Origin of the sequence: Dermacoccus sp. Ellin185, assembly GCF_000152185.1 — a bacterium.
Taxonomy (GTDB): domain Bacteria; phylum Actinomycetota; class Actinomycetes; order Actinomycetales; family Dermatophilaceae; genus Dermacoccus; species Dermacoccus nishinomiyaensis.
This window is the reverse complement of the sequence record NZ_AEIQ01000115.1, coordinates 62,207-119,877: the sequence shown is the minus strand read 5'-3', so window position 1 is coordinate 119,877 and position 57,671 is coordinate 62,207. Positions and strand designations below refer to the sequence as shown.

The 57,671-nt window shown below is 69.8% G+C and carries 49 protein-coding genes and 1 riboswitch (1 of these 50 cut by a window edge); of the genes, 29 read left to right on the top strand and 20 right to left on the bottom strand.

Features of this window, described 5'->3' with window-relative positions; genetic code table 11:
- A protein-coding gene (locus HMPREF0321_RS12995) for a DUF5926 family protein (protein WP_006947150.1) crosses the window boundary here: on the top strand, positions 1-49 show its final stretch. 845 nt of this gene lie to the left of the window's left edge; the window shows 49 of its 894 coding nt (coding positions 846-894); its start codon lies off the left edge, out of view; the stop codon is at positions 47-49.
- Between the two features lie 142 nt (positions 50-191).
- Here HMPREF0321_RS12995 and HMPREF0321_RS12990 read toward each other — a convergent pair whose 3' ends face one another.
- Positions 192-2,339 (bottom strand): hypothetical protein, encoded by a 2,148-nt coding sequence (locus HMPREF0321_RS12990; RefSeq protein WP_006946939.1) that lies wholly within the window; start codon positions 2,337-2,339, stop codon positions 192-194.
- A gap of 58 nt (positions 2,340-2,397) precedes the next feature.
- Here HMPREF0321_RS12990 and HMPREF0321_RS12985 point away from each other — a divergent pair, with 58 nt between their 5' ends.
- The 3 genes from HMPREF0321_RS12985 to pheA are packed head-to-tail and all read left to right on the top strand — an operon-like array spanning position 2,398 to position 4,617.
- Complete coding sequence (locus tag HMPREF0321_RS12985; RefSeq protein ID WP_006946987.1) at positions 2,398-3,024, top strand: TMEM165/GDT1 family protein; 627 nt, start codon at positions 2,398-2,400, stop codon at positions 3,022-3,024.
- A 31-nt stretch (positions 3,025-3,055) separates the two neighbouring features.
- Positions 3,056-3,490 (top strand): DUF4446 family protein, encoded by a 435-nt coding sequence (locus HMPREF0321_RS12980; RefSeq protein ID WP_006947023.1) that lies wholly within the window; start codon positions 3,056-3,058, stop codon positions 3,488-3,490.
- Entirely contained in the window at positions 3,487-4,617 is a 1,131-nt protein-coding gene (gene pheA, locus HMPREF0321_RS12975; RefSeq protein ID WP_006947061.1) for a prephenate dehydratase, read from the top strand. The genes HMPREF0321_RS12980 and pheA overlap by 4 nt, the downstream gene beginning before the upstream one ends.
- Positions 4,618-4,674: 57 nt before the next feature.
- Here the strand turns inward: pheA and HMPREF0321_RS12970 are convergent, their stop codons facing one another.
- Both HMPREF0321_RS12970 and HMPREF0321_RS12965 read right to left on the bottom strand, forming a co-directional pair.
- Entirely contained in the window at positions 4,675-6,090 is a 1,416-nt protein-coding gene (locus HMPREF0321_RS12970) for a hypothetical protein (RefSeq protein ID WP_006947029.1), read from the bottom strand.
- Positions 6,091-6,233: 143 nt separating this feature from the next.
- On the bottom strand, positions 6,234-7,634 hold the full coding sequence (locus HMPREF0321_RS12965; protein ID WP_006947102.1) for a hypothetical protein: 1,401 nt from the start codon (positions 7,632-7,634) through the stop codon (positions 6,234-6,236).
- 284 nt (positions 7,635-7,918) lie between these two features.
- On the opposite strand from HMPREF0321_RS12965, the gene HMPREF0321_RS12960 reads away from it, so the two are divergent.
- The 11 genes from HMPREF0321_RS12960 to HMPREF0321_RS12915 all read left to right on the top strand — a co-directional run bounded on the left by HMPREF0321_RS12960 (position 7,919) and on the right by HMPREF0321_RS12915 (position 19,922).
- Complete coding sequence (locus HMPREF0321_RS12960) at positions 7,919-9,085, top strand: acyl-CoA dehydrogenase family protein (protein WP_006947039.1); 1,167 nt, start codon at positions 7,919-7,921, stop codon at positions 9,083-9,085.
- 184 nt (positions 9,086-9,269) lie between these two features.
- Positions 9,270-9,734, top strand: a complete 465-nt coding sequence (locus tag HMPREF0321_RS12955; RefSeq protein WP_175282497.1) for a GNAT family N-acetyltransferase — start codon at positions 9,270-9,272, stop codon at positions 9,732-9,734.
- Positions 9,735-9,873: 139 nt separating this feature from the next.
- Entirely contained in the window at positions 9,874-10,884 is a 1,011-nt protein-coding gene (locus HMPREF0321_RS12950) for an NADP-dependent oxidoreductase (RefSeq protein ID WP_040015050.1), read from the top strand.
- A gap of 192 nt (positions 10,885-11,076) precedes the next feature.
- Positions 11,077-12,342: an FAD-binding protein gene (locus HMPREF0321_RS12945; protein ID WP_006947139.1), complete on the top strand. Its 1,266-nt coding sequence runs from the start codon at positions 11,077-11,079 to the stop codon at positions 12,340-12,342.
- 52 nt (positions 12,343-12,394) lie between these two features.
- The gene (locus tag HMPREF0321_RS17160) at positions 12,395-13,165 is read left to right on the top strand and encodes an FAD-binding oxidoreductase (protein WP_006946933.1); all 771 of its coding nucleotides are present in this window, start codon (positions 12,395-12,397) and stop codon (positions 13,163-13,165) included.
- A 16-nt stretch (positions 13,166-13,181) separates the two neighbouring features.
- Positions 13,182-13,790: an FAD-binding oxidoreductase gene (locus tag HMPREF0321_RS17155; protein WP_006947149.1), complete on the top strand. Its 609-nt coding sequence runs from the start codon at positions 13,182-13,184 to the stop codon at positions 13,788-13,790.
- Positions 13,787-15,103, top strand: coding sequence for a cyclopropane-fatty-acyl-phospholipid synthase family protein (locus HMPREF0321_RS12935; protein WP_006947084.1), 1,317 nt, complete (start codon positions 13,787-13,789; stop codon positions 15,101-15,103). The genes HMPREF0321_RS17155 and HMPREF0321_RS12935 overlap by 4 nt, the downstream gene beginning before the upstream one ends.
- Before the next feature lie 251 nt (positions 15,104-15,354).
- Positions 15,355-15,483, top strand: a riboswitch (SAM riboswitch).
- A gap of 10 nt (positions 15,484-15,493) precedes the next feature.
- On the top strand, positions 15,494-16,447 hold the full coding sequence (locus tag HMPREF0321_RS12930; protein WP_006946952.1) for a TauD/TfdA family dioxygenase: 954 nt from the start codon (positions 15,494-15,496) through the stop codon (positions 16,445-16,447).
- Positions 16,448-16,650: 203 nt separating this feature from the next.
- The gene (locus tag HMPREF0321_RS12925; RefSeq protein WP_006947028.1) at positions 16,651-17,223 is read left to right on the top strand and encodes a GNAT family N-acetyltransferase; all 573 of its coding nucleotides are present in this window, start codon (positions 16,651-16,653) and stop codon (positions 17,221-17,223) included.
- Positions 17,224-17,476: 253 nt separating this feature from the next.
- On the top strand, positions 17,477-19,738 hold the full coding sequence (locus tag HMPREF0321_RS12920) for a carbon starvation CstA family protein (RefSeq protein ID WP_006947119.1): 2,262 nt from the start codon (positions 17,477-17,479) through the stop codon (positions 19,736-19,738).
- Positions 19,731-19,922: a YbdD/YjiX family protein gene (locus HMPREF0321_RS12915; RefSeq protein WP_006946985.1), complete on the top strand. Its 192-nt coding sequence runs from the start codon at positions 19,731-19,733 to the stop codon at positions 19,920-19,922. Before HMPREF0321_RS12920 ends, HMPREF0321_RS12915 begins: the two co-directional genes overlap by 8 nt.
- 188 nt (positions 19,923-20,110) lie before the next feature.
- Here HMPREF0321_RS12915 and HMPREF0321_RS12910 read toward each other — a convergent pair whose 3' ends face one another.
- A complete protein-coding gene (locus HMPREF0321_RS12910; RefSeq protein WP_006947133.1) occupies positions 20,111-21,115 on the bottom strand; it encodes a diacylglycerol kinase family protein in 1,005 nt (334 codons plus the stop codon).
- Positions 21,116-21,169: 54 nt separating this feature from the next.
- On the opposite strand from HMPREF0321_RS12910, the gene serS reads away from it, so the two are divergent.
- The gene (serS, locus tag HMPREF0321_RS12905) at positions 21,170-22,483 is read left to right on the top strand and encodes a serine--tRNA ligase (RefSeq protein ID WP_006946945.1); all 1,314 of its coding nucleotides are present in this window, start codon (positions 21,170-21,172) and stop codon (positions 22,481-22,483) included.
- Between the two features lie 201 nt (positions 22,484-22,684).
- On the opposite strand, the gene HMPREF0321_RS16610 is transcribed toward serS, so the two are convergent.
- Positions 22,685-22,849 carry a hypothetical protein gene (locus HMPREF0321_RS16610; RefSeq protein ID WP_217490554.1) on the bottom strand — a complete coding sequence of 55 codons (165 nt, stop codon included), beginning with the start codon at positions 22,847-22,849 and terminating at the stop codon, positions 22,685-22,687.
- A gap of 264 nt (positions 22,850-23,113) precedes the next feature.
- Here HMPREF0321_RS16610 and HMPREF0321_RS16605 point away from each other — a divergent pair, with 264 nt between their 5' ends.
- The 9 genes from HMPREF0321_RS16605 to HMPREF0321_RS12855 all read left to right on the top strand — a co-directional run bounded on the left by HMPREF0321_RS16605 (position 23,114) and on the right by HMPREF0321_RS12855 (position 32,591).
- The gene (locus HMPREF0321_RS16605) at positions 23,114-23,791 is read left to right on the top strand and encodes a DUF1345 domain-containing protein (RefSeq protein ID WP_172462964.1); all 678 of its coding nucleotides are present in this window, start codon (positions 23,114-23,116) and stop codon (positions 23,789-23,791) included.
- 55 nt (positions 23,792-23,846) lie between these two features.
- On the top strand, positions 23,847-25,301 hold the full coding sequence (locus tag HMPREF0321_RS12890) for a sensor histidine kinase (RefSeq protein ID WP_237723856.1): 1,455 nt from the start codon (positions 23,847-23,849) through the stop codon (positions 25,299-25,301).
- 54 nt (positions 25,302-25,355) lie between these two features.
- Entirely contained in the window at positions 25,356-26,132 is a 777-nt protein-coding gene (locus HMPREF0321_RS12885; RefSeq protein WP_006947081.1) for a response regulator transcription factor, read from the top strand.
- A 108-nt stretch (positions 26,133-26,240) separates the two neighbouring features.
- Complete coding sequence (locus tag HMPREF0321_RS12880; protein WP_006946977.1) at positions 26,241-27,143, top strand: ABC transporter ATP-binding protein; 903 nt, start codon at positions 26,241-26,243, stop codon at positions 27,141-27,143.
- Positions 27,143-28,354, top strand: a complete 1,212-nt coding sequence (locus HMPREF0321_RS12875; RefSeq protein WP_006946997.1) for an ABC transporter permease — start codon at positions 27,143-27,145, stop codon at positions 28,352-28,354. Before HMPREF0321_RS12880 ends, HMPREF0321_RS12875 begins: the two co-directional genes overlap by 1 nt.
- Positions 28,355-28,459: 105 nt before the next feature.
- Positions 28,460-29,827, top strand: a complete 1,368-nt coding sequence (locus tag HMPREF0321_RS16830; RefSeq protein ID WP_006946983.1) for a hypothetical protein — start codon at positions 28,460-28,462, stop codon at positions 29,825-29,827.
- Between the two features lie 178 nt (positions 29,828-30,005).
- The gene (locus HMPREF0321_RS12865; protein ID WP_006947074.1) at positions 30,006-30,869 is read left to right on the top strand and encodes an HAD family hydrolase; all 864 of its coding nucleotides are present in this window, start codon (positions 30,006-30,008) and stop codon (positions 30,867-30,869) included.
- 98 nt (positions 30,870-30,967) lie between these two features.
- Complete coding sequence (locus tag HMPREF0321_RS12860; RefSeq protein ID WP_006946927.1) at positions 30,968-31,780, top strand: RNA methyltransferase; 813 nt, start codon at positions 30,968-30,970, stop codon at positions 31,778-31,780.
- A 157-nt stretch (positions 31,781-31,937) separates the two neighbouring features.
- Positions 31,938-32,591: a VOC family protein gene (locus tag HMPREF0321_RS12855; RefSeq protein WP_038566581.1), complete on the top strand. Its 654-nt coding sequence runs from the start codon at positions 31,938-31,940 to the stop codon at positions 32,589-32,591.
- A gap of 263 nt (positions 32,592-32,854) precedes the next feature.
- Here the strand turns inward: HMPREF0321_RS12855 and purB are convergent, their stop codons facing one another.
- The 8 genes from purB to HMPREF0321_RS12815 form a co-directional block, all read right to left on the bottom strand.
- Complete coding sequence (gene purB / locus HMPREF0321_RS12850; protein WP_006947045.1) at positions 32,855-34,276, bottom strand: adenylosuccinate lyase; 1,422 nt, start codon at positions 34,274-34,276, stop codon at positions 32,855-32,857.
- 56 nt (positions 34,277-34,332) lie between these two features.
- Complete coding sequence (locus HMPREF0321_RS12845; protein WP_136788595.1) at positions 34,333-34,677, bottom strand: hypothetical protein; 345 nt, start codon at positions 34,675-34,677, stop codon at positions 34,333-34,335.
- A 226-nt stretch (positions 34,678-34,903) separates the two neighbouring features.
- Positions 34,904-35,692, bottom strand: a complete 789-nt coding sequence (locus tag HMPREF0321_RS12840) for a VOC family protein (RefSeq protein ID WP_006946998.1) — start codon at positions 35,690-35,692, stop codon at positions 34,904-34,906.
- Positions 35,693-36,062: 370 nt separating this feature from the next.
- A complete protein-coding gene (gene galK, locus HMPREF0321_RS12835; protein ID WP_006947075.1) occupies positions 36,063-37,268 on the bottom strand; it encodes a galactokinase in 1,206 nt (401 codons plus the stop codon).
- Positions 37,265-38,392, bottom strand: coding sequence for a galactose-1-phosphate uridylyltransferase (gene galT / locus HMPREF0321_RS12830; protein ID WP_040015075.1), 1,128 nt, complete (start codon positions 38,390-38,392; stop codon positions 37,265-37,267). Before galT ends, galK begins: the two co-directional genes overlap by 4 nt.
- Positions 38,392-39,114 (bottom strand): dethiobiotin synthase, encoded by a 723-nt coding sequence (bioD, locus tag HMPREF0321_RS12825; RefSeq protein ID WP_006947077.1) that lies wholly within the window; start codon positions 39,112-39,114, stop codon positions 38,392-38,394. Before bioD ends, galT begins: the two co-directional genes overlap by 1 nt.
- Positions 39,111-40,445, bottom strand: a complete 1,335-nt coding sequence (locus HMPREF0321_RS12820; protein ID WP_254653999.1) for an 8-amino-7-oxononanoate synthase — start codon at positions 40,443-40,445, stop codon at positions 39,111-39,113. Before HMPREF0321_RS12820 ends, bioD begins: the two co-directional genes overlap by 4 nt.
- Entirely contained in the window at positions 40,442-41,809 is a 1,368-nt protein-coding gene (locus HMPREF0321_RS12815; RefSeq protein WP_006947086.1) for an adenosylmethionine--8-amino-7-oxononanoate transaminase, read from the bottom strand. Before HMPREF0321_RS12815 ends, HMPREF0321_RS12820 begins: the two co-directional genes overlap by 4 nt.
- A gap of 147 nt (positions 41,810-41,956) precedes the next feature.
- On the opposite strand from HMPREF0321_RS12815, the gene HMPREF0321_RS12810 reads away from it, so the two are divergent.
- The gene (locus HMPREF0321_RS12810) at positions 41,957-42,367 is read left to right on the top strand and encodes a hypothetical protein (protein WP_006946976.1); all 411 of its coding nucleotides are present in this window, start codon (positions 41,957-41,959) and stop codon (positions 42,365-42,367) included.
- 6 nt (positions 42,368-42,373) lie between these two features.
- Here HMPREF0321_RS12810 and HMPREF0321_RS12805 read toward each other — a convergent pair whose 3' ends face one another.
- From HMPREF0321_RS12805 to bioB, 3 genes are all read right to left on the bottom strand, one after another.
- Entirely contained in the window at positions 42,374-43,777 is a 1,404-nt protein-coding gene (locus HMPREF0321_RS12805) for a M1 family aminopeptidase (protein WP_006947073.1), read from the bottom strand.
- A gap of 122 nt (positions 43,778-43,899) precedes the next feature.
- Positions 43,900-44,202: a hypothetical protein gene (locus HMPREF0321_RS12800; protein ID WP_136788592.1), complete on the bottom strand. Its 303-nt coding sequence runs from the start codon at positions 44,200-44,202 to the stop codon at positions 43,900-43,902.
- Between the two features lie 26 nt (positions 44,203-44,228).
- Complete coding sequence (gene bioB, locus HMPREF0321_RS12795; protein ID WP_006947112.1) at positions 44,229-45,266, bottom strand: biotin synthase BioB; 1,038 nt, start codon at positions 45,264-45,266, stop codon at positions 44,229-44,231.
- 152 nt (positions 45,267-45,418) lie between these two features.
- Between bioB and HMPREF0321_RS15105 the strand changes: the two genes are divergently transcribed.
- Both HMPREF0321_RS15105 and HMPREF0321_RS15100 read left to right on the top strand, forming a co-directional pair.
- The gene (locus tag HMPREF0321_RS15105) at positions 45,419-45,820 is read left to right on the top strand and encodes an SDR family NAD(P)-dependent oxidoreductase (RefSeq protein WP_006947041.1); all 402 of its coding nucleotides are present in this window, start codon (positions 45,419-45,421) and stop codon (positions 45,818-45,820) included.
- Positions 45,821-45,922: 102 nt separating this feature from the next.
- Positions 45,923-46,159, top strand: coding sequence for a hypothetical protein (locus HMPREF0321_RS15100; RefSeq protein ID WP_006947060.1), 237 nt, complete (start codon positions 45,923-45,925; stop codon positions 46,157-46,159).
- Positions 46,160-46,313: 154 nt separating this feature from the next.
- Here the strand turns inward: HMPREF0321_RS15100 and HMPREF0321_RS12785 are convergent, their stop codons facing one another.
- Together HMPREF0321_RS12785 and HMPREF0321_RS12780 are read right to left on the bottom strand one after the other, a co-directional pair.
- A complete protein-coding gene (locus HMPREF0321_RS12785; protein ID WP_006947021.1) occupies positions 46,314-48,917 on the bottom strand; it encodes an MMPL family transporter in 2,604 nt (867 codons plus the stop codon).
- A 162-nt stretch (positions 48,918-49,079) separates the two neighbouring features.
- Positions 49,080-49,712: a TetR/AcrR family transcriptional regulator gene (locus tag HMPREF0321_RS12780; protein WP_006946991.1), complete on the bottom strand. Its 633-nt coding sequence runs from the start codon at positions 49,710-49,712 to the stop codon at positions 49,080-49,082.
- Between the two features lie 321 nt (positions 49,713-50,033).
- On the opposite strand from HMPREF0321_RS12780, the gene HMPREF0321_RS12775 reads away from it, so the two are divergent.
- Positions 50,034-52,787 carry a DivIVA domain-containing protein gene (locus HMPREF0321_RS12775; RefSeq protein ID WP_006946993.1) on the top strand — a complete coding sequence of 918 codons (2,754 nt, stop codon included), beginning with the start codon at positions 50,034-50,036 and terminating at the stop codon, positions 52,785-52,787.
- 263 nt (positions 52,788-53,050) lie between these two features.
- Here HMPREF0321_RS12775 and cydC read toward each other — a convergent pair whose 3' ends face one another.
- Both cydC and cydD read right to left on the bottom strand, forming a co-directional pair.
- Positions 53,051-54,862, bottom strand: coding sequence for a thiol reductant ABC exporter subunit CydC (gene cydC / locus HMPREF0321_RS12770; protein ID WP_006947127.1), 1,812 nt, complete (start codon positions 54,860-54,862; stop codon positions 53,051-53,053).
- Positions 54,859-56,463 carry a thiol reductant ABC exporter subunit CydD gene (gene cydD / locus HMPREF0321_RS12765; RefSeq protein ID WP_006947080.1) on the bottom strand — a complete coding sequence of 535 codons (1,605 nt, stop codon included), beginning with the start codon at positions 56,461-56,463 and terminating at the stop codon, positions 54,859-54,861. Before cydD ends, cydC begins: the two co-directional genes overlap by 4 nt.
- Positions 56,464-57,671: the final 1,208 nt, after the last annotated feature.

Here is a 57,671-nt window from a genome sequence, read left to right as displayed (position 1 = left end):
ACGTCGCGCCCGCAACGGCGTCGTCTCGCGGCAGATCACGCTGCGCTGAAGCCCGCCGTCAGATCGCACTGAGCTCGGCTCGCCGCCGGGCAACGAGCGCGGCAGCCTGTACACATCTGCGATTTTCGTCCACATTCGCCTGCCCGCAACGTCCGTTGAGTGTGGACGTAAATCGCAGATGGGTACGGCCGTCAACTCTTCACGGCAGGCACGCGAGGGGCTTCGCTCGTGCGCGGTGATCCGAGGCGCGCCGCGACGATGACGAGCAGCGGCATGATGACGAGCGCCCCGGCGGGCGGGATCGAGGTGCCCGAGTCGTTGGCGAGGAATCCGGCGGCGAGCATGATCGTGATGGCGATGAGGCCGTGCCGCATCATGGGCACGCGCACGAGCAGTGGCTTGAGGAAGCGCCCGGGCCCGTCGGGGAACGCGAGCACGACGATGCACACGACGAGCCAGATCGGCACGCACCAGTAGAACCAATGGGTGTTGAGCATGTGCCAGTTTGCGTACAGCACCCGCTTGATCGGGTTGACCTGCCCGTCGCCGACGAGGCCGGCGAAGATGTCGCCGAGGTGTGTGCGCGCACTCTCGCCGCGCAGGTAGTCGAGCCAGCCGATGACGAAGACGAACGCAGCACCGCCCAACGCGGCGAGCAGCAGTCGCGTCAGCGTGATCCGCCACCCGCGAGCACGCATCGCCAGGTAGATGATCGCGGGCACGAACGCTGCCGAGCCGCCACCCTCGTTGCCCCACTGCGGCACCCCGTTGACGAGGATGGCGGGCACGCCGATCGCGAGCACCGTCAGCAATGCGAGCCGAGGCCGTTTCATCGCGCGATAACGCCCCGCGAGCATCGCCGCGACGAACAGGCATGACGTCATGAACAGCGCGTATCCGACGTTGCCCATCCCGAAGAATCGGCCGCCGTACACCGGCTGCAGCCCGAGCACGCTGACGAGCTGCAGCGGCGATCCCTGCACGGCGTCCATCGCGAGCACCAGCGCGGTGCAGGAGGCGACGAAGACGGCAGGGCCGGGCGTCCAGCGACGCCACGGCCCGAGCAGTGCGAGCGTCGCGATGACGACGATGATGACGACGACGCACCCGCCGAGCCACGCCAACGCATGGTCGTGGAGGTACCAGGCGTAAAGGTTCGCCAGGAAGGTGGCCACCGGCACCGCACCGAGCAGCGCACCCGTCGTCGCCCACCAACCGCGCGCCACCCGCAGCCGGCGCGTCATGACGGCGCGGGCCGCGGCGTCGCCGTCAGCCACGTCACGTCCGCTCCAGGGCCACCAGCGCGCGCGGACCGACAGCCACGCCCCGATGGTGACGGCGAGCGCGCCGAGGGCCGCGACCCAGACGAAGAACGGCCCGACGAGGTTGCGCTCGGTGCGCAGCAGGGTCTGGGTGTTGCGCACCGAGCGCAGTGCGGCGGGCGTCGAGACGGGTTCGATCGACAGGGGGCGCCCCTCGCCGAGCACCGGCGGGCGGGGGGTGCGTTCGAGGACGAACGCGGAGATGTCGGTCGTCGTGACGATCCCGCGCTGACGCGTCTGGCGTGAGCGCAGCATGCCCGAGCCGACCGTCGGCCCGTCGAGCATGATCGCGCGCGGCGATTCGGGGCGTTCGTCGTCGGTGAGGCCGGTTACGAGGACGGTCGTGTCGATGGGTGCCGCGTCGAGCACCTGACGCAGTTGCGCGTCGCTGCGCCCCTCGAGCGAGACGTATGTGACGGGGCACGCGGCGAGGTCAGCGCCGGAGATTCTCGGCCAGTAGTGCGAGACGACGCCCTGACGGTTCGCCGCACCGAGCGTCGCCCGTTCTCCGACGGCGCTGACGCACTGGCCGTCCTTCTCCAGTGTCGAGGTGACGAGCCCCATGCGTGAGGGGATGTTGCGTTTCAGCGCGTCCTTGGCCCACGTGCTCCACTGCGGGTAACGGTAGGTGTGGTGCGTCGCGTCGTACTCGCCTTTCACCGGGGGCGGGCAGAAGTCGTTCGTGCCGGACGCTGCCGCCATCGGCGGGCTGTAGCCGAGCGGGGTGCGTGTACCGGAGCCCAGCGTCACCCATGCCGCGTCGCTGCACGAGTGGTCGCTGATGACGCGGACGAGCTGGTTGCCGACGGCGGCGTGCTGCGACATGTCCCACAGCGTCGGTGTCGTGTCGGGGTTGATGTCGCTCCATGTCAGCCCCGGCATGCCGACGACGACGAGGTTGCCCGGCAGCGCGCGATGCGTGGGGGAGGTGTCGGACTTGGCGACGGAGATGCCAACGGCGAGCGCCGCGAACGTCACGGCGGCGACGAGAGCAGTCACGAGCCACCGACGGAACACCGCTCAAGCGTAGTCGCTGATCCTGGATCCTCGCTGCGACCCGGTAGGCTCGTGGCCCGTGGATCTCGCTCTCGCCCTGACCGTCTTCGCGACGCTGTTCCTCGTCGAACTCCCTGACAAGACCTTCATCGCGACGCTCGTGCTCGCCACCAAGTATCGGCCGCTGTACGTGTGGATCGGCGTCGCGTCCGCGTTCGCGGTGCAGACGGTCGTCGCCGTATTGTTCGGCCGCGCCCTCACCCTGCTGCCGGAGAAGCCGGTGCACGCCGTCGTCGCGCTGCTGTTCCTCGTCGCCGGTTTCGTGCTGATCAAGGGCGCGAAGGAGGCCGATGAGGGTGAGGCGGAGGCCGAGGAGGAGTTCGGTGCCAAGGCCAAGCCGGCCGAGGGGCTCAAGGCGATCGGGGCGAGCTTCCTCATCCTGTTCCTCGCCGAGTGGGGCGACCTGAGCCAGCTCGCGACCGCCGGTTTCGTCGCGCGTGGCGGCAACCCCTGGCTCGTCGGCCTGTCGGCGTTCCTCGCGCTCGCCCTGGTCTCGGCGCTGGGCGCCGTCGCCGGAAAGGCGCTGCTCAAGCGGCTCAGCCTCTCCGCCATCCGCACCGCCGGTGGCGTCGTGTGCCTGCTGTTCGCGGCGCTCATGGTGGCCGCCCTCGCCGGCGTCGAATTCCCGGCCTGGGTGCCGGTCTGATCGACCACGCCCGGTTGCATAGGCTGACGTCGTGATCGCCGTCGCTCTCGCCGTCGCAGTGTGTGCTCTCCTGCTCGCCGGGTGGGCGCTCGTGCAGGCGCGCGCGAGCGAGGCCCGCCTCGCGTCCATCATCGGTGACGACGACGGCGGCCCGCGGCAGCTGGCGCGCGAGATCGCCTCCGCCCGAACCGAACTCGCCGCAGCCCGTGCCGATTCGCGACGCGCGCTCAAGCACGTCGCCGTCGTCCGCTACGACGCGTTCGGCGACATGGCGGGTCAGCTGTCGTTCTCGGCGGCCCTCGTCGATGACGCCGGTGACGGGCTCGTCATCTCGTCGATCCACGGGCGCGCCGAGTCACGCACGTACGCCAAGAGTGTCGAAGCAGGCGCGAGCTCGAGCGAGCTCACGCCCGAGGAGAAGCAGGCGGTCGCCGCGGCGCGCGCCGGTGAGGGGAATGCCCGATGACGCACGACGAACCGACCTACGGCTACCTCGGCCCTGCCGGCACGTTCACGCAGGCTGCGCTGCGGGGGTGGCTCGAGCAGCAGACGCGTGACGTCGCCGCAGCGGTGCGTCCCGCCAGTGACGAGGGGGCGGCCGCGACCGCGCCTGCCGCGGGTGCTTCGACCCCAGGTGAGGCGAGTTCGCACCCGCACCAGACTCCCAGCTCGTCCGGCGCCCCGACCACGACGGACGGCCTCGTCGCGGCTGCCCTGGAACGTTCGGTCCCGTTCGCGACCGTCCCGGCAGCGCTCGACGCGGTGCGTTCGGGTGGCGTCGACGGCGTCATGGTGCCGATCGAGAACAGCGTCGAAGGTGGCGTGAGCTCCACGCTGGACGCCCTCAACGCGGGAGCCGGCGCCCCCACGGAGTCGCAGTTGCTGCTCGTCGGTGAGGTGCTCGTGCCGATCACGTTCGTCCTCGCGGCCCGCCCGGGCACGCGCGCCGAGCAGATCACGGGCGTCGGGTCGCACTCGCACGCGTGGCCGCAGGTGCGCGGCTGGATGGCGTCGAACCTGCCACAGGCGACCTACGTGCCGACGCTGTCGACGGCCGCCGCCGCGCAGAGCCTCGCCGATGACGCCGCCGAGAACTTCCAGGCGGCCGTGTGCGCGCCGATGGCCGCCGACGTCTTCGGCCTCGAGACCCTTGCCACGCACATCGGCGACAACGCGGGCGCCGTCACCCGATTCGTCCTCGTGACGAAGGCCCGCGACGCCGCGGGCCGCCCCCGCACCCCCGCGCCGACGGGCCACGACAAGACGACGCTCGTGCTCTACCAGCACGCCGACCGCGCCGGTGGGCTGCTCGAGCTGCTCGAGCAGTTCGCGACGCGTGGCATCAGCATGTCGCGCCTCGAATCGCGCCCGACGGGCGAGGCGATGGGCAGCTACTGCTTCTCGCTCGACATCGAGGGGCACATCGCGTCCGAACGTGTCGGGGAGGCGCTCATGGGGCTCAAGCGCGTCGCCGCCGACGTGCGTTATCTCGGCTCATACGCGCGCGCCGACAAGCGTCCCGTCGACGTCTCCCCCGAGACGAGCGACGAGGCCTTCGCGGGCGCCCGCGCCTGGCTGCACGCGCTGCGCTGAGGGCCGGCCGCCTGAACGGGGTCTCCTCGTCGCAGGGCGCCGCGCGTCAGTCGCCCGTCAGTGCCGCGTGCGGTGACGCGACTCGACGAACGGCGCGTCGTGGTCGGCGAGCCAGCGCAGCACCTGCGGTGCGACCTGCGGTTCGGTGCGCGCGAGTCGCTCGTGCAGTTCGGTGAGGTTGAGGCGCACGCCCAGCTCGTCGAGCGTGTGCAGGATCGTCAGCGTCATCTCGAACACCAGCGCCCAGCGGTCCTCGGCCTCGGGCGTGAAGGCGTAGTCAATGCGTCGGATGCGCGGGTTGTCCTGCATGCGCTCGAACCGAGCGTCGAGTTCGGCGCGCGTCGCGCTCGTGCGGGCGACGGCGGCGTCGAGCTCCTCCGGAGAGACGGGGTCGAGGCGGCCCGCCGGGTGCTCGGCGGCGTGACGCAGGGACGCATCGTCCTCGCGCACGTAGAAGTGCAGCAGCTGGCTCGTCGCGCGGCCCTGCGCGTCGCCGAACGGCGCATGGTCGTTCGCCGGCGGAACGACGGCGCCGTGGTGCGTCCACACGCGACGCAGCGGGGTCGCGGCGTAGAGCAAGTTGTCATGGATGTCGGCGCGCAGCGGTTCCGCCGCATAGGGGTCGCACACGAGCTCGCGGGCGAGCTCACGCGTCGTCGTGAAGCCGTAGCCGAGCACCATCGCGATGAGGTCGCCGACTTCGTCGGGCCACGGCGTCGTCGTGACGGACGTGATGGCGATGGCGGGCAGGCCGGCGTGGGGGCGATGCACCTCGCTCGTGCGCGGGCAGCCGACGTGCTGCACGGCCCAGGCGGCGTAGGCGTCGGGGTTGGGCTGCAGGCTCGTGTCGGCGAAGCGCGGTGCGCGTCGGCTGCGGACGGCGAACGCGTCGTGCAGCGCGTCGTGGACGAGGGGGTACTGGTTCGGTTGCGGCGCGGTGGCCTCGGCGCCCTGTGCGCGTAGGTCGATGCGGTCGGAGACGTGCATCGGGTAGCCGCGCGGGCCCTCGAAGACGGGCAGGACGGCGGCGCCGAGCCCCGACGCGGTGGCCGTGCGCACGACGTTGACGGCGCCCTCGTCAGCAGTGATCGCCGTCAGGGTGCTCTGGGCCTCGGCGATCTTGGCGCGCACCGTCTGCAGCCGGTAGGCCGCTTCGATGAGCTCGGGGTTCTCGGGGGCGGGGTCGAGGATGCCCATGACGCGCGGCAGGTGCGTCGGGTCGTAGATCGCGCGGCCGGTGGGGTCGCTGCTCATGCCGAGGATGCGTCCGATGACCTTGAGCGTCATCAGGGGCGGTGACGTCGAGTGCCGCCAGCGCTTGATGATCTGCTCGTCGACGGGTGCGCTCAGACCGCTGGAGGACAGGTCTGCGTTGATCGCCTCGGCGAGCGCCTTGTTCGTGAAGCGGCGCAGTTCCATCCAGTGCTTGAGTTCGCTGCGGAAGATCTCCCAGCTGGAGTCGTGCGCTGCCATCGTCGGTGGTCCCCTCGTGAGCGTGCCCGTGTCCGACGCGGGCGCATGCCGTGGCTTCCGGCCGGTGTAGGAAGGCGCGGCTCGCTTCGCCGCCCACTAAGTCGGTTGTCCGACCTGTGGGCAGAAATTGTCGCCGACCCTCGTCAGACCCTAGTCGACCAGGACGAGAATTTCGGGTTGACCAGAGGGCACTCGTGGTCGGCCAGCCACCGCAGCAAGGAGTGGGCGATGTCCGGTTCGTCTCGCAGCAACCGATCATGCACGGCGTCGAGGCCGTCGGTGCGCTCGACGCCGAGCTCGGCGAGAAAGCGCGTCGCGGCCAGCGCCGCGCCGAGGGCGTTCTCCCACCGCTGCGCCGACGTCTCGGCGAACGGTGTCGGCACGAGCAGGGTGCGTCGTCGCACGTGGGCGAGCGCGCCGCTGTGCAGGCGGGCCTCGACGGTGGACGCGGTGGTCTCCGCCAGCGTCAGAGCCTCCTCGGCGCTCATGCCGAGCTGCCCGCCGAGCCATTCGGACGTCCACTCGATGAGCCGGTGATCCTCGACGAGTCGGATGTGCACGAGGCCGGGCGAGCCGGTTCCGTCGGCTGCGGCCCACGGCGAGTTCGGGTTGTCCTCGGGCACCATGACGCTGTGGTGTGACCACACGTGGTGCGACGGCGGGCGCGCGACGAACTGATCGTGCACCTCGCTGCGCAGCGCGTCCGTCGCGATCGGGTTGCGCGTCAGCTCACGCGCGATCTCGCGGGTGGAGACGAAGCCGTAGCCGAGCAGCCACGCGATGATGCCGCCCACGTCGTCCGCCCACGCACTCGTCGTCGAGGCGGTGACGGCGATCGCCGGCGCGGCGGGGTGGATGGCCTTGCCGTTGCGCATCGAGGGGCGGCCAATGAGCTGGATCGCCCAGTGCGATTGTTCAGCCAGATCATCAGGCTGGGTGCTGAATCGTGGATGGCGGGTGCCCGGTACGGCGGCGTTGGCGACGAGCGCGGCGAGCATCTCGTCGTTCTCCTCGACGGCAGGGATGTCGTCGCGCGGGGTACGGAAGTCGATGCGGTCGGCGACGTGCATCGGATAGCCGACCGGCCCCTCCCAGACGGGGAAGACGGCCGCGGCGTACCCATACGAAAGCGCCGTCTGGACGAGCTGGCCGGCGCCGGTTCGCGCGGCGTGGCGGCTCAGCTGGCCGCGCACCTCACTGAGGCGCAGGCGAAGCTCCTGCAGGCGCAGGCTCGTGTCGAGAAGTTCCTGGGCCGGCGCGGCGGGCGCGAGCAGGCCCATGCGACGCAGGATGAACGCGGGATCGTAGGGAGCCTGACCGCTCGGATCGTCGCTCATCGAGAGCAGGGAGGCGATGTGACGCACGGCTTCGAGGGGCGGTGACGTGGAGTGGCGCCATCGCTTGACGACGTGCTCGTCGAACGGCTGGTCGACGGAGAGTTCGTTGAGGCGAGCGGCGAGGGCCCTGCTCGTCATCCCCCGAAGCTCCATCCAGTGGCGGAACTCCTCGCGGAACGCCTCCCACCCGGCGTCATGGCTGGCCATGCAGCAGCTCCTCGTTCTCGGTTGCGCTTCCCCCGTGCGCGGCGCCGTGGCGGTTCGCGCGGGCTGTCGTCCGCCACCACCCGGTCGGACGTCAGACCCACTACGTGTGTCGGATTTCACCACTCGCGTTCGATAAAGCGTACCTGACGGTCAACATAGATCCAGGGTCATTGGTCCCTTCGGGTGAAGGAGCCGGTGCGACGGGCAGTGAATGAGACGCGCCCGCAGCGCCAAGGTTGTTGTGATGTGGGGCACACTGGTGGAACCGACGAAAGGAAAGACCCATGGGCCCGGCCGCACCCCTGCCGTACCGCTCGCCGTGGATGGACGACGAACTGGAAGACCTCCAGCGTCTCGCCGCCACGTTCAGCCGCGAGATCTTCGCGAACATCGACCGCTACAGCGAACAGCACCAGGTCGATCGTGACGTCTGGACGAAGGCGGGTGAGCTGGGCCTGCTCGGCCTGTCGGTACCAGAGGAGTACGGCGGCAGCGGCGCGACGTTCGCGCACGAGGCCGTCGTCGCCATCGAGCAGGCGAAGGCCGGTGACGACTCGTGGGGCTTCGTCGTCCACGCCATCATCGTGACGCACTACATCGTCGCCTACGGCACCGAGGAGCAGAAGCGCAAGTGGCTGCCGAAGCTGTGCTCTGGCGAATGGGTCGGCGCCGTCGGCATGACGGAACCCGGCGCTGGCTCCGACCTCAAGCGCGTCTCGACGCGCGCGGTGCGCGACGGCGACGAATTCGTCATCAACGGCTCGAAGACGTTCATCACGAACGCCGGCCACGCCGACCTCATCGTCCTCGTGGCCCGCACCTGCGAGCGTGACAAGGCCGCCGGGCACAAGGGCATCTCGCTCATCGTGCTCGAGACGGCCGACCTCGACGGCTTCGAGCGCGGGCGGGTGCTGCAGAAGATCGGCCAGCACGGTCAGGACACGCGCGAACTGCACTTCACCGACATGCGCGTGCCCGTCGCGAATCTGCTCGGCGAGGAAGGGCGCGGTTTCTACCACCTCATGGAGCAGCTGCCGCAGGAGCGCCTCGGCCTCGCGTGCACGGCCGTCGGATCGGCGGAGCTGGCCGTGAAGCTCGGGGTCGAGCACGCGAAGTCGCGTGAACTGTTCGACGGCACGCTGATGGACCTGCAGAACACGCGCTTCGTGCTCGCCGAGTGCTCGACGGACGTGCTCGCCGCCCGCACCCTGCTCGATCACTGCATCATGCTGCACATGGAGGGCAAGCTCGACTCAGCCACCGCCTCGCGAGCGAAATACTGGACGACGGACGTGCAGTGCAATGTCATCGACCGCGTCCTGCAGCTGTTCGGCGGCTACGGCTTCATGCTCGAGTACCCCATCGCGAAGATGTACGCCGGCGCGCGCATCCAGAAGATCTACGGCGGCGCCAACGAGGTGATGAAGGAACTCATCGCCCGCTCGTTGTGACCTCACGCCCGCGAGGGCAGGACAGGATGTTGTGTCATCAACGCGCGGCATCTCGCGCGTTGATGACACAAGAACGGGGGCAGCTGCACGAGAGTCGAGCACGTGGCCGCCTGAGGTGTCGATGGAATCGGGCAAGGCCGATCTTGCGGTGGCCGCTGCGCGCGCGATTGGGCAGGATGGAGGCGTGAACATCGACATCGCGTATGCCATGCCTGGGGACGTCGACGAGCTCGTCGACCTGTTCGAGCAGTACCGCAGCTTCTACGGCAAGGCGCCGACGCCCGACGCGCGGACGTTTCTCGCCGAGCGCATCGAGACGGGGCAGACGCTCGTCCTCGTCGCCCGTGACGGGGTGGGCGTCGTCGGGTTCGCGCAGGTCTACCGCGCGTTCGACTCGACCCACCTCACTCACGACTGGGTGCTCGCGGATCTCTTCGTCGACGGAGCGGCACGCGGCCGTCGCGTCGGCGGATCCCTCGTCGAGGCCGTCCTCGACGGTGCGCGCGAGAACGGCGCGCACCACCTGCGCGTCTCGATCCGCAGCGACGACGCGTACGCGCGCCGGTTGTACGAATCACGCGGCTTCGAGGAGGCTGGCGACATCGGCGAGGTCGTGAGCTACCGGTTGAAACTGCGCGACCATCACTGACGTCAGCCTGCAGGCTCGTGCCCGCCTGCGATTCTCGATCACGTTCGCGTGAGCGGCGGTCGTCGTGAACCCGTGGCGTCCAAAGGTTTCGGTCCTTCCCGAGTGGAGCGTCGTCGGTGCCGCGTGGCAATGTGAGGGCATGACGACTTCTCAGATGATCGTGCTCGCGTCGCGCCCCCATGGCGCGCCCACCTCCGACAACTTCCGCCTCGAGACGCGGGAACTCCCCGCCCTCAGCGACGGCGAACTGCTCGTGCGCAACACCGTCATGAGCGTCGACCCGTACATGCGTGGCCGCATGAACGACGTGAAGTCCTATGTCCCGCCGTTCCAGATCGACGAGCCCCTCGACGGCGGCGCGGTCGGCGAGGTCGTCGAATCCCGCGCTGAGGGTTTCGCGGAGGGTGACCTCGTCCTCCATGGCCTCGGCTGGCGCGACATGGCCGTCGTGCCCGCGAAGGCGGCACGCAAGGTCTCGACGAACGTCGGTGGCGCGCAGGTGTCGCCGTCCGCCTACCTGGGCGCGCTCGGCATGCCCGGCATCACGGCGTACGGCGGGCTCATGCGCGCCGGTGAATTCCACTCCGGCGACGCGGTGTTCGTCTCCGGCGCGGCCGGTGCCGTCGGCTCGCTCGTCGGTCAGATCGCGAAACTCGAGGGTGCGTCCCGCGTCATCGGTTCGGCGGGCTCCGCACAGAAGATCGCGCGCCTCGAGGAGCTCGGTTTCGACGCCGCCTTCAACTACAAGGACGGTGACGTCCGCGGCCTGCTCAAGAACGCCGCGCCGGACGGCATCGACGTCTACTTCGACAACGTCGGGGGCGACCACCTCGAGGCGGCCATCTCGTCGATGAACACCCACGGGCGCATCGCGATGTGCGGCGCCATCGCGCAGTACAACTCGACGGAGCCGCCCGCCGCGCCGCGCAACCTCGCGCTCGTCATCGGCAAGCGCATCACGATCCGCGGGTTCATCCAGAGCGACTTCCGCGACCTCGTGCCCGAGTTCCAGCAGAAGATGGCGACGTGGCTCGCCGATGGCTCGGTTCAGTGGGACGAGACGGTCGTCGAGGGCCTGGAGAACGCGCCGCAGGCGTTCATGGACCTGCTGAACGGCGCCAACACCGGCAAGATGGTCGTCTCGATCTGATCGTTCGACTCCCGTCGCGCCACGCCCCGCAGGGCGGCGCATGCGACGTGAGATCCAGCTGCGTCACCAACGTCCGGGTGAGTCAGTCCTGACTGACTCACCCGGACACGAGTGACTCACTCGCCCGTAGAGCCAGCACCCCGGCCTCGAGCACCCCGGGCGAGCGCCGTCGGGCGGGTATAACGTCGGGGGATGAGCGCGCTCCCTGCCACGAACTGGGCCGGCACCGTCGTCTTCGAAGCGCGCGAGCGATACGCGCCGCGGACGACGTCGCAGGTGCAGGATGCGGTCTGCCGGGCAGCGGCCGACGGTGGGCGGCTGAGGGTGGTCGGCACCGGCCACAGCTTCAACGACATCGCCGACACAGACGGCGTGCAGCTCAGCCTCCTCGACCTCGAGCGTCGCATCGACCTCGACGAGGACGCACGCTGCGTCACCATCGACGGCGGCGCCACGTATGCGCAGGTCAACGCCGTTCTCGCGCAGCGTGGTTGGGCGCTCGAGAACCTTGCGTCACTGCCGCACATCACCGTCGCCGGGGCCATCGCGACGGCGACGCACGGCTCCGGATGGGAGCGTCCGAGCCTCGCGTCTGCGGTGCGTTCGCTCACCCACGTCACCGCTGCGGGCGATCTGCACACGATGACGCGCGGCGAACCCGGGTTCGAGCACTATCCCGTGCATCTCGGTCTGTTCGGGCCCGTCGTCGAGTTGATCCTCGACGTCGTGCCCGCGTTCGACATCGCGACGACGGTGTACGAAGGGCTCGAATACGACGCCCTCGTCGACCATCTCGACGACCTGACGCGCCCGCTCTACTCGTTCAGCATCGCCCCCGACTGGAGCGACGGCGGTCGGGCGTTGCTCTTCGCCAAGCGTCCGCGCGGCGTCGATGCTCCGGCTCAGCTCGCCGGCGCCCGCGCCGCGACGAGCCCTCGTCACCCGAGCCCAGGCGCTGATCCCGTCGCGGTGACTGAGCAGCTCGGTGTTCACGGGCCGAGCGCCGAACGGCTGACTCACTTCCGCAGCGACTTCGCCCCCAGCGTCGGCGACGAGGTGCAGAGCGAGTACTTCGTTTCACGTGAAACGGTCGCGGACGCCCTGCGAGCGCTGCCACGGTTCGCCGATGTCTTCGCCCGCCTCGCGCACTCGATGGAGATCCGCGCCGTCGCCGGCGACAGCCTCAGTGCGAGCCCGTTCGCCACCGGCGAGATGCTCGCCATCCACCTCACCTGGCGCCGCGACCCGGACGCCGTCCGCCGTGAACTGCCGGCCCTCGAAGCTGCACTCGGCCACCCGCGTCCGCACTGGGGCAAGTTGCACGCGGCACCGCCGCAGCAGCTCAGCGAACAGTTCCCCGGACTGCATGCCCTCGACGGCGAGGCGCGTCGGCATGACCCGTCCGGCATGTTCCGCAACGCCTGGGTCGAGCGGTTGCTCGGGAATGAGCCGGCCTGATTTGGTGCTGCAACCGGGGCAGGCGTAACTTCCTGAGACGTGGAGAGCATAGATGTTCGATAAGAAAAAACAGCCCAGTGTGGAACTGGCCGGTGAGGCCGCTCACGCCTCTGCCGTCGCGCAGTTGAGGGCCTCCTTCGAAGCCATCCCCGCCGGCGCCACGGTGCGCCTCGCGAAGAAGACCTCGAACCTCTTCCGTCCGCGTGAGAAAGCGAAGGTAGGCCTCGACGTCAGCGGCCTCACGGGCGTCATCAGCATCGACGCCGACGCTCGCACGGCCGACGTCCAGGGCATGTGCACGTACGAGAACCTCGTCGACGCCACGCTCGAGCACGGCCTCATGCCGCTCGTCGTCCCGCAGTTGCGCACGATCACCCTCGGCGGCGCCGTCACCGGCCTCGGCATCGAGTCGACGTCGTTCAAGAACGGGCTGCCGCACGAATCCGTCCTCGAGATGGACATCCTCACCGGCACCGGCGAGCTGCTCACCGCCTCGCCGACCAACGAGCACGCCGACCTCTTCCGCGCCTTCCCCAACAGCTACGGCAGCCTGGGCTACGCGACGCGTCTGCGCATCGAATTGCAGCCGATCGATGACCTCGTCGAGACGCGCAACGTGCGGTTCGCGAGCGTCGCAGCCATGACGCGAGCGATCGACGCCATCGTCGAGACCCGCGAGTGGCAAGGCGAACGCGTCGACGGCCTCGACGGCATGATCGTCAGCAAGGACGAGGCCTATCTCGTGCTCGCCACTCTCCCGAGACGCGCCGCCGCCCGACGCGACTACACCGGGGCAGAACATCTTCTACAAGAGCATCAGTGAGCTCGACCGCGACACCTTGAGCGCGCACGACTACATCTGGCGTTGGGACACCGACTGGTTCTGGTGCTCCGACGCGTTCTTCGCACAGAACCCGAAGGTGCGACGCGTGTGGCCGCGCAAGTACCGTCGCAGCGACTTCTACCACCGCATCGTCGGGTGGGAGAACCGCTGGGGCTTCGCCGCGAAGATCGACGAGATGCGCGGCGAACTGCCGCGCGAGCGCGTCGTGCAGGACGTCGAAGTGCCCCTCGAACAGCTCGAGACGTTCATGCCGTGGTTCGACGAGCACGTCGGCATGACGCCCGTGTGGGTGTGCCCGCTGCGCCTGCGCGGCGACGACGCGTGGCCGCTGTACCAGCTCGAACCGAACCGCACGTACGTCAACGTCGGGTTCTGGGGCACCGTCGCCATCACCCCCGGGCGGTCTGACGGCGACGTCAACCGCGACATCGAGGCCGTGCTGCCGACGATGCACGGCCACAAGTCGCTCTATTCCGACGTCTACTACGACGCCGAGACGTTCGAAGCGCTGTACGGCGCAGCCGAATACCGCCGCATGAAGACGAAGTACGACCCGCAGGGCCGCCTTCTTGAGTTCGCTGACAAGATGAGGACGCACGCATGAGCCAGACCACGACCGCCACCCCCCTCGTCGCCCAGGCCGTCCAGGCCGTGTTGGAGGAGCCGTTGCCCTTCCGCATCACGGCGTACGACGGCACCGACATCGGCCCGCGTGACAGCGACATCGCCGTGCGTGTCGAGAGCGAGGAGGGGCTGCGCTACCTCCTCAGCGCCCCTGGCGATCTCGGCCTCGCCCGCGCCTATCTGACGGGCACGCTGACCGGCACCGGTTTCCACCCTGGTGACCCCTACGAGGTGTTCAGCCGCATCAAGCGTGACGTGCGCACGAAGCAGCTGACGCCGAAGGGCGTTGCGTCGGCGCTCGCGCCCGTCGTCAAACAGCTGGGGCCGAAGGCGTTCGTCCACCCGCCGCTGCCCGAGGTCGAGAACGAGCCCCGCTGGAAGCGCCACCTCGCCAAGGTGAACCCGGTGGGCCGCGCCGCCGACTCGATCAAGCACCACTACGACGTCTCGAACGCGTTCTACGAGAAGGTGCTCGGTGAGTCGATGGCCTACACGTGCGCCGTGTTCGACACGCTGGACGACACCCTCGAGGAAGCGCAGGAGCGCAAGTTCGCCCTCGTCGCCGACAAGCTCGACCTGCAGCCCGGCCAACGGCTGCTCGACGTCGGCTGCGGCTGGGGCGGCATGGCGATGCACGCCGCTCGCGAGCGCGGCGTCCACGTCATAGGCGTCACCCTGAGCAAGGAACAGGCCGAGTGGGGTCAGCGCGCCGTGCGTGAGGCGGGCCTCGAGGGCCTCGTCGAGATCCGCCACGGCGACTACCGCGACGTCACCGAGACGGGCTTCGACGCCGTCAGCTCGATCGGCCTCACGGAGCACATCGGCGTGAAGAACTACGCCAACTACTTCTCGTTCCTGCACTCGAAGCTGCGCGACGGTGGCCGCCTGCTCAACCACTGCATCACGCGTCGCGACGACTCGGCATCGGCCAAGCCGGAGCCGTTCACCGATCGCTATGTCTTCCCCGACGGCGAGCTCGCCTCGCCGGGGCGGCTCATCAGTGGGTGCCACGACGCCGGTTTCGAGGTTCAGCATGACGAGAACCTGCGCCTGTCGTACGCCCTGACGCTGCGCGACTGGTGCCGCAACCTCGAGGCGAACTGGGATTTCTGCGTCGCCGAGGCGGGCCTGCCGACCGCGCAGGTGTGGGGCATCTACATGGCCGGTTCACGCCTCGGGTTCGAGGAGGGCTGGCTGCACCTGCACCAGGTGCTCGCCACGAAGACGACCGACAACGGCGACAACGGCGGCTACCCGCTGGGCTCGCACTGGGCGTCGCGTCGGCAGGGTTGACCTGTTGCGCGCACGGTGACGGCCGACGACCTCGACGAGGTCGTCGGCCGCTGTCGTGTGCCGGGCATCGCCCCGGGCCAGCGACGGCGGGTGAGATGGCGGATCGCGAGCACTGACTCGCCCCGTAGCAGCCGTGTCGTGATGCCGCGCACGGTGCCGGGCGTGGTTGGAACCCGAAGGCGCGTCCGGTGCCCGGGCAGCCCCTTTGCATAACTCGCTATTTTGAATAGGTGAGTGCTACGTTATGCGTGGGTCACGAGCCCCGGCGCGAAGTCTCGGCTGGCCGGGCGGCAACCCCCATGCGAACGCACACGGTGCGCCGGGGTGCCCCGAGTAACGACCCGGCCGCCCGTCGACCGACGCGGCGGCAAGCGCAACGAAGGGTCTGCCATGACACTCCTCGACACCACGCCCGACACGAACGTCGACTCCGCGAGCGGCGCAGCGGCGCGCCACGGCGGCACCGTCGCGACGCCCGGGCTGCGCATCGAACGCCTCGGCCCGGCGTTCGGCGCAATCGTCCACGGCGTCGACCTCGCGCAGGTCGACGACGCGATAGCGTTCGACCTGCGCCGCGCGCTGCTCGCGCACAAGGTGCTCTTCTTCCGCGGTCAGGACGCGTTCGACGACGACGCGCAGGTGCGCCTCGGCAACCTGCTCGGTGAGCTGACGGCGGGTCACCCCGTCGCGAGCACGCACGAGCGCAAGGAGATCTACTCGATCGACTCCTCCGACCCCGAGTTCTCGTTCTCCGACGAGTGGCACACGGACGTCACGTTCATGAAGGAGCCGCCGGCCATCAGCATCCTGCGCGCCGTGACGCTGCCCGACTACGGCGGCGACACCTCCTGGGCCGACGCTCAGGCGGCGTACGACTCGCTGTCGAAGCCGTTCCGCGGCCTCGTCGACCAGCTCATCGCCGCCCACGACGGCAACCGCGAATGGGGCGCGTACCTGCGCAAGCATGGTGGGCAGGAATGGAACGGCAAGGTCGTCACCGAGCTGCCCGTCGTCGAGCACCCCGTCGTGCGCGTCCATCCCGAGACGGGACGGCGTGGGCTGTTCGTCAACCCCGGTTTCACCTCCCACGTCGTCGGCGTGTCGCAGGCCGAGTCGCGGGCGATCCTCGACGCGCTGTATGCGCACCTGACGCAGCCCGAGCACACGATCCGTCACCGCTGGGCGCCCGGCGACGTCGGCATCTGGGACAACCGTGCGACGTCGCACTACGCCAACCGCGACTACGTCGACGCCAACCTCGGCCCGCGCGCCATGAGGCGTGTGACGGTCGGGGGCGACAAGCCCGTCGGCGTCAACGGGCTGACGGGTGGCGCGGCCGCCTGACGGTGCGAACTGACATGACGCGGTGCGGGTCTCTGGGGCCCGCACCACGTCGTCATGTACCCCACTGCGATTTTCGTCCCCCTTCGCGAATCCCGTCCACATCGGCGAATCCTGTCCCCATCGGCGGTTTGCGTGCACATTCGTCCAGCCGGCCGTCGGGAAAATCAGTCGCCGGGGGCGTCGCACGGTGATGGAATGACGGGATGCTGACGCTCATCAGGCCCGACGCCGCTCGCTACGACGACTGGAGGGGCGCGTTCGACGAGTTCGGCGCGTCGCCGAAGGACGGCACGGGCTATCGTCGCGACGACATCGTCGACACGTCGCGCGCCGGGTTCGACGCCTACCTCGCCGATCGTGCGCGCCAGGGCGATACGACCGTCCCGCCGCCTGAGGGATTCGTGCACTGCAGCTATTTCTGGGTGTTGGACGGCCCGCGGGCGGGGGAGGGCGACATCGTCGGATTTCTGGCCCTGCGTCACACCCTCACCGAGGTGCTCTATGAGGCGATCGGTCACATCGGCTACTCGGTGCGTCCCAGCGCTCGTGGGCGGGGCGTCGCCAAGGGCGCGTTGATGCTCGGTCTCGACGAGGCGCGGGCGCTCGGCATCGAGCAGGTGCTGGTGTGCTGCAGCACCGAGAATCCGGCGTCACGCGCCGTCATCGAGAAGTGCGGCGGGCAGTTCGAGGACGTCCGCTCCCACCCCGCGTTTCCGGGCGAGACGCGTCGCTACTGGTTCGGCTCGCCGCCGTGGCCGCAGGGCCCGACGGCCTGACGGCGCCTACGTCGGCTGCGAATGTGACCGAGAATCGCAGACGGGGGCAGGAACCGCAGAAGGGCACGGTGTAGGGCGGCCCGGCCGAACCCCAATCTCCATCCGAGCCCGGCCCCCAACCCATCCGCCGACGTCGTGACCGGGATGTGATTTTCTCGGTCCGCGAGTAGAGACTCCGTACCCACGGGTAGACCCCTAGTGTGGCCTTACTCACAGCGGCCGTCATGGCCACCAGCACTACCAGGAGGTCACCGTGGCGGCGTCACGTCTCGACACCCTCGACCGCGATCCGGGGTTGCCCCCCGTCGCGGTCGAACCCCCTCGCACCATCACCGGGCGGCAGAAGATCATGATCGCCGTCGCGGCGATCGTCGCCGCCATCGGCTGGACGATGGTCGCCTTCGTCCGCGGTGAGCACGTCAACGCCATCTGGTTCGTGTTCGCGGCCGTCGGCAGCTACGTCATCGGCTACATGCTCTACAGCCGTCTCATCGCGTACAAGGTCGTGCAGCCGCGCGACGACATCGCGACGCCGGCGGAGCAGTTCGAGAACGGCCAGGACTACATGCCGACGGACCGTCGCGTCCTGTTCGGCCACCACTTCGCCGCCATCGCCGGCGCCGGCCCCCTCGTCGGCCCCGTGCTCGCCGCGCAGATGGGTTACCTGCCGGGCACGATGTGGATCATCTTCGGCGTCATCTTCGCGGGCGCCGTGCAGGACTACATGGTGCTCGCCATCTCGACGCGCCGTGGCGGCCGCAGCATCGGCCAGATGGCGCGCGACACGCTCGGCCCCGTCGGTGGTTGGGCGGCGATGCTCGCCGTCATGACGATCATGGTCATCCTCATCGCGGTGCTCGGCCTCGTCGTCGTCAACGCGCTCGCCGAGTCGCCGTGGGGTGTGTTCTCGATCGCGATGACGATCCCGATCGCCCTGTTCATGGGCTGCTACCTGCGCTTCCTGCGTCCGGGGTCGGTCACCGAGGTGTCGCTCATCGGGGTCGCGCTCCTGCTGCTCGCGATCGTCTCCGGCGGCTGGGTCGCCGAGACGGCCTGGGGCAAGGACATGTTCACGCTGTCTCCGACGGCGCTCGCCTGGTGCCTCATCGTCTACGGGTTCGCCGCGGCCGTCCTGCCGGTCTGGCTGCTGCTCGCGCCGCGTGACTATCTGTCGACGTTCATGAAGGTCGGCACGATCGTCCTGCTCGCGCTCGGCATCATCACCGCGCGTCCGGCGATCGACATCCCCGCGATCACGTCGTTCGGCAAGCACGGCAACGGTCCCGTCTTCGCGGGTTCGCTGTTCCCGTTCCTGTTCATCACGATCGCGTGCGGCGCGTTGTCCGGCTTCCACGCGCTCATCTCGTCGGGCACGACGCCGAAGCTCATCCAGAAGGAGAGCCAGGCGCGACTCATCGGGTACGGCTCGATGCTCGTCGAGTCGTTCGTCGCCATCATGGCGCTCATCGCGGCGGCCATCATCGACCAGCACCTGTACTTCGTCATCAACGCCCCCGCCGGCGTGACGGGTGGGACGGCCGAGAAGGCCGCGACGTGGGTGAACTCGATAGGCTTGGGCGGTAATCCGATCACCGCGCCCGAGATCACCCAGGCCGCGAAGGACGTCGGCGAGGCTTCGGTCGTGTCGCGCACCGGTGGCGCCCCGACGTTCGCGTTCGGCATGTCGGACGTGTTCAGCCGCGTCATCCCAGGCGATTCGATGAAGCAGTTCTGGTACCACTTCGCGATCATGTTCGAGGCGCTGTTCATCCTGACGACGGTCGACGCCGGCACGCGCGTCGCACGTTTCATGCTGTCGGAGACGCTCGGCAACGTGCCCGGGCTGCACCGCTTCCGTGACACGTCCTGGCGCGTCGGTGCGTGGATCTCGACGCTCGTCGTCGTCGCCGCATGGGGTTCGATCCTGCTCATGGGCGTCACCGACCCGCTGGGTGGCATCAACACGCTGTTCCCGCTGTTCGGCATCGCCAACCAGTTGCTCGCCGCGGTCGCGCTGACGGTCGTGACGGTCGTCGTCATCCGCAACGGCAAGGCGAAGTGGGCGTGGATCCCGGGCATCCCGCTCGCCTGGGATCTGCTCGTGACGATGGTCGCGAGCTACCAGAAGATCTTCTCGAGCGACGCGAAGATCGGCTACTGGGCGCAGCACAACGCGTTCGTCGACGCCGAGAACAAGGGGCTGACGAAGTTCAAGACGGCCAAGACGCCCGAGGAGATCGAGGCCGTCATCCGCAACACGCTCATCCAGGAGACGCTCTCGGTTCTCTTCGCGGTGCTCGTCATCGTCGTCGTCATCGCGGGTGTGTTCGCGGCGCTCAAGGCGCTGCGCAGCGGGCACGTCGACCCCGAGGTGCGCGACGACGCGGTGCCGTCGCAGATCTTCGCGCCGAGCGGCATGCGCGTCGCGCCCGACGAGGAGAGCGTGCTCGCGCAGTGGCGTGAGGCGGGCCTCGACCCCGAGGGCGTGCATGCGGGTGAGCGCGTCCATGCCTGAGCCGCGCGGAATCGTCGGCACGCTCAAGTGGTACGTCGCCTCGATGATGGGTGACAACCACTACGAGCGCTACCTGCGCCATCACGCCGTCGCCCACCCCGGCGAGGCGCCGATGTCGAAGCGCGACTACTGGCGTGAGCGCACCGACGCCCAGGACCGCAACCCCGGCGCGCGGTGCTGCTGACGGTTCTCGGTTCAAGACCGCGGGTCTGAACACTGCGACAGGGGCTGACGCATCAAGCGTCAGCCCCTCGCGCAGTGCGGCCCGTCACTGTCCCGAGCGATCCGTCCGTCCGACGGGTTGGGCCAGGCTCGGCAACGAATGTGGACGAAAATCGCAGATGGGGACGGGAATCGAACAGGGGGCGCGTGTCAGCGGCGCAGCGTCTGGCCCAGGATGCCGGGGAGGTGACGGCGGACGTCAGACATGCGTGAGTGACGCGGGTTGGCGACGCGCACGCGCAGTGCCTTCTCCTCGACCCACATCTCCATCTCACGCACGTCGCCGAGGACGTCGCCGTCGAGTTCGAGCGCGCGCGGGCGTCCCATGGCCTTCGCGGCGACGCGGGCGCAGCGTGTGCGCTCGACGCGACCCGTGGTGCGCCGTGAGCGAGCGAAGATCTGCGCGGAGAGCGCAGCCCATTGCAGGGGCCCGTCGGCGGAGAGCCAGACGGTGTCGAAGCGCCCGTCGGTGCCGTTGGCGCCGGGCATGAGTTGCACACCCGCCGTCAGCAGACCGAAGTTGCCGACGAGCAGCGTCGTCGTCTTCTTCGTGTGCGGTGCGCCGTCGTCGAAGGAGGCGAGCATGCGCTCGGGGCGCTGAGTCGCGTAGCGCGCGCCGGCGACGGGGTAGGCCATCCACCCGATGCGCTTCTTGAGGGTCTCGCTCGTGGCGTTCATGATGTCGCCGTCGAGTCCGAAGCCGGCCATGATGAGGAAGGTGTCGTTCGTCGCCGAGCCGTCACCGAACGTCGCATGCACCCGCCCGACGTCGATGATGGTGTCCTCACCGGCGAGCGACCGCGCGAAGTTGAGCGCCGCCGAGCCGTCCACCGAGACGCCGAGGTTGCGCGCGAGCAGGTTGCCGGTGCCCTGTGGCATCAACCCCAGCGGCACGCTCGTGCCGCTCAGCGCCGCGCCGACGTGGCGCACCGTTCCGTCGCCACCGGCGGCGAAGACGATGTCGCAGCCCTGGCGCAGTGCTTGCTGCGTCTGGCCGGTGCCGGGGTCGTCGAGGCGGGTCTGCAGCCACAGCGGCTCGGCCCATCCGGCGTCGCGCGAGACGTCGACGCATTCGCGGCGCAGGGCGCCGAGGTCGTCGACCTTCGTGGGGTTGACGACGATCGCGGCGCGCGGACGGGAGGGCGTGTTCGACACGCCTTGCACTGTAACTGGAATGACGCACATTCGCGCGGGCGATAGCCTTGAGGGGTGATCGACATTCGACTGCTTCGTGACAACCCTGACGCCGTCCGCGCGAGCCAGCGTGCTCGCGGCGCTGACGAGGGCGTCGTCGACCGCATTCTCGAGCTCGACGCGACGCGCCGCAGTTCGCTCGGCGAGTTCGAGAGGGTGCGCGCCGAGCAGAAGCAGGTGTCCAAGAGCGTCGGCGCCGCGATGGGTGCGCTCAACAAGGCCAAGAAGGGCGGTGACGACTCGGAGGTCGCGCGTCTGCAGGCCGAGGCCGACGCCGCGCGCGAGAACGCTGCGACCTTGAGCGCCCGCGTCAAGGAGCTCGAGGCCACTGCCGACGAGGCGGGCAAGGAGTTCGACGCGCTGCTTCGCACCGTCCCCAACGTCGTCCTCGACGGCGTGCCGGCGGGTGGCGAGGACGACTTCGTCACCGTCAAGACGGTCGGTGAGGCCCCGACGTTCGACTTCGAGCCGAAGGATCACCTCGAGATCGGTGAGCTCATCGGCGCGATCGACATGGAGCGCGGCACAAAGGTCTCCGGTTCGCGCTTCTACTTCCTCAAGGGTGTCGGCGCACGCCTCGAGCTGGCGCTGCTGCAGATGGCGCTCGACCAGGCCATCGCCAACGACTTCACCCCGATGATCACGCCGACCCTCGTGCGCCCGGAGACGATGCAGGGCACCGGCTTCGATGTCGCGCACGACGCCGAGATCTACCGCGTGCAGGAGGAGGACAACCTCTACCTCGTCGGCACCTCAGAGGTCGCGCTCGCCGGCTACCACGCGGACGAGATCTTGAACGTCGACGCTCCCGTGCGCTACGCCGGCTGGTCGAGCTGCTACCGCCGCGAGGCCGGTTCGTACGGCAAGGACACGCGTGGCATCATCCGCGTCCACCAGTTCAACAAGGTCGAGATGTTCTCCTACTGCCGCATCGAGGACGCCGAAGCGGAGCACGCTCGCATGCTCGCGTGGGAAGAGGAGATGCTGGCCAAGTGCGAGCTGTCGTACCGCGTCATCGACACCGCCGCGGGTGACCTCGGCACGTCCGCCGCACGCAAGTTCGACTGCGAGGCCTGGGTGCCGACGCAGGGCACCTACCGCGAGCTGACGTCGACGTCGAACTGCACGACGTTCCAGGCGCGCCGCCTCAACATCCGTGAGCGCACCGACGGCGCGACGCGCTCTGTCGCCACGCTCAACGGCACGCTCGCGACGACGCGTTGGCTCGTCGCCATCCTCGAGACGCACCAGCAGGCTGACGGCTCGGTGCGTGTGCCCGAGGCGCTGCGCACGTACATGGGTGGCCTCGAGGTGCTGCCCGTCGTCTGACGACGAGCTCGGACGACGCAGTCCGACGAGGGCTGACGCGGGCCGGCATCCTGGCGGGTGCCGGCCCGCGCTCAGCCGATGAAGATCTCCCCGTGCGGATCGATCGCCACCATGATGGCGGCGATGATGGTGGCGCCCAGGAAGCCGCTGACAAGTTCGCGCATCTTCTTGGCGCCCATAGCCGTTGTCGGTCTCCTCCAGTCACCGTGCGGTGCGGTAGCTCAGCAGCGTCATGAGGGCGAACGCGACGGCAACGATGGCGCACCACGCGATGGTCTTCGTCCTCGCGAAGTCCTCGGGGCTCGTCAGATCCTTCGGACGGGCCGATCGGCTGGTCGGGCCGCCCATCTCGCTCGTCTCATGCACGCCCGGCATGGGGTCGTCGTGCTGGCCCGAATGATTCGCGCCCGACCAGTTCGTGCCGGCGGGCCCGGCCATGTCGGTGCCGGGCGCCGTCCCCGCGGCATGCTCGGCGCTCGCGTCGTCTCCTCGCGTCGTCTGCTCCCGCCGCGCGATGCGGCAGTCGGTGCCGCTGAGGTCGCTCCATGCTCACGCCCGTACGACGCGCCGGTCGTTGCGTCCGTTGCCGCAGGCCACGGTGGTTCGCGTCCGTCGGGTGACAATGAGCGCATGAATGACACCTCCCACGAGACGTCCAAGGCGAACCGTCGTGCCCTCACGCGCCGCACGGGGTTTCGGTTGGTGATCAGCGTGATCGTCGGTGTGCTCGCGGCGTTCGTCACGATCGCCGTCGCCGACCGGACGATCGTGTTCGACGTCATGACGGGGTGGACGGTCGGCGCGATCGTCGTCAGTGCGTGGACGTGGCTGATCGTGCGTGGCATGAACCCGACGCAGGCCACCGAGCACGCACGCGAGGAGGATCCGAGCGTCGCAGGAGCGGACGCCACCGTCATCATCGCGACGATGGCGAGCCTTGCGGGGGTCGGGTTGCTGCTCGTCGCGGGCAAGCACAAGACGGGCACCGCCGAAGCCGTGCTCGGGACGGCAAGCGTCGTCGCGTCCTGGTTTCTCGTGCACCTCATGTACATGCTGCGCTACGCCCGTCAGTACTACGGGCCGGCGCCGGCCAGCAACGGCATCGACTTCGAGGGCGGCGAACCCGACTACTACGACTTCGCGTACGTCGCGTTCGACCTCGGAATGACGTACCAGATCAGCGACACGAACCTGAAGAACCGGTGGGTGCGACGCCTCGTGCTGCAGCACACGCTGCTCAGCTACGCGCTCGGCGTCGGCGTCGTCGCGACAGCCATCAATCTCGTCGTGTCGCTCGCGACGAACTGACGCTCCGTCGCGCGGGGGAGGCGGGCTGTCGGTGGCGGCGTCTACCCTCGCAGGCGTGAGGGAGTTCTTCGGTCTGGACGACGACTGGGTGCGGCCGTTGCCACCCGGATGGCAGCGACGGGACGCCGTGATCGCCGTCGTCTTCCTGCTCGGTGCCGTCGTCGAGCTCGAGGCGATGCGCGCGTTGGGTCTGCCGCGCGGCACCTGGGGGCGGCCCGCGCTCTATGCGGCGACGCTCGTCGGGATGCTGCCGCTCGTGTGGCGTCGACGCTTCCCCCTCGCCGTCATGCTGCTGCTCGCCGCGCACATGTTCGCCTTCGGCATGGCGCAGTACGTCGTCATGGGCAACCTCGCGATGCAGGCGGCCTACTTCTTCTCCATCTTCACCGCACTCGCCTGGGGCCGAGATCGCCGGATGACGATGGTCGCGGCGAGCGCCGTCGTCGTGTTCATGTTCGGGTGGGTGGCCGTGCAGCTGTCGGTCGCGTCGGGGCGTGACGCGCTCGTCGACGCCTACGGAAACGGCCGCGGCACCCGCGATGACGCGCTGTTCGGCCCTGGCACAGGAGCGGTGCTCACGAGCGTCATGATGAACGTCCTGTTCTTCGTCACCGCCGTCGCGACGGGCGCCAACTCGTGGCGTGGAGCTCGCGCCCGAGCCCGCGCCGAGGATCAGGCACGCACGATCGAGGAGCAGTCGGCGCAGCTCACCGAACGCGCCGTCGTCGACGAACGACTGCGCATCGCCCGCGAACTGCACGACGTCGTCGCCCACCACGTCGCCGCGATCGGCGTGCAGGCCGCGGCCGCACGCAAGCTCATGACTAAGGACCTGTCGCTCGCGGCCACGTCGCTGACGAACGTCGAGACCTCCTCGCGCGACGCCGTCACGCAGATGCGCAGCCTGCTCGGCACCCTGCGAACCGGGGACGGCGCGTCGTCCGGGCCGGGCCGTCTGCCGCCTGGCGGCGGGGTGGTGTCGGCTGATCTGGCGGTCGCCGCGTCATCGGACGGTTCGCTCGCGACGAGGAACGAGCGCGAGACGGGCGTTGCGCTGGACGCGACGCACCGTCGTCCCGAACCTGGGTTGGACGATCTGCCGCGACTGGTCGAAGAGGTCACCTCGCCCGGGTTCGACGTCGAACTGCGCGACCTCATCGGTGACGTCGACGTGCCTGGCAGCGTCCAACACAGCCTCTACCGCACCGTGCAGGAGGCGCTGGCCAACATCCGGCGCCACTCGACGGCGACGTCCGCGTCCGTCACGGTGCGCAGTGGCGGCGGCGAGGAAGGGGCCGGTGCGGCGCGCTACGCAGAGGTCGAGATCCTCGACGAGGGGCGCCCACGGCAGGGCACCTCGGGCAGCGGCATGGGACTGCTCGGCATGCGTGAACGCGTGACGGCTCATCGCGGCAGCGCCGAGATCGGCCCCCGGCTGACCGGTGGGTACCGCGTGCGCGTCAGGCTGCCGCTACCCGACGCGCGAGGCGACGACGGCGGGCGCTCATGACCGAGGCCGCAGCGAGAGGCGACAGAGGCAGCGAACGACAGGAGGGTGGGCCTGATGGACGCGCTCAAGGTCGTCATCGTCGATGACCAGAAGATGGTGAGCAGCGGATTCTCGCTCATCCTGTCCGTGGAGGACGACATCGACGTCGTCGCCACCGCGACGAACGGGGCGCAGGCGCTGGACGTGGCCCGCGAGGTGCGGCCCGACGTCACCTTGATGGACGTGCAGATGCCCGTCATGGACGGCATCGAGGCCACGCGACGGTTCGTCGACGAGGGGCTCGGGCGCGTCGTCATCCTCACGACGTTCGATCGCGACGACTACCTCTTCAGTGCGCTCGACGCGGGCGCCAGCGGCTTCTTGCTCAAGAACGCCGACGCGGACGACCTCGCCGACGCCGTGCGCGCCGTCGGGCACGGACACGCCCTGCTCGCCCCGGAGGTGACGCGCCGCGTCATCGAACGACGCGTGCAGGACGGGTCGCTCGGCGCGGGCTCCGAGGCCGCCCGGGCCGCTGACGACGGCCCGGGCAACGTCGGACCGACGACGTCGGCCTGGCCCTTTGCCTCATCGGCCCACTCGACGCCCTCGCTGTCCCCGAGCAGGACGGGCGACGGCGGCCGTCTCGATGACCTCACCCCGCGCGAACGGGAGGTGCTGGGTCTGCTCGGGCGTGGGCTGTCCAACGCGGAGATCGCGGCGGCGCTGTTCGTCGGTGAGGCCACCGTCAAGACACACGTGTCGAACGTGCTGATGAAGCTCGGTCTGCGCGATCGGGTGCAGGCCGTCGTCGCGGCCTATGAGACGGGCCTGGTGCGCGTCGGCGACTGACAGCTCCGTCGCGAGGGGGAGGCGCGAAGATCCGTCGCGCGCCGGATCCGGCGCGGCGGCCAACGCGACAGGCTGAAGGAACGATCGAACATGACGAGGGAGCGGAACATGTTGGAAGCCAGAGGCCTGACCCGCAGGTTCGGTGACAAGACGGCCGTCGACGACGTGTCGTTCGAGGTCGCCGACGGGCAGGTGACGGGTTTCATCGGCGGCAACGGCGCCGGCAAGACCACGACGATGCGGATGATCATGGGCGTGCTCGAGCCCAGCGCCGGGGAGGCGTTGTGGAACGGCGAGCCGATGACGCGCGAACATCGCCGGCGCATCGGATACATGCCCGAGGAGCGGGGGCTGTACCCGAAGCAGCCCCTCATCGACCAGCTCGTCTACCTCGCCCAGCTGCGCGGCGTCGCACCCGCTGCGGCGCGTGCCCGCGGGCTCGAACTGCTCGAACGGTTCGGCCTCGGCGACCGAGCGAAGGACAAGCTCGAAGCGCTGTCGCTCGGCAACCAGCAGCGCGTGCAGATCGCGGCGTCCGTCATCGCCGAGCCGGACGCGCTCATCCTCGACGAGCCGTTCAGCGGCCTCGACCCGCGCGCCGTCGACGCGATGGCCGACCTGCTGCGCGAGTTCACCTCGCGCGGCGTGCCCGTGCTGTTCAGCAGCCACCAGCTCGACCTCGTCGAACGCCTCTGCGACAGCCTCGTCTTCCTCGCGGGCGGCCGCGTCGCCGCGCAGGGCACGGCCGCGCAGCTGCGCCGCAGCGGACGCGTCCGTCACCGCCTCGTCCTCGACTCCGACGCCGGGTGGGTGCGTGACGTCGCCGACCGTCTCGGCATCGGTGTCGTCGACGTCGACGGCCCGCGGGCGCTGCTCGAACTGCCCGACGACGCCGAGGGCCGCGAAAGGGCGTCCGACGAGTTGCTGCGCACCGTCATGGCACGCGCGAGCATCCGCGAATACGCCGAGGTCCTGCCCCAGCTCGCCGACATCTACCGGGAGGTGGCGTGATGAACGTCCAGACAGCTCAGCGTGATTCGCGTCCGGCGTGGCAGATCGTCGCCCTGCGCGAGATCGCCGTCAAGGCGCGCGACAAGAACTTCCTCGTCGGCCTCGGCGTCACCCTCGCCATGGTGATCGGCACGTTCGCCGTGCAGGTGTGGATCGCCGGCAAGACCGACACGCAGAAGGTCGCGATCGTCGACACGAAGGGCGCCTCCGGGCCGTCGGCGAAGCAGGTCGTCGACGTCGCTGCGACGAGCGCGAAGGACGGCGGCGCGAAGGTCGAGTACACGAGCACGGCCTTCCCCGACGATGCCGCAGCCCGCGCCGCCGTCACGAAGGGCGACGCCGACGCCGCACTGCTGCGCACCAACGGCGGCTGGCAACTCGTCGGCGACAAGAACATCGACGACGGGTTGAAGAAGAACGTGACGACGAGCGCCGCACAACTGACGCTCGCGTCGAACGCGGCATCGCAGGGCGTCGAGCTGTCGTCGCTGACGAAGGGCGGCGCCGTGGCGACGTCGACGCTCAGCTCCGACGCCGACCGCGCCGGGCTCGCGAAGGTGGTGTCACTCGTCTTCGCGTTCCTGTTCTACTTCGTCGCGTTCATGTTCGGCATGCCGATCGCGCAGAGCGTCGTCGAAGAGAAGCAGTCACGCATCGTCGAGATCCTCGCGAGCGCGGTGCCGCTGCGCCACATCCTCGCCGGAAAGATCATCGGCAACGCGCTGCTCGCCATCGCTCAGGTGACGTTGCTCGCCGCCGTCGCACTCATCGGGTTGAGCCAGACCAAGTGGAGCGCCTTCGTCGGCACCGTCGCGGGCGCCTCCGGATGGTTCCTGCTGTTCTTCCTCGTCGGATTCTTCGTCGTCGCCTGCATGTTCGCCGTCGCCGGCGCGCTCGCCTCACGCAGCGAGGACGTGCAGTCGACGTCGCAGCCCGTCGTCATGCTCGTCGTCCTCGTGCTCGTCGTCGGCATGTCGCTCAGCGGCACGGCCCAGGTCGTCGCCTCGTACGTTCCGGTCGTCTCGACCGTGACGATGCCGGCACGCATCATGGACGGCAGCGCCGCATGGTGGGAGCCGATCCTCGCCATCGGCATCGCGATCGTCGCGGCGTACGTCATCACCCGTCTCGCGACGCGGCTGTATGAGCGCAGCATCATGCGCACCGGTGGGCGCCTGTCCTACCGCGAGGCGTTCAAGCTCGGGGCCTGACGTCTCTGCCGTCCACTGTCGCGCGGCGACCGGGCCGTGGATGGCGCCGCGGCACGTACATTGGGAGCAAGTTTTTTCGTACCTCGAATCATGAAGGAGAGGGGCATGTCGACCAACGACGAGTCCGGCCAGGGCTCGACCTGGAGCGCAGACAACAACGAGCAGGCCACCCACGTCGCGGGTGGCACCGGCGCCGGCGCGACGCCTGGGGGTTCCACGCCCGCCGGGGCCGCGTCGTCGGACGCGGGAGTCTCGATGTCCAAGGACACTGCTGCCTCCGACGACCACACGCAGGCGATCGGCAGTGACGCGACGCGCGTCGCCCCACGCTCGGATGCGCCGGCTCAGCCGGCATGGGGCCCGTCGAGTCAGGGTGGGCAGCAGAACGCCGCGTCGTCGCAGGCATACCCGAGCGCGCCGGGGGTCGGCTATGCCGGGCCGCAGGGCGGTGGCCAGCCTGGGTATGGCCAGAGCGGATACGGGCAATACCCCGGCGGCCAGAACCCGGCGGGTCCGTCGTACGGCCAGGGCGGTTACCCGGCCGCTCCGCAGAGCGGTTATCCGTCGACGCCGCAGGGCGGCTACCCGTCGTCCCCGCAGGGCGGCTACCCCTCGTCCCCGCCCCAGGGCGGCTACCCGTCGTCCCCGCCCCAGGGCGGCTACCCGTCCGCGCCCCAGGGCGGCTACCCGTCGTCTCCGCAAGGCGGTTACCCGTCGAACAACCCGCAGGGCGGCTATCCGTCGAACAACCCGCAGGGCGGCTATGCGTCGTCACCGCAGGGCGGTTACCCGTCCTCGCAGAGTGCGGCGGTGTCGAACCAGCAGCACTACACGTCGGCGCCGTACGGTCAGTCGTTCGCACCGGGCGTCGGGCAGACGGGCGCGGCGACGGCGACCGGCGTCGGCGCGTCGCACGCAACGTCGACCGCCTCGCCTGTCGCGAAGTTCGGGCCGTTCGTGCCCGCGCTGCTCGGGCTGATCGCGCCGTTCGTGGCGTGGGTGACGTTCAAGGCCGGCAGCGAGTCGGTGGCACTCAACGGCATCGGCGGCAACAGCAACACCGCGAACTCCGCGCTCGGTGGGTCGAAGAACACGGCGGGCATCTTCGTCGCGATCCTCGCCCTCGGCCTCGTCGCCGCCGGGGTGCTCGCCTTGCTGGGCAAGCTCAACGCCAAGGTGGCGGGCCTCGTGACCGCGGCGATCGGACTCGTCATCCTCATCCTCGGCATCGTCCAGTTCCCGTCCGCGTCGAGCGCCGTGAGTTCGAATGGTGCGGCCGCCGGATACACCGCGACGATCGGTGCCGGCGTCTGGTTGACGTTGCTCTCCGGCCTCATCGCGATCGCCGTCGGCGTCGTCGCGTTTCTGCAGTCGCGCAAGGCGGACGCGACGAACCCGTCGGCGCACAACACGTCGAACGTGCAGAACAACGGGCAGGGCCCGCAGCAGCCGTGGGGTCAGCAGACCTACTGACACGCTCAACGGCACGCACCTGACGAGGCCGGCTCGCCCCAGACGGGGTGGGCCGGCCTCGTCGACGCGGTGGTGACGCTGCGTCGACTCCTCTGTCGGACGCGGCTGGACCCCGGCCGTGTACGTCCCGCGACGGATGGTCACCGTCAGGAGGGGCCGTTGCGCCTAGGGTGGGTACGTGACTGTCTCTGACACCTGCGCGCCGCCCCCGTCGACCGGTTCGGCGGTTTCGTCGCAGCCGGATGGCAAGGAGTGGCCGCCGCTCATGGTGTGCCTCGACATCGATGGCACCCTGCTGCAGTACGACGGCACGATGCACGACGTCACGCGCGACGCCGTGCGCGCCTGTGTCGAGGCGGGGCATCAGGTCGTGCTGTCGACAGGGCGTGCGGTGATCGCGACGAAGCCGATCATCGACATGCTGGGCCTCTCGTCCGGCTACGCGGTGTGCTCGAACGGCGCGATCACGCTGCGTCTCGACAGCTCACTACCCGACGGGTTCGAGACGATCGAACGCGTCACGTTCGACCCGACGCCGGCGCTGCAGATGCTGCGCGGACAGTGGGAGGACGCCGTCATCGCCGTCGAATCGGGTGACGTGTTCAAGGTGACGGCGCCGTTCCCCGACGGTGAACTCGACGGCGAGCAGGTCGTCGTGCCGTGGGAGGAGCTGATGACGGAGCCCGTCACGCGCGTGACGTTCCGCTCGCCGACCGGCACGAGCGAGGACTTCCTCGACCTCGCCGAACGCGTCGGCCTGCACCAGGTCAACTACGCCGTCGGGTTCACGGCCTGGATGGACATCAACCCCGAGGGCGTGACGAAGGCGTCCGCGCTCGAGCAGGTGCGGCGCAAACTGTGCGTGGAACCAGCGAACACGGTGGCCGTCGGCGACCAGCGCAACGACGTCGAGATGCTCGAATGGGCCGCGCGCGGCGTCGCCATGGGCCAGGCGCCCGACGAGGTGAAGGCCGCCGCCGACGAGGTCACCGCCCCCATCGACGACGACGGCGCCGCCCTCGTCCTGCGCTCGCTCATCTGACCCCCTTCTGCGATCGACGTCCACATTCGCGATTCCCGTACCCATCTGCGCACGGCGTCCACCTTCGCGTGAGACGCGTCGATTTGGGATGATGGGGCGTGCCTGATCTTCACCTGACGTCCGCGACGAACCCGCGCCTCAAGGGCCTCGTCGGCCTGCGCAAGCGCCGCACGCGCGAGACCGAGGGCCTGACGCTCGTCGAGGGGTACGACGAACTGGGTCTGGCGCTCGACGCCGGCGTCCGCCCGCAGACGCTCTACGTCTGCGACGAGTTGATGCTCGACGCGGCGCGGCAGCACGACGTCATCGACGCGGCGCGCACTGCGGGCGCGGAGATCGTCACCGTCGCGCGTCAGGCTTTCGAACGCGTCGCGTATCGCGAGGGGCCGGACGGGTTCCTCGCCGTCGTGCCGAGCGTCAACGCCCATCCGCGCATGCTCGACCTGCCCGCCAACCCGCTGCTGCTCGTCGCCGAGGGCGTCGAGAAGCCCGGAAACCTGGGCGCGATGCTGCGCACGGCTGACGCGGTGGGCGTCGACGGTGTCATCGCGGCCGACCCTGTCACCGACTGGGGCAACCCCAACGTCGTCCGCGGCTCGAAGGGCACCGTCTTCAGCGTGCCGGTTGCGGCGGCACCCACGTCAGAGACGCTGGAATGGTTGCGCGACAACGACATCCCCCTCATCGCGACGACACCCGACACCGACGTCATGCACACCGACATCGACCTGTCCGGGCCCGTCGCCGTCGCCGTCGGCACCGAGAAGTACGGCCTCACCGACGAGATGCTGGGCGCCGCGACGTCCCGCGTCCGCATCCCGATGGTCGGGCAGGTCAACTCGCTCAACGTCGCGACGAGCGCCGCCATCGTGCTCTACGAAGCCATGCGACAGCGCGGCGTGCGGGGCTGACGAGCGGCCACCCGACGCACTCAGGTGACCCGGCGCCGCGAGCGAGGTGCCCCCCGCCACCCGTCCGCACCGGGGCGCCAGCCGGTGACGCGGCCCCGCGTCGCCGAGACGTGACCCTGATTACAAGCTGTGTTGGGTGACGTGGCACAGTGTCTCCATGCGGATTGACCACGTGATGTATGCGGCCGAGAATGACGGCCTGCAGGCCACAGCCGAGCGCCTCTCGCAGCAGCTCGGCATCGAAGTGCGTGACGGCGGCGTGCACCCGCGCTTCGGGACGCGCAACATGATCCTGCCGCTGAGGCAGGGGCGTTTCGTCGAGGTCGTCGAAGCGCTGGAGCACCCGAGCGTCGACAAGATGCCGTTCGGTCAGGCCGTCAAGGCTCGCTCCGCCAACGGCGGCGGTTGGGTCGGCTGGGTCGTCGAACTCGACGACATGAGCGGCCCCGTCGCCAAGCTCGGCCGCCCCACCACGGAAGGTCGCCGTCACCGCCCCGACGGCGCGGAGATCACGTGGCAGCAGATCGGCGTCAGCGACCTCGTCGTCGACCCGCAGCTGCCGTACTTCATCCACTGGGACGATCCCGCGCAGCACCCGTCGAAGGACGGCGCCACGGACGTCGCGCTCAAGGGCATCATGCTTGCCGGCGCGCCCGAGCGCGTGCGCGAATGGCTCGGCCTGACGGGCGAACCCGGCGTCGACCGCGAGGACTGGGAGCCCGACATCGACTTCCAGTTCGTCGCGCCGCACGGCACCCCGTCGGTGCTGTCGGTGACGTTCGCGACCGCCAAGGGCGACGTCACGATCTGATGATTTGAGGGGCGGCGTTCCGTCCTGACGTCGAGGGCCGAAACTCTGCAGTCCAGAGTTTCGGCCCTCAACGCATCTGGTGAGGTCTGAAACTCCGCATTGCGGGATTTCAGCCCCCAACAGCCGCGTTGAGAGCTGAGGCCCCGACATGCAGGATCTCAGCTCTCAGCGAGGCAGCCGCGGGCTTCAGCAGATCGCCAAGGGGCGCACGAGCGTTCGTCGCAGGCCCGTGCACGTCGAGCGTCGAAATGATCCGCTGGGCGTCAGACCTCGAGGAAGTCGACCAGCTGCGGAGCGATACCGACGTACGTCGCGGGCGTCATCTCGACGAAGCGTGCTTCGACGTCGGCGGGCAGGCCGAGGGCGCGCACGAACTCGCGCAGGTCGTCGCCGGTGATGCGGCGTCCGCGCGTCAGTTCCTTGAGGCGCTCGTAGGGCTGCTCCATCCCCGGCACGCCCTGGGCGCCGAGCGCGCGCATCGCCGTCTGGATCGGCTCGCCGAGCACCTCCCAGTTGGCTTCGAGGTCCTTGGCCATGGCGCCCGGCACGGGGTCGAGACCGCCGAGGCCCCGCGCGACGTTGTCCATGGCCAGCACCGAGTGCCCGAATGCGGTGCCGATGTTGCGCTGCATCGAGGAATCCGTGAGGTCGCGCTGCAGGCGCGACGTGACGAGGGTCGAGCCGAGGACGTCGAGCAGCGCCGAGCTGACCTCGAGGTTCGCCTCCGCGTTCTCGAAGCGGATCGGGTTCACCTTGTGCGGCATCGTCGACGATCCGACGGTGCCCTGGCCGCGCACCTGCGCGAAGTAGCCCATCGAGATGTAGGTCCACACGTCGGTGCACAGGTTGTGCAGGATGCGGTTGAAGCGCGCCATGTCGGCGTACAGCTCGGCCTGCCAGTCGTGGCTCTCGATCTGCGTCGTGAGCGGGTTCCACGTGAGGCCCAGGCCCTCGACGAAGCTCTGGCTCAGCGCCGGCCAGTCGGCGCTCGGCACGGCGGCGGTGTGCGCGCCGAACGTGCCGGTGGCGCCGTTGAGCTTGCCGAGGAACTCCTGGGCCTCGATGCGGCGCAGCTGTCGGCCGAGGCGGTGCGCGAGCACGGCGAATTCCTTGCCCATGGTCGTCGGCGTCGCCGGCTGGCCGTGCGTGTGCGCGAGCAGCGGCACGTCCCGCATGTCGCGGGCCATCGTCGCGACCTGCTCGACGAGCGTCGTCGCCTTCGGCAGCCACACCTGCTGCGTCGCACGCTGCACCATGAGGGCGTAGCTGAGGTTGTTGATGTCCTCGCTCGTGCAGCAGAAGTGGATGAGTTCCGAGAGCTGCTCGGCGTCGTCGTGGCCAGCGTCGGCCACGATCTGCGTGAGGCGGCGCTTGAGGTAGTACTCGACTGCCTTGACGTCGTGCACCGTCTCGCGTTCGATCTCGGCTAGTTCGGCGATGTCGTCACCGTCGAACTCCTCGACGACGTCGCGCAGCGCCTCCTTCTCGCCGTCGTCCAGCGCGCGCACGCCGTCGAGAATGCCGGCGTCGGTGAGGTGGATGAGCCACTCGACCTCGACGTGGACGCGCATCCGGTTGAGCGCGGCCTCCGACAGGTGGTCGACGAGCGGGGCGACGGCGCCGCGGTAGCGGCCGTCGAGGGCTCCGAGGGCGATGGCGGGCTGGGTGTCGGCGAGGCTGTGCATGCACCCATTGTTCCAAACGACGAGCCCCGGACGCGTGTCGCATCCGAGGCTCGTCCTCACGGTGGAGTCAGCGCTTTCGGGCCCGCAGCGGGAGCCACACCGCCAGGCCCATGAGCGCCATCGCCAGCGGGACGTGGACGGCGGCCATGACGTCCTTGCCCTCGTCCACGATGAGCCCCCCCGAGATAGGCCTCGAGGATCAACAGCACCGTCAACGCCAGCGCGCCGAAGGTCAGGTCGGTGCGTTCACGCAGCTTCAGGAACGCCCACACCGTGGCGAGGAGCGCGAACCCGATGGCGGCCTTCCCGCACCACGAATGGACCTCGAGCCAGGGCGTCTTCTCAGGGTCGGTGTCGGGCGTCGACATGAACAATCCGGCCCACAGGCCCTGCAGCAGCACGGCGAGCGACGCGACGCCGACGAGTGCTGCGAACGTACGAGTGGGTGCCGTCGCGGCTGAGGAATTCGCGGGCGTGGAGCTCGTCATGATGGTCCTTCGCGGGGGATGGAGCAGTGTCCCCACAGCAAACCGCATCCACCTAGGAGAAGGCTCTCGTCCGTAACCGGCAGACCTGACAAGTACCCGGGATTTTCCTGGGTCAGGGCTGGCTTACCTCACCCGCTCGTCACTCGGCGTCTCGACCGTTCTCGGCCTCGGGTGAGAAAGCGATGACGTTGAAGGTCTCACCCTCGGGCCCGCGAATCGTCGCCTCCGGCCCGAACGGGGTGTCGAAGCTCATGAGCACCTCGCCGTCGAGCTCTTCGACGATGGCGACGGTGGAGTCGCGGTCGGCGACGACGAAGTGCGTCAACCAGTTCGCGGGAACGTCGTCGGGCAGCTGCGTCGCGAGGTGCATGCCCGCGACGACCTCGCCGTCGCTCGCGCGCTTGATCGTGACGTAGTCGGTGCCCATCTCCTCGTAGGAGAAGCCGAAAACCTTGCCGTAGAACGACTTCGCGCCCTCGAGGTCGCGCGTCATGAGGTCGTTCCAGCCCACGGAACCGGGCTCGTTGAAGATGCCGAACCCGGGGTGCTCGCCGCCCTGCCAGACACCGAACGCGGCCCCCTCGGGATCCTGGAAGAACGCCATGCGTCCTGTGTTCGGCACGTCCATCGGCTCGACGAGCGTGCGGCCGCCGGCGTCGCGGATGGCGCCAGCGGTCGCGTCGACGTCGTCGCTCGCGAAGAACGTGGACCACGCGCTCGGAACGTCGGGCTGCATGCGCGGCGCCAGCCCGGCAGCAGCGTGGTGATGCTTGAGCCCGACGGCGTAGCCGCCCATGTCGTCACCGCCCTCGCGGATCTCCCAGCCGAACAGCTTGGCGTAGAAATCCTTCGCTCGGTGCATGTGGTCGAAGCTGCAGTCGACCCAGTTGGGCGTGCCGGCGGGCCAGTTCGTGGTGCGGGTTGGCATGACGACTCCTTCGGTCGCGGTGAGGCCAGCCGGCCTCGCTCGGTGACGTTCCCAGCCAATCACGTGACGCTGACAACTGCGCGGTTCCGGGCCTGCCGGGAATCGCATCTTGTCCGCGGTGCGTCGGCGCCTCGCGCATGAGGCGCCGACAGGCCTCGCCTACGCCGGCCCCGAGATACCTCAGGATTCGGTCGACGGGCTCGACACCATCGCGCAGCACACCGCCGGTCGACGCCGCGAGGCTGGCCCCCACCGTTCGGTGTGCGCCGAGCGTGGAGAACTGCGTTCGCGACGGGCGCGACGGGTAGCACCTGTGGCACCCGTCGATCAGCCTGGACCGCCGATCGTCGAGTCACTGCGACCAGGTCGCTCAGACGAGCCGATGCGCCCCCGCGCTCGCAAGCGCGACGAAGGGCTCCGGCTCGGGGAAGCCGCCGTCGTGCGCCGCCCGTCGAGCGGCCGCGACGGCATCATCGACGCCTTCGACGTCGACGAGCGCGATGACGCACCCGCCGAAACCCCCGCCCGTCATGCGTGCGCCGTACGCGCCACCGGCGACGAGTGCGGCGGCGAGCGTGTCGACGGCCGGGACGGTGATCTCGAAATCGTCGCGCATGCTGACGTGTGACGCCGTGAGCAGCGCCCCGACGTCAGGCGCTTTGTCCCGCGTCACGCCACCGGTCAGGAGAGCGTCGACGGCGAGGACCCGCGCGGAGTCGGTGATGACGTGGCGCGCGCGGCGGCGCGGCACGTCGGGCAGCCCGGCGAGACGCGCATCGACGGCGTCGACGTCGCGTCCGTCGATCTCGGCGCACAGTCGCCCGCGGGCGATGCCCAGGGCGTCGGCGGCCTCCTCACACGCGCGGCGGCGCTCGCCGTACGCACCGTCGACGAGCTCGTGCGGCGCGTGCGAGTTGACGACGAGCAGCGCGAGGCCCGCGTCGGCGAGGTCGAACGGCACCTGCATCGTCTCGTTCGTCAGCGTGTCGAGTCGCAGCGCGTTCCCCGGTTCGCAGAGCACGGACGCGAGCTGATCCATCGTTCCGGTCGGTGCTCCCGCGATCTCGTTCTCGGCGAGGCGCCCGAGCCTGGCGATGCCCGACCCGTCGAGCCCCCAGCCGGCGAGGTCGTTCCACGCCGACGCCGTCGCACAACTCAAGGACGCCGACGACGACAACCCGGCGCCGCGCGGTACGTCGGCCGCGAACGCGATGTCGAGCCCCGGCACGTCGAGGCCGTCGCGACGGGCGGCCCATCCCACGCCGGCGGCGTAGGACGCCCATCCGAGGCCCGCCTCCCGCGACACCTCGCCGAGACGCACCTCGACACGCTTGCCTTCAGAGGCGAGGCGCACGAGATCGTCGTCGCGTCGACGTGCGACGGCAACCGTACCCGTCGGCAGGGCGATGGGTAGGACGTAACCACCGTTGTAGTCGGTGTGCTCACCGATGATGTTGACGCGGCCCGGCGCCCACCACGCACCGTCCGGTTCGCCTGCGTCCGAGCCGAACTCGCGATCGAACAGGGAGCTCGCGTCGTCGAGCAGCCGACGCTGCGTCGAGGTCGACGTCGTCATGACGACTCACCCACTTCGCGGCCTGGGCCGCCGTCGAACGCGTCTGCCACCTCACGCAGGCGCTGTGCGACAGCTTCGGGGGAGACGTCGTTGCTGAACGCACCCTGCCCCGACTCGGTGCCGGCGAGGTACTTCAGCTTGTCGGCGCTGCGACGAATAGAGAACAGCTCGACATGCAGCCACGCGAGCTCGCGATCCGGGTGATCGGCCTTGGCCGGCGCCTGCTGCCACGCCGAGATGTACGGCAGCGGCGCGTCGTAGAGGGCATCGAAGCGGGTGAGGACGTCGCGATACAGCGCCGCGAGCCCGTCGCGCTGGGCGTCGTCGAGGGCTGCAAGGTCGGCCACCTGCGTCCGCGGATACAGGTGCACCTCGACGGGCCAGCGCGCCGCGAACGGCACGAACGCCACCCAGGTGTCGTTCTCGGCGACGATGCGGGCGCCGTCGGCGAGTTCGCGGGCGATGACGTCGCCGAACAGGTTGCGCCCCGTCGCGTCATGGTGGGCGCGGGCGCGCGCCAACTCCGTCGCCGCGCGTGGCGGCACGAACCCGAACGCGTAGATCTGCCCGTGCGGGTGTGGCAGCGTCACCCCGATCTCGACGCCGCGGTTCTCGAACGGATAGACGTACTCGACGCTGTCGCGCGCGGACAGCTCGCGCGTGCGGTCGGCCCACGCGTCGACGACGAGGCGCGCCTGCTCGAGGCCGAGATCCTTGAACGACGCGTCGTGTCGTTCGCTGAAGCACACCACCTCGCACGTGCCGTGCGCGGGAGCCGAGGCGAACAGCGGGTCGTCCTCGGTCGGGACGTCGACGACCGCGTCCGACAGTGCCGGGAAGCGGTTGTCGAACACGGCGACCTCGTACGAGTCGGACGGCACCTCGCTCGCGTATCCGTCGCGACTGGGGCACAGGGGGCACTCGTCGGCGGGCGGCATGAACGTGCGGTTCTGCCGGTGCGCGGCGAGCACGATCCGTTCGCCGGTCAGTGGATCGCGACGGATCTGCGACATCGGGGTCGTCGTCGGCAGGTCGCGGGTGTCGGGGCTCGGCTCACGGCCCGCGGTGCGGTCGTACCAGCGGATCGTGCGGCCGTCAGCGAGACGGCCGTCGGTTCGGAACATCACAGATGCACCCATTCTGTTGCGTGCGTGCGGAATTCGGCAGGCTCCAGGCTAGCCGCGCCGGTCGGGATGCGGCCGAGGGGCTGGGTGCCGGCCGCGGTGGGCAGGTCGTCGATGTTGGTGCGCTCGGCGAGATCGGGCTCGCTCGGGTAGCTGCCGACGACGTACCCGATGAGGTCGAGCTCGCGGCGAGCGAGCGCCTCGGCGGTCAGCGCCGTGACGTTGAGGGTGCCCAGGCGCGAGGCGACGACGAGGACGAAACCGGCGCGAGCGCCGGCGTCGCGCAACGCGATTCCAAGGTCGGCCAGGGTGTTGCCCTCGCCGTCGAGGTGCACGAGCAGCCCCCCGGCACCTTCGACGATGACGGTGTCGACGTCGTCCCTCTCGGCGATCTCGAGGACGCGACGAGCGTGCTCGGCGACCGTCGGCAGCGTCACCTGGGCCAGCCGAGCTGCGGAATCGGGGGCGAGCGGGTCGGGCAGCCGGACGAACTCGTGCGTCGTGAGCGAGCCCGTGGCCGCGTCGTCGCCACCCAGATCACCGACAAGACGCGCCACCTCGTCGACGTCGCCGGCCTCGCCCGGCGCGAGACCCGTCTGCGTGGGTTTGACGACGGCCACGTGCATGCCCTGAGCGATGAGAGCCGCGGCGATGGCGGCCGTCGTCACCGTCTTGCCGACCTCGGTGTCGGTGCCGGTGACGAGCAGGATGGGCGCGGTCATGCGATCTCCTCGAGAGGTGGGGAAGCGGGCGGGCCGGCAGCAGGTCGCGGCGACTCCGAGCTGCCGGCTCGTTCGTGCGACGTCTCGCGAAGCACGCCGTGCATGATGCGTTCGACGTCTGCGAGGTCGCCGTCAGTGATACCGGCGTTGGCCGTCAGGCGTAGGCGCGAGATGCCGTCGGGTGTGCTCGGTGGGCGGAAGCAGCCGATGCGCAGGCCCTCTCGTCGGGCAGCGTCGACGGCGGACACGGCACTGCGCGGTGACGGCATGGGAACGCTGAGGACGGCGCCCGCAGGCACCTCGACGCCGACGATGTCGGCCAGTCGTGCTGCGACCTCGCGGGTGCGTGCGGCGAGTTCGGGTCGCGCGACGAGCTGGCGCAGAGCACCCAGCGCGGCTCCGGCTGACGCGGGAGCCAGGCCGGTGTCGAAGATGAACGGGCGTGCCGTGTTGACGAGATGCTCGCGCAGCGCGGCCGAGCCGAGGACCGCGCCGCCCTGGGCGGCGAGGGATTTCGACAACGTCACAGTCGTGATGATGCGCTCGCGGCCCGGGCGATCGAGCAGACCGAGCGCCCGCACAAGGCCTTCGCCCCGCTCGCCGATGACTCCGAGGCCGTGTGCCTCGTCGACGACCAGGAGCGCATCGTGCTCGATCGCGAGGTCGAGCAGTTCGCGCAGCGGGGCAGCATCCCCGAGCACCGAGAAGATCGACTCGACGACGATGACGGCGCGCGGCTCGGTGCGTTCGACGAGCTCGTCGCGGACCGCGGCCACGTCGAGGTGCGGAGTGACGGCGACGCGCGCCTTCGCGAGCCGCATCCCGTCGATGAGGCTCGCGTGGTTGTGCGCGTCGCTGATGATGACCGTGTCAGCCGTGCCGAGGGACGTCATGAGGGAGAGATTGGCGTGATAGCCCGTGGAGAACACGAGTGCGGCCTCATGCCCCAGGTGCGCGGCGAGTTCGCGTTCGAGTGCGACGTGCGAGGCATGCGTGCCCGTCACGAGGCGGCTCGCACCGGCGCCCGCACCGTCGTCCTGGAGCGCGGCGACGGCTGCGGCGATGACGTCAGGGTGTCGCCGCAGCGCGAGGTAGTCGTTGCCGGCGAGGTCGATGGGGACGCCGTCGAGCTGGTCGTCGACGGCCGTGCGGGTGAGGCCCACCTCTTCGCGGCGCCGTGCGGCGTCGCGCAGGAAGACGGCGTATTGATCGACCTGACCGCCGCGGACGGTCGCATCCGCTGGGGCTGAGGCGCCGGCGTCAAGGCCCCCGCGTGGCACGGCTGCGCCGTCCGTCGAGGCTTCGGGCTCCATTCCGTCAGGCCTGCTCATCGCGACTGCTCGCTAGCTCGGTAGCCGGCGTCGACGCTCGCCCGCACTGCGGCCGTGACGCCGCGCACGATCGTCGCGAGATCATCGTCGGTGGACACGTACGGCGGCATCGTGTAGATGAGCCCACGGAACGGGCGGATCCAGACGCCTTCGGCCAGTGCCGCCTCAGTAGCGCGCGTCATGTCGACGTCGCCCTCCAACTCGACGACGCCGACCGCACCGATGACGCGGACGTCCTTCACACCCGCGATGCTGCGCAGCGGCCCGAGCCCGGCCTCGAGGGCGCCCTCGAACTGTGCTGCGCGCGTGAGGCGTTCGGCGTCGAGCAGGTCGAGGCTCGCAAGCGCGACGGTGCACGCGAGGGGGTTACCCATGAATGTCGGGCCGTGCATGACAGCGCCCGTGCGATCGCTGATGCGCTGGGCCACCTCGTCGCTGCACAGCGTTGCGGCGAGTGTCAGGTACCCACCGGTCAACGCCTTGCCGACGCACATGATGTCGGGTGTGACGCCGACGCGTTCGGCCGCCCAGAGGGTGCCGGTGCGTCCGAAACCGGTGGCGATCTCGTCGAAGATGACGAGCGCCCCGTGCTCACGGGCGAGTTCGGCGAGGAATCGCACGCACTCCGGGTCGTGGATCCGCATGCCGCCGGCGCCCTGCAGCAGGGGTTCGAGGATGACGGCGGCGATGTCGTCGGCGTGCTCGGCGAACAAGCGCGCGGTCTCGTCCTTCCACGCGGCCATCTCGCCCGCGTCAGCGACGAGGCCGGAAGACGGGTCCGCGGGTGCGGGCGGCAGCGGCGCGAAGATCTGCTCGGGCAGTGTGCCGCGCCAGAGCGTGTGCATACCGCCGTCGGGGTCGCAGACGCTCATCGGGTGCAACGTGTCGCCGTGGTAGCCGCCGCGGACGGTGAGGATGCGACGCCGTGGCCGGTTGTCGGCGGCGAAGCACTGCAGCGCCATCTTCATTGCCACCTCGACGCTGACGGAGCCCGAATCGGCGAGGAACACTCGGTTCAACGCCGCACGTTCCGGCTGTGGGTGCGGCGCCATCGCGACGAGGCGCTCGGCGAGCCGGATCGCGGGTTCGTGCGTCAAACCGCCGAACATGACGTGCGACATGCGCTGTAGCTGCCCCGTGGCAGCCGCATCGAGCTCCGGCACGCCGTAGCCGTGCACGGCGCACCACCACGAGCTCATCGCGTCGATGACGTCGCGGCGCGTTCCGTCGGTCTCGACGAGACGCAGCCGCACGCCGGAGGCAGACTCGACGACGTGGGGCGGTACTCCTGCCGTGGCACTCGCGTAGGGGTGCCACACGTGGGCGGCGTCGAGGGTGAGCAGCGCGTCGACGTCCGTGGTCATGGCCGCATCCTCTCATCCCACGCCCGGTTACCCGCGAGTCCGGAAGGCGGCCTCGAGCACGGGCGGCGTGATGCGTCTCACCCTAGGATCGAGCGCCGACAACCGCGTCCTTCCGCGGTTGTCGGCCGTTCTCGCTACTGTGAGGCCATGATCACGGATCTCGCGGTGACCGCCATGATCGGCGCCTGCGTCCTCGCCGCCATCGCAGCAATGACGGCGTGGCTCGCACGCTCGATCACGTCGGGCACGCTGCCCTTCGGCGGTAGGCTCGCGCTGCGCCCGCGCGGCGTTGCACGCACCCCTGAGGCGTTGCTCGACGCCAACCGCGCCGCCGCGCCCTTCATGATGCGTTACGCGCTCATCGTGGGGGTGCTCGCCGTTCTCGTCATCCTGGTCGCGCCGTTCAGCGACATCGCCGCCGTGATCGTGCACCTCGTGGCCATCGTCATGGTGTGCCTCGGCGCATGGGTGTGCTGGGCGAAGGCGCGACGAGCCGCCGCGTCTTCGTCCGTCGTGGATCCCACCGTCGGGACGACGGATGCCGCGCGGCCCGAGTAGCGCAGATCAGATGCCGTAGCGACGAAGGAAACCGCTGAGATCCTTGCCCGCGGCCTTCTGCGCCTCGGCCTTGAACTGGGCGCGGGTGATGCTCGAGTGGGCGTGGCCCGTGGCCAACGTGCGCAGGAATGCCGTGAAGCGCGGTGCGCGCGCCTGCTCGATCGAGCCGTCCATCTCACGGCGCAGCTCCCGCATGAGGCCACCCGCGTACTGATACGTCAGCTTCGCCACCTTCATGTGGGTCGGCACGCGCCAGGTCGTGGGCGGCGTCAGCAGGGGAGCCCACATCGCGGCGGAGGTGCCTGACGTGGCACGCAACATCTGTACATAGTCCCATTCCAGGAGCTGCGCCAGGCCCTCCTGGATCAACACGACGTCCGCCCAACTCGCCGCGGTCACGCTGTTGCCGAACCACATGTGCGCATTCTCGTGGGCGACGAACGCGGCTGTGTTGCAGGACGCGTCGTAGGTCGGCCCGCCGACGGTCTCCTGAGCGCCCACACCAATATCTTTGACCAAGACCCCGCCTGCGTGCGAGAAGGGGAAGCTGCCGTAGCGCGCCGCGAAGTACGACAAGGCCCGCGGGGTGTGATCGAGCAGGGTCGACTTCGTGAGCCCCGGCTGTGCCGCCACGCCGTAGGGAACGTCACGCCCGCCGATCGACCACGTACCCGAGGTGACGCTGAACGGCCCGACGGCGAGGCCGAGTTGGTAGGTGGCGCTGGGTTCGGCGACAGCGAAGCGAATGTTCGTCATCGCGGTGCGGCCCGAGGTGTAGAACGTCTGTGAGGTCGGCCTCGCCAGCATGACCCGGTTGGCCCGCTGGGTCGAGATGCTGACGCCGTAGGTCGATTTCACGTCGAGCCGGTCGTTGCACGGGAACCAGTGCGTGGCGGCGATCGGCTCGCCGGCGACGACGAAGTACGGCCCGGCGCTCAACAGCGAGGCGGTGCGGTTCGCGTCGGCGGAGACGTTGTAGCCGACCTTGAGCGTGAATCGCGCTCCCGCCGGCAGCGAGAAGCCGCTGACGGTGAATCGGCGATGCCCGCCCTGGTCGCCGTACGTCGTGGCGACGCTGGACGTCCTGGAGAATCGCACGGCCTTGCCGTTGATCGACACGACGTTCGGTGTGTGCTGGAAGTCGACGAAGAGGTTCGTCATAGATCGCGCAGCGACGCACGTCATCGTCGTCGAACCGAAGAGCCGCGGCGAGCTGCCGGTGAGGATCGTGTCACCGATCTGGTAGTGCAGCACGCGGTAGCGGCTGTCGCCGAAGCGCGGGTACGAGGGGTCTGTGGTGTCGGCCAGTGCTGACGTCGTCGAAGTGGCGACACAGCCCAGGGCCGCGGCGCCCGCACCGCCCAGGAGCGCATTCCGGCGGCTGACGTGTGAACAGGTCAATTCGGGCATCGTTCCCCCTCGCGACATGGGCCTCGACCCCTGTCGATGCCTGAACCCTCAGGATACGTTCAGATGTGACTCGGGTCACTCCCGACGTCGCTCACGACCTCGCGTCTGCCGGCCACTCGCGGTCAGACGCCGGCGCCGCCACTGATCGCGCCGTGACGCGAGCACTCGGCCGACCATCCCGTCGGGATGATCTGCACCTTCATGCGCCGCGCGCACTGCGCGCAGAAGCGCGGCGGCTCTTCCGAGGCGAGCCACCGAGCGCACGTCGCGTGGTCGGCCGCCTCGGGCGCCAACCCGCACCGCGTGCAGAACGCGGGCTCATCACCCGAGTTGCCCGCCGCCGCGACCTGCGAACCCCGCCCACGCACAGCCGGGCCCCCCACGACCGCACCCTGGTCGCGGCCCGGCAGCGTCGCGTCACTCATCGTCGTCATCTCTCGTGCAGGGCGCGTCAGAGTGTCGCGTTGAGGGCCTTGATCGGCATGTTGAGCTCGCCGAGCAACGACAGGTCTTCCTTCGGGTCGCGCCCGAGCGTCGTCAGGTAGTTGCCGACGATGACGGCGTTGATGCCGCCCATGAGCCCGTCACGCGTGCCGAGGTCACCGAGCGTCAGCTCCCGGCCGCCCGCGTAGCGCAGGATCGTGCGCGGCAGTGCGAGACGGAACGCGGCGATCGTGCGCAGCGCGTCGTTCGACTCCATCGGCTCGATGTCGCCGAACGGCGTGCCGGGGCGCGGGTTGAGGAAGTTGAGCGGCACCTCGTGCGGCTCGAGCTCGGCGAGCTGCGACGCGAGTTCTGCGCGCTGCTCGAGCGTCTCACCCATGCCGACGAGACCACCGCAGCACAGTTCCATGCCGCTGGCCTTGACCATCGTGCACGTCTCCCAGCGCTCCTCGTACGTGTGCGTCGTGACGACGTCGGGGAAGTACGACTTCGCGGCCTCGAGGTTGTGGTTGTAGCGGTGCACACCCATGTCGCGCAGGTCGTCGACCTGCTCCTGCGTCAACATGCCGAGAGACGCGGCGACCTGGATGTCGACCTCGTCGTGGATCGCCTTGACGCCCTCGCGCATCTGCTCCATGAGCTTCGCGTCCGGCCCGCGCACGGCGGCGACGATGCAGAACTCCGACGCGCCCGTCTCGCGCGTCTGCTTCGCGGCGCGCACGAGCTGCGGAATGTTGAGCCACACCGAACGCACCGGCGACGTGAACTGCCCCGACTGCGAGCAGAAGTGGCAGTCCTCGGGGCAGCCGCCCGTCTTGAGGGAGACGATGCCCTCGACCTCGACCTCGTCACCGTTGTACTTCAGGCGCACCTCATGGGCGAGCTGCAGCAGCTCCTCGAGGCGATCGTCACCTGTGCGCAGCACCTCGACGAGGTCGTCGTAGCCGAGCGGCTTGCCCTCCTCGAGCACGATGCGGCGAGCGCGCGCCAGTACGTCCTCGTCGGACGTGGGAGCCTGCGTGAGCGGTGCGTCGGTGATAGTCATGCGGCCTAGGTTAACGACCATTAACCGAGAATTGGGGGCCGGTCCCGAACCGGCGAGTAGGTGTTGAATGCCTTGCCCCGTCAGGAGCAGGGCGCGCGGGCCCGCCGCGCCTCCCGCATCCCGGGCGGCCGTGGGCATACCCACCCGAGCGGGTGGGGTTTCACCACGCGACGAAGCGCCGCCTCGACGTTTCGGCCCACGCCCTCGCCGACGAGATCCGCAGCGACGGCAAGGGGCTCGACGTCCTCGTCAACAACGCCGGCGTCATGACGCCCCCGGAGCGCATGCTGACGAAGGACGGCCACGAACTGCAGTGGGGCAGCAACTTCCTCGACCCGTTCGTCCTGACGAACCTGCTCCTGCCGACGCTGCTGGAGGGGCGCGCGCCGCGTGTCACGACGATGTCGAGCATCGCCGCGCAGGCGGCGTCGATCAACTTCGCCGACCTCGAGTGGGAGAAGAAGTGCTCCTCGTGGCGCGCGTACGGCCAGTCGAAGCTCGCCGACCTGCTCATGGGCCTGCATCTCGCTCGCGTGTCGCAGGAGCGCGGCTGAAGGCTCCTTTCCACCATCGCGCACCCCGGCTACACGAAGACCAACCTGCAGAACGCCGGCGCCGCGCTCGGTTCCGGCCGCACGACGATGATGATGCGCATCATGGACCTCGACGTGCTGCCGAGCATGGACGCCGTCCAGGGCGCCGGCCCCGAACTCATGGCCGCCACCGACCCGGCGGCCCGGAACGGCGCGTTCTACGGCCCGAAGAGCCGCACCGGCATGACCGGAGAGGCCGCCGAGGTGCCGGTGTACCGCAGCGCCAAGGGCCCGACCCTCGCCGCATCCGTGTGGGCCCTCCCGGCTGCGACGACGGGCGTCGACCTGCCGCGCGCCTGAACCGCTGGCGGGCGAAACCCCTGACGGACGCAGCGCCCAACGGACCAGGCACCTCACGGACGAGAGCTCCTGACACGACGAAGCGGGCTCCGAGACCAGATGGTCACGGAGCCCGCTTCGTCGGTCAGCGCTCAGCCGGCCGGGTCTCTGACGCTCAGCTCGTACGCGGGCGGTCCTCGTCGTCGCGGGCGAGGTGCTTCGGCGTCGAGTGGCTCTCACCGGCGAAGAGTTCCTCGACGATGCTCGCAGGCGTCGCGCCGTGCAGACCGGGCGTCGTGGCCGCGTGCTCCGAGGCGTCCGCGTCCGTCGTCGTGCCCGACGTCTCCGTCCCCGCAGCGTCGGACGAGGCGGCCGAGCCGGCAGCCGCAGCGGCGACCCCATCGGTCGTGCCGGCGGCTGCGCGCTCCGCAGCGTGCTCGGGCGAGCCGGGGCGCGCACCGTGCTGGCTGAGGCTCTCACCTTCGACGTCGACGTTGGGCATGATCTTGTCGAGCCACTTCGGGATCCACCAGGCGTGCTTGCCCAGCATGAGCATGACGGCCGGGATGAGGATCATGCGCACGAGGAACGCGTCGAGGAAGACGGCCGTCGCCAGCGACACACCGATCGTCTTGATGAGCGCGTTGTCCTGCGAGGCGAACGCGGCGAACACCGAGATCATGATGAGCGCGGCGGCGACGACGACGCGGCCCGAGTGGCGGAAACCGTCGATGACGGCGTCGCGTGCGTCCATGCCGTGGGCGTACGCCTCACGCATGCGCGTGGTGAGGAAGACCTGGTAGTCCATCGCGAGGCCGAACACGATGCCGATGAGCAGCGTCGGCATGAAGCTCATGATGGGCTGCGGGTCGAACCAGCCGAACGTGCCGTCCTGGACGAGCTTCACCGTCACGCCGAGCGTCGCGAGGATCGAGGCGAGGAAGCCCAGCGTCGCGAGGAGCGGCACGACGATCGAACGGAACACGAGCACGAGCAGGACGAACGCGAGCCCGACGACGATGGCGAGGTACGGCGCGAGCGCGTCGTTGAGCTTCTCCGACACGTCTGCGGCGATCGCCGTCTGGCCGGTGATGCCGACCTTGACGTTGCTCGACTTCTCGATGTCGGCCTGACCGTCGCGCAGGCGCGTCAGCAGGTCGTCGGTCTTCTTGTCGGCGGGGCCCGTCTTCGGCGTGATCATGACGACGGCGCCGTCACCCTTCTTCGCCATCTGGACGATCTGCGCGTTGGCGACGTCGTCCTCCTTCGACGCCCACTGCACGACCTTGCCGTACGCCTGCATCTGCTTGCCGGCGAGTTCCTTCTGCGCCGCGGCGTCCGTGCCGGAGACCTTGATGTCACGTCCGTCGAGTACGGCGATCATCGGGGCGTTCTTGCCCGGGCCGAAGCCCTCGGCGAGCAGGTCGGCGCTCTGACGCGCCTCGGTGTTCTTCTCCGCCGTGGCGTCGGAGGGCAGGCCGAGGTGCAGGTTGCTCACGGGTGCCGCGAGCACGCCCAGAAGGGCGACGACGCCGAGCGCGACGGCCCACGGAGCCTTGCGGATGCCGCGACCGAGTCGGACCGAACCGTTGACGAAGTCGTGGTCGGAGTCGTCGGCGGTCGTGTCCTTGCGCACCCGCCCACCGAACGCCTTGCCCTTGAGCATGCCCATGAGAGCGGGCAGCAGCGTCAGGCTGACCATGACGGCGACGAAGACGGTGCCCGCGGCGCCGAGACCCATCGCCGTCAGCATGCCGATGCCGAGCACCGAGAATGCGGACAGCGCGATGAGGACGGTGAGACCGGCGAACACGACGGCCGAGCCGGCCGTCCCGAGGGCACGACCCATCGCGTGGGCACGCTCGTCGTTCTTCGTCCGGTCGACGTGCCGCAGCTCGCTGCGGTAACGCGACAGGATGAACAGCGCGTAGTCGATGCCGACGGCGAGACCGATCATCGACGCGAGCGCCGTCGTCGTCTCCGGCAGGTCGAAGAAGTACGTCGCACCCGTGATGCCGAGCCTGCCCAGCAGCAGCCCGATGACGGCGTTGAGGATCGGCATGCCCGCCGCGACGAACGAACCGAACGTGATGACGAGGACGACGAGCGCGACGGCGATGCCGATGAGCTCCGAGGTGCCGCCGGGCTGCATCATCTCCTGCATGCCCTGACCGCCGGCGACGATCGTCAGACCGTTCTTCGCCTCGGCCGCGGCATCCGAACGGATCTGCTTCTGCGTGTCCTGCTTGATGTCCATGACGTTCTCGACATCGAAGTTCCACGAGATCGTGCCGATGCGCCCGTCCTTCGACAGCGGCGACAGGGCCTGGGCGTTCGCCTCGGCCTGCTCCTTCGTCATGCCCTGCTTCATCGACTGTGCGACGAGCTGCTTGCTCTGCATCTGCGCGGCGACGACGGGGTTCGCGATGGTCTGCGCCTCAGCGCCCTTCGGCATCTGCGGTGCGCTCTGCAACTTCTTGACGAGCGCGTCGATCTGGCCCTTGTACGGCTGCTCGGAGAGCGTGTGACCCGCCGGCGCCTTCAGGACGATCTGGCCGTTGACCTGCTTGTCGGCAGCCTTGGCGTCGGGGAAGAGCTCCTTCTGCATCTCGGCCGCCTTGAGCGACGGGATGCCGGGGATGGTGAACTCGCTGGACATCGGCTTGCTCTTGGCGGCGGCGAAACCACCGACCGCGAGGATCGCGATGAGCCAGCCGACGAGGAAGAACGGCCACTTCTTGTAAGCCGTCCGCCCGAGGCGGTAGAGGATGTTTGCCACGACGATCTCCTTGCGAGTGGCGGGTGGACGAAGGATGCGCGACGCAGTGCGTCGAGACGGTGGTGATGAGACGGTGGTGCGAGACGGGTGGTGAACGTGGGCCGATCGGGCGGGCTCACGGACAAGGGCTGATGGGGGTCTGAGAGGGCGGGCGTCGCTGCCTCAGTGCTCTTCGTGCACCTCGACGGCGGCTGCGAGCACCTCGTGGAATCGGGTCGTGAAGTCGATCGGCGGAGCGTCCTGACCGCCCGCGAAATCGTCGAGCGTCAGCTTGAGCATGCTCAGCATCGTCGTGGCGAGGACGCGGGCCCGCAGATCCGACGGCTCCCACCCCTCCCGCTGGGCGATGGCGTCACGCAGCATGGCGGCGACGACCTCGAAGCGGTGGGCGACGAGTTGCATCACTTTCGCGTCGGACATGATCGCCCGATTGACGAGGGCGCGGTGTCCGGGGCTCGTGGCGTCCAGGTCGTCGGCGGAGGCGATGACGGTGTCGATGGCGTGGACGAGATCGTCGACGAGTCGGCCGTGGGGCTGCTTCTCGAGGAACAGTTCGAGCGCCCCGGGGCGCGGGTTGTTCTCGTCGAACGGGCCGAGAACGGCCGAGGCCTTGTCCGGGACGTGATTGAACAGGGTGCGGCGGCTGACGCCGACGCGTTCGGCCAATTCGTCCATCGTGAAACCGTCATAACCCCGCTCGATGACGAGGGTCGCGGCGGCCTCCTGGATCTCGACGAGACGCGGCATCGCGCGCGCCGTGCGAGACGCGGGCTGGGTGCAGGCTGTGGTGTGCACGGGCCCCCTTCGACTGTTGCACTGAAATCTTCAGCAGTGCAATGTTGCACTTTCGTCGCGCTAGGTGCAACTACGGCGGGGGTGACCTGCCTCACGGCGGGTGCTGCTCGCTGCGATGGCGCGACGGGGCGTGGCGGCGGACGTCAGGGCAGGGAGCCTGGGACGGACATCGGTCGTCACGGTGAAGGGGCTGCGGCGACGGCCGCGTCCGGCGTCATCGAACGACTCGGCGCGGTGCATGGGCGAACGCCCCGCCGGTGGCTAGGCTCGGTCGAGAACAGCGCCGTTCGACGGCGCACGTCACGACGAAGGGGATTGGCCATGATCACCGCTCGCGAGGTGCACGACGCCGAGTTTCGCCGCGCCGCGGCCGGCACGCCGGGATACGACGAGGTGGCCGTGGACGACTTCCTCGACCGTGTCATCGCGACGCTGACGGCGCTCGAGCAGGGCCACGGCAGCGTCACCGACGCCGTGACGTCCCACGAGGTCGTGGAGGCGGAGTTTCCCGAGCGAGCCGCCGACGTCAACGGCGGCTACGACATGGACGACGTCGACGACCTGCTCGACCGCGTCGCTCAGCGCCTGTTCGCCGCCGAGACCTCCGGTTCGAACGGCGGCGAGACGCTCCACGCCGACGATGAGTGGGAGCCCGCGAGTGGGTTGAGCGACGACGATCTCGCCGACCCCCGGCGCGACGACGGTGGTGTCCGTGACGCCGCGGCGCTCGCCGTCGCGTCAGGCGCGCCGCGCGGCGCGGTTCAGAGTGACACCAGGGCCGACGACGAGTGGCAGAGCGCCGCGGTGACCGACGGCGTTCGTTCTGGCGCCGACAATCAGCGTGGTGGCGCGGAGCCCACCCCAGAGCGTGGCTACGACCAGGTCGACGACTCGCGTGGGGGCTCGTTCGGCGAGCCCGGGGTGCGCGTGCCGCAGGTTCGCCCCGACGGCACGTGGGACGAGGAGCCGACCGACGAGACCCGTCACGAGAGGCTCGCCGAGCCCGGCGTGCAGGTGCCGCGGGTGCGTCCCGACGGATCGTGGGATGACGCCGACGAGCACGCTGACCACGAGGCGCCTGCTCTCGCGACTGGCGACGCCGAGTCTGAGGGCGACCCGGCGAGGGGATTCCTCGGTGCGCATGATGACGCGGGCGCTCAGGACGATCACCGCACCCAGCGTGTGGTCGATGCAGAAGATGTCGCGGGCGACTCAGAGCGGCGCGGCCCCAGTGACGAGCACGTCGTCGAGGCAGGTGCGGGCGGCCGCGTCGTCGATGACGCCGTCGAGGGTGACGGGCACGCCGTCGATGACGAACGGACCGTCCAGCAGGGCATCAACCCCGTCGGTGGGGAGCCGCTCGACGAAGCTGCCGACGCGCGCGACGAGGCTCGACGCGAGGCGTCGCAGGCGTCGGCGCAGGTGAACCCTGTTGGTGGCGGACTCGCCGCCACCGGCGACGAGCTGATCGACGACGAGGGCGCTGACGACGATTCTGGCCGCGACGCGGTCGCGTCCGCCGACGAGGGCGACGACAGGAGCGACGAGGCGTCGCGAGACGTGACGATCGAACACGTCGAGCGATCGGCCGAGCCGGGCGATCAGCGCGCGGCGACCATCCGTCCTTCGATGGGCCAGTCGTGGACGGGCGGCGCTGCCGACGACGCGTCCACCGAGTCGGCCGCGGACGCGAACCACGTCGATGAGCAGGGCGAAGAGGCCCAGAGCGCAGGTGAGGTGCCCGTCGTACACGAGCCTGTCAGCGAAGAATCGATCATCTCCTACCCTGCGACGGATCATCGGGTTCCGTTGCCTCGCGGCGATGTTCGCCGTGCGATGTCCGACGCTGACCGCCAGGCGGAGGGGCACTACCACCCCGAGTTCAGCGCCTACGCCACGCCCGAGGTCTTCGCCGAGCCCGCCGGCTCCGAGATCCCGCCGATCGAGCCGGCGGCGCCCCGCAGCGACGTGGTTGCCGAGCACCAGAGCGAACCGCGTCACCTCGATGAGACCCGCGTCGGCTCGGCCGCCGACCCCGCAGCCGCGGATTCCGTCCTCGATCACGCTGGCATGGACGGGGGTGCGTTCGACCGCACGCCGTCCGACGCTACTCCCGCTTCGACGCAGACCGGTGCCACGACCGAGTCGTCGCCGTGGGACGAGCCGATCGTGTCGCGTGACCCGGCCGTCGCGTCTCATCCCTCCGACGTGGCCGCGGACGACCCGTTTGCCGACGAGGCGCCGGTCGCCGCGTTCGACCCGCACGCCGGAAACGACTTCGATCCCTTCGCCCAGCCGAGCGGTCCGACCGCGATGACGCCGCGCCTGCCGTCGCCCGAGGCGGATGGCACGTCGCGTGCTCAGGTGGACGACGCCGGCGCATCCCACGACGAGACCCCCACGTCGCGTGATGCGGTGCCCGGCTCGCGTCGCGAGGCGTCGGCGCACGTGGGTGAGGCGTTCGAGTCGCGTGACGAGACCTCCGCGTCCGATGCCCACGCTGCTGCGCCCGATGACGAGTCGTCAGTGACAGGTAACGCAGCCGCCGGGGGAGACGACGAGGCACCCGCGCCGGCATTTGCGGCGCTTCGCAGAGTCGCCCCCGCCAAGGAGGAGGTCGCTCGCGTGCGTGAGCCCCACGACGATCGCGACGCGATGGGCGCCCCGGCGCCCGTCGCCGCCGAACTCGCCCGCCGCGCGGCCGAGCGCGAACGCCTCGCGACCGCAGGCCACGCTGCAGAGGGAGAGTCTGCCGAGACGGCCCGGACGGTGGGTGACTCGTCAGACGCGTCCTCCAGCGTCCCCGCGCTTCTGGTGGACGGATCGGGCGGTGACGCAGCGGCCAGTTCGTCGCCGCAACGTGCCTCCGACGACACGCGGGCCGCGAACGGCGGTCAGGCCCCGTCGAGTGATGATGAAGACGACGCCTGGAGTGTCGGACGTCCGGAGCCCATCGACGCAGCCGAGCCGATCGACGCCGTGAAGCAGCCAGAGACGATCGAGGCGCCCAAGCCGTTGCCGGCGCGGGACGACACGTCCCGCAAGGGCATTCTGCGTCGCATCTTCAGGGGCTGATTCAAGGGCTGATTCAAGGGCTGGGCGAGGCCACTGACGCGCCGCCCCCGGCGCGTCCATCCTGGTGGGCAACGTGTGGCGGGCTGAGGAACCGATGGGCGTTCCCTGACTCGCTGGGCGTTGCCCATCGGCGCGTCGCCACCCTGAGACCACGGTGCTCGGCGCACCGACGACCCCCGCGCCGGCGGTGCGTTCTTGCCCCAGGGCAGCGATGCTCGCCGTCCTGGTCCATCGACGCACCGAACGCCGACCGCCCTAGGCGATCAGGCTCGCGCGAACTCCAACTCGACGACGCGGTCGAGCGCATCGAAGGCGACGGGGTGGTGGCTCACCATGACAACGGTGCGCCCGCCACTGGCTTCGAGCAGGTCGCGGATGACGGCGTCGGCGGTCGGGCCGTCGAGGTGAGCGACGGGTTCGTCGAGCGCGATCACGGGGCGTTCGCTCAGCAGTGCACGCGCGATGCCGAGGCGGGCGCGTTCGCCGCCGGAGATGGAGCGCTCGGTCGCCGTGCCGGCCGTCTCGGCGCCGTCACGACCGGCGCCGACGAGGTACTCGCCGAGATGGGTGTCGAGGCCGTCGGTGAGCTCGTCGAGCCACCCACCGAGGCCGGCGCGACGCAGTGCCGCGCGCACCTCGTCGTCACTCGCACCCGGCTGCGCGAGAAGCAGATTGGCGCCAAGCGTCCCAGCGAACAGGTGCGGGTCGTCGTCGACGAACGCGATGCGCGAGCGCACGGCGTCGGCGTCGAGATCACGCACGTCGACGCCGTCCCAGCGGCAGGTGCCGCCGCTGGGGTCGAGGTGCCGGGCGAGGACGGCGAGCAGCGTCGACTTGCCGCACCCGTTCGGGCCGGTGATGGCGAGATGCTCGCCCGGCGCGATCGTCAGCGTGTGCGGGCCGGTGTCGGTGCGCGCGCCCGTCCACGACGCGGTGACGTCGTCGAGTTCGATCGTCGGCGCGCCGTCGGCGACGCCGTGCGTGCCGCGGGCGGCGACGGCGGGTTCCTGCGTCAGCAGCGCCTGCAGACGATCCCGGGCCGCGGCCGAGCGCGCGAACGAACCGACCGCGTCCGGGATGAGCCCGACGACGTCGCCGAGCGCCAGCGGCGTCAGCAGCAGCAGCGCGGCGAACGGCCCGTCGATGGCGCCCGACCTGACCTCGCCGTCGAGCGTCCACGCCATGAGCAGGGTGGCGGCGCCCGTCGCGAGGAGCGTGAGCGCAACACCTGCGGCGCGGCCGCGTGCCTGCGCCGTCGCGGCCTTCTCGACGTTCTTCTGCGCGTGCGCGAGCCACGCCATCGGAGCGTCCGTCGCGCCGATCGCCGCGAGTTCGGTGGCGCCGGAGCTCACGAGGTGCGCGACGCGATCGACCTGGCCGCGCGCCTTGAGGGACGCCGCCTGCCCGTGCCGCTCGAGGGCGAGATCCAGCCACCCGACGAGCGCCGCGACGACGATGAACCCGAGCATGACGAACCCGGCCGGCGGATGGATGAGGAACGTCGCGACGAGCGCCACCGCGGCAGCACCGACCGTCGTGATGAGGGGGACGATGACGCGCACCTGGATGTCGACCTCGTCGTCGAGATCGCGCACGACACCGGAGAGCAGATCGGCGCGTCGGCGAGTGCCCAACCGGGCGGGCGTGAGCGGCAGCAGCTGACGGTAGGCCGCCGTGCGCCGCTCGGTGAGGTCGGCCAGCGCCGCGTTGTGCGAGACGAGCCGCTCGACGTACCGGAAGACGGGGCGTCCGATGCCGAACGTGCGCACCGCGACGATCGCCGTCAGCAGCGTGAGGACGATGGGGCGCTGGCTCGCGCGCACGATGAGCCAGCCGGACGTCGCCGTCAGCGCCACGCCGCAGGCGAACGCGAGAGCGCCGATGAGGCCCGCGATGATGACGCCGCGCACCGGCACGAGCAACGGGCGGCGCCGATCCGGGCGCGATCCGCCCTCGCGCGCGAGGCCGCCTCGCGCGTCGTCGGCGGGTGCCACATCGTCGGGCGTCACATCGGCATGTGTCACGCCCTCGCGTGACGCACTGTTCGAATCGGCTTGTGAGGCAACGCTGCTCATGCCGTCACCTCCTGTTCGTAACGCTGGGGTGAGCGGGCGGAGACGCGCCACTGATGGTCGGCTGCGGCGGCAAGGGCGTCGTCATGGGTGACGACGACGACCGGCTTGCGCTTGCTCAGCGCGACGATGGCCGAGCGGATGTCGGCGGCGCTCGCCGGGTCGAGGTGGGCGGTCGGTTCGTCGAGCAGCACCATGGCCGCGTCGGAGAGCCAGGCGCGCGTCAGCACGAGACGCGCGCGTTGCCCGGCGGACAAGCCGAAGCCGTTGTCGCCGAGCGATGTTCGCACCCCGTCGGGCATCGACAGGACGACGTCGTCGAACCCCGTGGCCGCCATCGCGGTGCGCATCTCGTCGACGCTCGCGTCGTTGCCGAGCTCGAGGTTGGCACGCACCGACATCGGCGCGATGAACGCACGTTGGCTGACGAGGTGCGTGCTGGGCACCTCGAGGCGCCCCGAATCGGGCCTGCGCGCGCCGGCGAGGATCTCGAGCAGCGTCGACTTGCCGGAGCCGCTCGGGCCGGTTAGGGCCGTGAGGCCGTCGCGGACGACTCCCGTCGTGTGCGTGATCGCGGGCGCGCTCTGGCCCGGGTAGGTGTAGGTGACGCCGCTCATCATGGCGCGCGCGAGGCCGCTCGACGTCTCGGGTGCGGGGGCGTGCCAGGGGCGTTCACGCTCGTCGGCGAGCAGCGAGTCGATGGCTTCGGCGCCGTCGGCCGCCGCGTGGAACTCCTGCCCGACGCGACGGATCGGCCAGTAGGCCTCCGGGGCGATGAGGATCGCCATGAGGCCGGTCAGCAGGGAGACGTGGCCGTTCGCGAGGCGCAGGCCGACGGCGACAGCGACCATCGCGACGGAGATCGTCGCGAGCAGGTCGAGGGCTGCGGAGGAGAGGAATGCGATGCGGAGCGTCCGCATCGTCGCGCTGCGGTGACGATCGCCGACCTTGCGCACCTGCTCGACCTGATGGTTGCCGCGCCCGTATGCGACGAGCGTCGGCAGCCCGGCAACGACGTCGGCGAAGTGACCGGCGAGCATCGTCGTCTCGACCCAGCGTTCCGCCGTGGCGCGCTGCGTGTACTTGCCGATGAGCGCGGCGAACAGCGGCAGCAACGGCAGGGTGACGATGACGATGAGCGCGCTGCGCCAGTCGACCCACAGCATCGCGACGACGGCGAGCACCGGCACGACGCCCGCGGTGACGAGCGCCGGCAGATAGCGCGCGACGTACGGCTCGACGGCGGCGGCACCCTTCGTCGCCATCGTCAGCATCGCGCTCGGTGCGGGGCGTTCGTCCGCCGTCTGCGTCATCCAGCGGCGCATCGCGGCCTCGCGCAGTGCGCCGGAGACGCGTGCACCCGCGTGGGCTGCCGCGAGTTCGGTTGCGCCGGAGAGCATTCCGCGGGCTGCGAACAGCGCCAGCACCCACAGGCCCGGCGTCAGCAGCGCGTGCCCCTCGACGACGGCGACGACGAGGTGCGCCACCGCCACGGCCTGTGCGATCGCCACGATGCCGCCGAGGCCGCCCAGCAGGGCCAGCACGGCGACCGGGAGGCGGGTGGCGGGCGCGGCGCGCAGCAGGTGGGGGTCGAACGGACGCATGGCCCCATTCTCGCAGCCGACGGTGACAGCCCTCGCAACGGGCGAAACGGGATGTACGAGAGAGCCCTCGGGGAACCTTGTGACCCAACTCACTGCGGCGTGTCCGTGCTGGGTAGGGTGAGCGCGGGAGGGCTTCTCATGGCTGCCAGCACCTGTCGGCGTGCGGTTCGGGAGGCTCGCGCACTCTGCGCCTGCGTCGATCGATCCCGGGCGGCGCGCGCGGACGAAACCAGGACCAGCAGATTCTCAGGAGAACCCATGAGCCGCTCGATTCGTGTCACCAAGGCCGTCGCCGTCGCGTCGTTGTTCGGCGCCGCGACGATCGTGGCGCCCGCCGCCAACGCCGCCCAGGAACCGTCGATGACGATCACTCTCGGTGCGACCGTCACGGGCAAGACGGTCGACGTCGCCTACAAGGACAGCGGCGTCCAGTACTACGCCAACGACGGCCGGAAGGCGATGAGCCGCTACGGCGCGATGGCGTTCTTCGTCGACTACGGCGACGACAGCGACCCCGACGGCTACGACGGTCGCCCCGGCCTCACCTGCGAGACGACCGGCCCGACCTCGCCGTTCCTTGACTCGGTCTCCTCGGGCTACTCGCACACCTACCGCAAGGCGGGCACGTACACGATCACGGCCACCGGCTACTACTGCGGTGAGGGCGGCCTGCAGACGGTCGAGAAGACGACGACGGTCAACATCGCCAAGCCGGCGCCCGCGCCGAAGGTGAGAGCCGCCGCGCACATCGAGTACACCGTGGACGGCCTGACCGCGACCCTCGTGCCCTCCGTCACCGGCACGCAGCACGAGATGAAGTACGGCCGCAACAAGCACGCCAAGTACGGTGTGCCGCTCGTGTACACGATGTCGTTCCCGGAAGGTGCCGAGGTCTCCGGCGGCGCCACGAAGGGTGGCATCAAGCGTGCCACCTGCACGAAGCACGGCTCGGTCGAGTTCGACCCGGTGATGCTGAGCGGCGATCCTGTCGTCGTCACCTTCCCGAAGCCGGGCACCTACGAGGTGACGCTGAGCGCCGATGTCTGCACGAGCCAGCGCATCGTGTCGAAGACTGTGACGATCGTCGTCCCGCCGACGGACCCGACGCCGACGGACCCGACGCCGACGGACCCGACCCCGGAGCCCACGACGCCGACGCCGAAGCCGACCGAGCCGACCCCCACCCCGACGACGCCGGTCCCGACCAC

Coding starts and splice junctions, on each gene's coding strand:
- pheA (WP_006947061.1), top strand. CDS start 3,487: ATGACGCACGACGAACCGACCTACGGCTACCTCGGCCCTGCCGGCACG.
- HMPREF0321_RS12970 (WP_006947029.1), bottom strand. CDS start 6,090: ATGGCAGCGCACGACTCCAGCTGGGAGATCTTCCGCAGCGAACTCAAG.
- HMPREF0321_RS12965 (WP_006947102.1), bottom strand. CDS start 7,634: ATGGCCAGCCATGACGCCGGGTGGGAGGCGTTCCGCGAGGAGTTCCGC.
- HMPREF0321_RS12960 (WP_006947039.1), top strand. CDS start 7,919: ATGGGCCCGGCCGCACCCCTGCCGTACCGCTCGCCGTGGATGGACGAC.
- HMPREF0321_RS12950 (WP_040015050.1), top strand. CDS start 9,874: ATGACGACTTCTCAGATGATCGTGCTCGCGTCGCGCCCCCATGGCGCG.
- HMPREF0321_RS12945 (WP_006947139.1), top strand. CDS start 11,077: ATGAGCGCGCTCCCTGCCACGAACTGGGCCGGCACCGTCGTCTTCGAA.
- HMPREF0321_RS17160 (WP_006946933.1), top strand. CDS start 12,395: ATGTTCGATAAGAAAAAACAGCCCAGTGTGGAACTGGCCGGTGAGGCC.
- HMPREF0321_RS12935 (WP_006947084.1), top strand. CDS start 13,787: ATGAGCCAGACCACGACCGCCACCCCCCTCGTCGCCCAGGCCGTCCAG.
- HMPREF0321_RS12930 (WP_006946952.1), top strand. CDS start 15,494: ATGACACTCCTCGACACCACGCCCGACACGAACGTCGACTCCGCGAGC.
- HMPREF0321_RS12925 (WP_006947028.1), top strand. CDS start 16,651: ATGCTGACGCTCATCAGGCCCGACGCCGCTCGCTACGACGACTGGAGG.
- HMPREF0321_RS12915 (WP_006946985.1), top strand. CDS start 19,731: ATGCCTGAGCCGCGCGGAATCGTCGGCACGCTCAAGTGGTACGTCGCC.
- HMPREF0321_RS16605 (WP_172462964.1), top strand. CDS start 23,114: ATGAATGACACCTCCCACGAGACGTCCAAGGCGAACCGTCGTGCCCTC.
- HMPREF0321_RS12885 (WP_006947081.1), top strand. CDS start 25,356: ATGGACGCGCTCAAGGTCGTCATCGTCGATGACCAGAAGATGGTGAGC.
- HMPREF0321_RS12880 (WP_006946977.1), top strand. CDS start 26,241: ATGTTGGAAGCCAGAGGCCTGACCCGCAGGTTCGGTGACAAGACGGCC.
- HMPREF0321_RS12875 (WP_006946997.1), top strand. CDS start 27,143: ATGAACGTCCAGACAGCTCAGCGTGATTCGCGTCCGGCGTGGCAGATC.
- HMPREF0321_RS16830 (WP_006946983.1), top strand. CDS start 28,460: ATGTCGACCAACGACGAGTCCGGCCAGGGCTCGACCTGGAGCGCAGAC.
- HMPREF0321_RS12855 (WP_038566581.1), top strand. CDS start 31,938: ATGCGGATTGACCACGTGATGTATGCGGCCGAGAATGACGGCCTGCAG.
- purB (WP_006947045.1), bottom strand. CDS start 34,276: ATGCACAGCCTCGCCGACACCCAGCCCGCCATCGCCCTCGGAGCCCTC.
- HMPREF0321_RS12840 (WP_006946998.1), bottom strand. CDS start 35,692: ATGCCAACCCGCACCACGAACTGGCCCGCCGGCACGCCCAACTGGGTC.
- galK (WP_006947075.1), bottom strand. CDS start 37,268: ATGACGACGTCGACCTCGACGCAGCGTCGGCTGCTCGACGACGCGAGC.
- galT (WP_040015075.1), bottom strand. CDS start 38,392: ATGTTCCGAACCGACGGCCGTCTCGCTGACGGCCGCACGATCCGCTGG.
- bioD (WP_006947077.1), bottom strand. CDS start 39,114: ATGACCGCGCCCATCCTGCTCGTCACCGGCACCGACACCGAGGTCGGC.
- HMPREF0321_RS12820 (WP_254653999.1), bottom strand. CDS start 40,445: ATGAGCAGGCCTGACGGAATGGAGCCCGAAGCCTCGACGGACGGCGCA.
- HMPREF0321_RS12815 (WP_006947086.1), bottom strand. CDS start 41,809: ATGACCACGGACGTCGACGCGCTGCTCACCCTCGACGCCGCCCACGTG.
- HMPREF0321_RS12810 (WP_006946976.1), top strand. CDS start 41,957: ATGATCACGGATCTCGCGGTGACCGCCATGATCGGCGCCTGCGTCCTC.
- HMPREF0321_RS12805 (WP_006947073.1), bottom strand. CDS start 43,777: ATGCCCGAATTGACCTGTTCACACGTCAGCCGCCGGAATGCGCTCCTG.
- HMPREF0321_RS12800 (WP_136788592.1), bottom strand. CDS start 44,202: ATGAGTGACGCGACGCTGCCGGGCCGCGACCAGGGTGCGGTCGTGGGG.
- bioB (WP_006947112.1), bottom strand. CDS start 45,266: ATGACTATCACCGACGCACCGCTCACGCAGGCTCCCACGTCCGACGAG.
- HMPREF0321_RS15100 (WP_006947060.1), top strand. CDS start 45,923: ATGGACCTCGACGTGCTGCCGAGCATGGACGCCGTCCAGGGCGCCGGC.
- HMPREF0321_RS12775 (WP_006946993.1), top strand. CDS start 50,034: ATGATCACCGCTCGCGAGGTGCACGACGCCGAGTTTCGCCGCGCCGCG.
- cydC (WP_006947127.1), bottom strand. CDS start 54,862: ATGAGCAGCGTTGCCTCACAAGCCGATTCGAACAGTGCGTCACGCGAG.
- cydD (WP_006947080.1), bottom strand. CDS start 56,463: ATGCGTCCGTTCGACCCCCACCTGCTGCGCGCCGCGCCCGCCACCCGC.